The organism is Daejeonella sp., from assembly GCF_036405355.1.
GTDB lineage: Bacteria > Bacteroidota > Bacteroidia > Sphingobacteriales > Sphingobacteriaceae > Daejeonella.
Genome location: NZ_DASWXT010000036.1, coordinates 1 through 41921, shown reverse-complemented (window position 1 = coordinate 41921; position 41921 = coordinate 1). Strand labels below are relative to the sequence as shown.

The following is a 41921-nucleotide window of genomic DNA, read 5'->3' as shown; positions in this document are numbered from 1 at the left end:
AACCAGTAGAATATGGGTGGATGAAGTAAGTACTCCCCCAATCATAGGCAGCACAATTGGCTGCATCACATCGCTTCCAACCCCTCCCGACCATAAAACTGGTATCAGTCCAAATAATGCAACACAAACCGTCATGATCTTGGGCCGTAAACGTTTCGCAGCTCCATTGATCACGTATTCTCTCAGATCCTCCTTTGTAATTGTCTCACTGGAATTGCCCTTCAGAGCAACCAACTGACGCATCGCATCATTCAAATATATTACCATCACAACACCTGTTTCAACAGCGATCCCGAAAAGCGCAATAAAGCCAACCGCAACAGCGACTGAGAGATTCACTCCCCAGAAATAAACCAGGAAAGCACCTCCTATAAGTGCGAAAGGGATAGTCACCAGACTTAAAAATGCCTCTCTGATTGATTTAAAAGCAAGATATAGTGCCAGAAAGATGATAAAAATCACTACAGGCAGAATATAGATCAGGGTTTGCTGTCCGCGGATCAAGTTTTGATACTGACCGCTCCATTCTACAAAATATCCATTGGGCAGTTTCAGGTCCTTATTCAGCTTATCAATAGCCTCCTGAACTGTATGTCCCAGATCGCGCTCACGAACATTGAACATAACAGCGCCTCGCAGAATTGCATTTTCAGAACTGATCATTGGTGGTCCATCCACAAAACGGATCGTTGTAACGGCTGATAATGGTATAGTTCCCGCATCGGGTGAAGTCAGTGGAATTCTTTTCAAACGGTCGATACTGTTCCGGTACTCCTGACCCAGTCGCAAATGAATATTAAAACGTTGCCGGCCTTCAACTGTTGATGCAAAAGGTGCACCCCCAATTGCCGATTCAACTGTCGCATTAATATCATCCACAGTTAATCCGTAACGCTCCAATTGGTCGCGTCTGATGTCAATCTCCAGATATTTCCCGCCGCTAACAGGCTCCACATACAGATCCTTCACCCCTTCAATATTCTTCAGCATAGTATGAACATCTTCAGAGATATGGCTGATCTGTTTCAAATCCTGCCCATAAACCTTAACACCAACATCGGTACGGATACCAGTTGAAAGCATATTGATACGGTTGATGATAGGTTGTGTCCAGCCGTTCACCACACCGGGTATCTGAAGTTTGGCGTCTAACTCATCAATGATGTCTTTTTTACTGATTCCGGGCCTCCACTCGCTTTTTGGTTTCAGCGAAATGATCGTTTCGATCATACTGATCGGAGAATTATCAGTTGCTGAACTTGCCCGCCCTGCTTTGCCCAAAACATGGTCGACCTCCGGCACTGATTTGATGATTTTATCCTGAACCTGCAGAATTCGCTTGATCTCTGAATTGGAAACATCAGGCAATGTAACCGGCATAAACAAGATCGATTGCTCATCCAGAGGCGGCATAAATTCTCGTCCAAGGCTCATCATCATGGGAACAGAGATCAGTAAGGCCAGAATATTAACTCCAAGTGTAGTTTTTCTGTTTCTGATACAAGCCCGGATCACCGGAAGATAGACCTTCTCCAAACCTCGGTTGACCGGATTATCATGCTCCTGACGGAAACGTCCTTTCATAAAAAATGAAATTATTACAGGAGCCAGCGTAAGCACCAGTACCGCATCGATTATCAGAATAAAGGTTTTGGTATAGGCCAGTGGATGGAATAATTTCCCTTCCTGCCCGGTAAGTAAAAATACCGGCAGAAAAGAGGTGATAATAATTATTGTTGAATAAAATACGCCTCTTGATACCTGCTGACAGGCTTTTTCGATGATACTTAGTCTTTCTTCATTAGAAAGTTTAACATAATCATCATTCTTCTTTAGTTTCGATCTATTCCACATCTGCATTTCCTCCTTTTCTTTGTTCGTTTAATTCTGCCTGCCTGACTGCAAGGTTTTTATAAGAATTCTCTGCCATGATGATTCCGTTATCGACAATCACACCTATCGCCAATGCGATACCGGTTAATGACATGATATTCGATGAAATATCAAATGCATTCAGCAAAATGAAACTGGCAGCAATGGTGATTGGGATCTGAATAATGATACTGATTGCGCTTCGCCAGTGAAACAGAAAAATGATCACGATCAGCGATACCACGATCATCTCTTCAATCAGGGTGGTTTTAATAGAAGATATTGATTCTGCGATCAATTCACCCCGGTCGTAAACAATATTGAACTTCATCCCCTGGGGTAAACCCTTAGCTACTTCAGTCATTTTTGTCTTCACTTTGCGGATCACTTCATCGGCATTCTCACCATAACGTAATACCACAATCCCCCCGACCGCCTCTCCTTCACCATTATAATCAAAAATCCCAAGGCGGCTTTCTCCGGCCATCTGAACGGTACCGATATCCTTTATCTTCACAGGAATAGAGTTTTGAGTACGTACCGCCAGATTTTCGATCTCTTCAATTGATTTTAGGTAACCACTGGTTTTAATAATATAACCGATGCCACTCATCTCAAACTTCCTGCCTCCTGCCTCATTATTATTACTCTTAACTGCCTGCATCACATCCTGAATGCTCAGCTTATAATAAGTCAGGCGATTGGGATCAATACTGATCTGATACTGCTTCTGGAAACCACCAAATGAAGCGATCTCACTCACTCCTGCTACATTCTGGAGAGCAAATTTGATATACCAGTCCTGAACTGCCCGCTGTTCTCCAAGGTCCATACCCGGAGCTTCAAGGGTGTACCATAGTACATGACCGACTCCGGTACCATCTGGGCCAAGCGTCGGACTAACACCTTCGGGCAAAACATTGCCGATCGAATTGAGGCGCTCCAATACCCTGGACCTTGCCCAGTAAACATCCACATCATCTTCAAAAATGATATAGATGAAACTCATCCCGAACATGGAATTGGCACGAACATAGTTCACTTTGGGCAATCCCTGAAGATTGGTAACCAGAGGATAAGTAATCTGATCTTCAATGATCTGCGGACTCCGTCCCATCCATTCAGTAAATACAATAACCTGATTTTCCGAAAGATCGGGGATAGCATCAATCTTACTCGTTTTGACCGAATAGAGTCCCCATCCAAAAAATCCGGCTGCAAAAAGCAAGACAATGAAACGGTTCCTTAAAGAAAAGGAAATGATCTTTTCAACCATTGTAATTAGTGCTTATGATCGTGACTGCTGCTATCAGTCATCATACTGTCTGACATGTGATCCGAATCTTTAACAAGATCCATTTTGCAGATTGAACAGGTACCCGGCTTATCACTTTTTATTTCAGGGTGCATCGGACAGGTATATCCTACTCCGGCTGTTTGAGTGGATAATGAATCAGCTTCTACGGCCGCAGGCTTTTCTGAGCTATTGCAGGCAGCGCTGAATAAAAGAACTAAAATTGCGATTGAATAAATTAATTTTCTCATGACGATAATATTTATTGTTAATAATAAAATGAATAGATGCGATAATTCATCGAATGACTATTATTCCAATGAGTCTATCAGAATAAAAAGCATACGAAATCAGTCCGAAAGGAAATCAGACCAGGAGGAAATAAAAATCAGATACGGAAATTACAGTTTCGAATGAAAACAGCTGTTTTCAATGTTCGTGGGGGAGCATTACTCTCAGGGATCAGATCCGCAGGAGTTCCCGGTAAGATTTGGCTAAAGTCAGGGTAAGAGATTGGTGCTAAAGCAAAAACAAGGGGTTGAAAGGTGCTTAACGGAGCTTTTTGAGATTCCTTTAGCTTATATTCCTGTTTCTGATCTTTACAACAGTCCTCAGAAAGACCCTTCTTCATGCCGCAATTACTGCAATCGGCTGCTTTTTCTGATTTGTCACCAGAAAGCCCCCATTCGATCAGCTCTCCCATGCAATAATGGAAATGCACAGTCGCCCCGGATGAAACACCCAGGTAGAAGACAGCTAAAACGGTGATTAAAAGCCTTTTCATGTAATTGATTACAAAGATTGGTATAAAATTCTGATATATTTTATATAATTTTTTGAAATGTTTATAGAATTTGGTTGTTTCAGACAGAAGCTTAGTGCATAGTTTCTTACTGCTGTCAGTAGAATTAAGTTTTTCTCTTTGTAGAGTTAGGAACAGCGTATCTACAGATTACATGATAAAAGCATTCCAGCTAACATGCATAACGCGAAGGCATCTTGATAAACCAGAAATCGCTGCACGCACACACCAGCCAATAACAAGATAGAGACATTGCACTTAACCTCTACAGGTTACCGAATTCAGACCTGTTTCAAAAAAACTTGGCGTTATTTAACTCCCGGCTCGTGGTCTATTCCAAATGGTCTGTCGTTCCTTTCAGGATGGGTGTTACTGAAACTAGTATTACGCTCTATTATGGGAGTATTATCATCACTTCCATCCCCATCACTTAGAGAGTTTAAAATGGTATAATTACCAGCTTTACCGACCTGATCCTGGAGAACATTAGTATCTATGGACTCAGTCATTGTAAGTAATACCCCCTGAGGTTTCAATTTTACTTCCGCATCTGTAACATCCGGCAGTTCCATTAATGCTTGTTTTATGTTGTTCACACATGATTCGCAACTCATTCCGGCTAATTCATAATACTTTTTCATCTGATTGATCTTTATTTACTAATGGTGATGTAGGGATCATGAAATTCATCACTGATCTCTCCTGGTTGAGTATGTAACCTGAAGCAATGTCAATTACTTCCAAAATCGCAACTTAATATTGTATAAATATCAAACACTATGCCAGCATGCTTAAAACATAGTATTGAGCCTGTTAGCAATTATTGAATATCACTCTTTTGCTTTGATTGTCTGTCAGCTGAAGCGAAGTATCAATTTTGACACTACAGAATTAACATATACTCACATTTCAGCCCATAAAATCTTATATTTAAAGAGCTGCAATCAACACTAACAAATGAAAAACCTATTCTCATTCCCCATAATTTTATCAATAATTCTAGTCAGCGCTGCTTCAAGTGCTGCAGAAAATCTAATCCAAATCAATACTACATGGAAGGCGGGAGTTGCCAAAATAAAGATCACACCTGAAGAGCACATGTGGATGGCTGGCTATGCGTTCCGGAATAAGCCTTCGGAAGGAAAACTGACAGATTTGTGGGCAAAAGCACTGGTTCTGGAAGATGCAGGTGGGAAACGGGCGGTTATGATCTCCCTGGATCTGGTTGCTATCCGAAAAGTAATCTCTGAACCCGTAAGAGACCGTATCGAAAAACAATTCGGATTAACGAGATCTCAGATTCTGATCAATGCTTCTCATACACATACCGGTCCGGAGACTCAATCTGCACCACATATTTTCACACTTGAGAAAAAGGAATTAGACAAGATCGATCGCTATGCTAAAAAACTGGAGGATCAGCTGGTTAATTTAGTCGGCGAAGCCTTGAAAAACCTGCAGTCAGCAACACTTTACTCCGAAAATGGGATCAGCCGCTTTCAGGTAAACAGAAGAAATAACAATGAAAACAATCTGGCTCTTCAAACCGAATTAAAAGGGCCAAATGACTTTGCAGTACCTGTCATTAAAGTAGTTAATGCGAAAGGGAAAATCATGGCCATTGCCTTCGGCTATGCCTGCCACAATACAGTTCTCGGGACCTATGAGTGGTCGGGGGATTATGCCGGTTTTGCGCAGATCGAACTCGAAAAAAGGTATCCCGGAGCAATAGCATTATTCTTTCAGGGAGCGGGGGCAGATCAGAATCCGCTGCCACGAAGGACAGTGGCACTGGCCGTGCAATATGGTGAAACACTGGCAGCCTCGGTCGACCGGGTTTTGAAAGAAGAAATGAAGGCTCTTTCATCTGAGCTAACTCTTTCCTATTCAGAAATTGACCTTAAGTTTGAGAGGGCGAGTCCGACAAAAGAGGAACTGAAAGGATTGATGAGTGATACCTCCAAAACGGCCGATTATCTAAAAGCCAGTGCAAAAGTGCTGCTTTCGAAGCTTGAAAAAGGGGAAAAATTAATGACTTCTTATCCCTATCCTCTGCAGGTCTGGAAGCTTGGAGAACAGCCTCTTATTACGATGGGTGGCGAAGTACTGGTAGGATACGCTAATGAACTGAAAAAAATTTACGGACAGAATATATTTGTTTTTGGATATAGTAATGATGTGATGGCTTATATTCCAACCAGCACCGTATGGAAAGAAGGTGGATACGAAGCAAGCCGTTCGCCCATATTTACTACACCATGGGTTTCGGATATTGAGGATGTGATTATCATGGAAGTGAGAAGACTTGCTGAACAGACCGGGGTTAAGACTACGGGAAAGTAAGATTCACGAATATACCGAGGCACCATCCAATAAACTTAGTCAGTCTCTTTTTTATTTTGTGAACCGATAAGTATCAGGTTACGAATTTACCCGGGCATATTACAAGTATAATTCGTCAGTCGCCACAAATGTGAAGACGAAATCTACTTTCCGCTCGGTCAGGTAATTTCGCAAGTCCGAGAAATACAGACCCGATAGCTACCGGGTTAAGAATTTACTTAGGCAACATGCAAGATAAATTCGTCAGTCGCATCTTGGTTGAGCGACTTACGAAATCGACTTTCAAAACGTCCAGAGGTGATTTCATAAGTCTGATTCCGTAAGTGTAATTAATTCGCAGACATCCGCTTCGGTGTTAGGATAACTGTAATGATACCAACAATTGCTAAAACGATCAAAACAGAGAAGCCATTGGCATAACTTCCGCTGATATCCCTGATCCATCCTACCATCCAGGGCATAATAGCTTCGGCAAGACCATCACCGGTTAAGACAATACCCATAACTCTGCCCATCACTTTAACGCCAAACAGCTCAGCAGCCATTAACGGGATGATCATATAATCACCTCCCAGGCCTATTCCAAAAACGATCGCAAAGACATAGATCACCCCCGGCGTTGTTGCAAAATAAAGCAGTGGGATTGCTGAGGCAACCAGGCAATAGATCAGCAGCATGACATATTTCTTTTCAATTTTATCGGCAAGCCAGCCCATAAATAAGCGACCGAAAATACTGGCAGCAAGGATCAAGGAGAGCACGTTTGCAGCCTGAGTTTGAGAATATTTAAGATCCAAACTGAAGAATAATTTCAAATTCTGACTGGTTGCACTTACCGCTCCTATGGAACACATACTTCCAATCAGCAATAAATAAAAGGCTCTTGTTTTTAAAATAGCTTTAATATCCCGTTTAGGTTCTTCAGGCTTATCAGTTGCGGCAGAATCTCTGGTATGAGGAGGATTATCTTTGACAAACCAGGCCATAGGAAATGACAAAACGATCATTGTCACACCCAGAATGACCAGGGCATGGCGGTATCCGAATTCCACATTTAAAGCTTTTGCTATCTGAGGCGCCAGCATCCCTCCGATTCCGATTCCCAGATAAGCAAAGCCCATCGCCTTACCACGGGCCTTATCAAACCAGCGTGAGGTTAAGACCTGATTAGGCAATGGTCCGCCGCACATATAACCCAAAGCACTGAATATATAAAACACATAAAACTGCCAGAGGGAAGTCATTAATCCCAAACCGATAACTGCTCCGCCGGCCATTAGAATACCAGCCAGCATCATTTTCCTTGGTCCGAAACGATCGATCAGGTAACCCACCACAAATCCGAATAATCCGACCAGAATTTTAGCAAATGCATTACCCGAAGTTACGGTTGCGCGCGTCCATCCAAACTCCTGAACCCAGAAATCATAAAAGAAGGTCAGTCCGTAAAACATGATCCCAATCAGGGAGAACAGACTTAAAAAGCCGGTGGCTGCTACACGTGCCTGACCCGATTTTAATGCAGTTTGATTTTCTGAGTATTCTTTCATCCGGAGTATTGCTCCGGACATGACCGGATACTGAGTCTAAATATAACAACACAAAACACTCTATCAATAAGAATTGATAAAAAAATGTGTTTGGATTGATCGTGTAGGTAAACGGATCGTTTTAAATAGGTTGAATAAAGGCTTGTACAAGCCCACGCAAAGACAGTAGAACCAAACAAATATCAATTCATCTCAGTATACTTCTTGAAATTATTGAGTATTGTCAGCCAGCCAGCCCTTTGCATTTCAACAGGATTTTCCGTTTCAGCGTCAAAGCTTACAGAGACTTCCGTTTTCCCTCCAGCATCATCAAAAGTTACTTGTACTTCCCTCCCATCAGGCATGGTGTAACTAAAGCTTTCAGCAACAATTATTTGATCATAAACAGCTTCGAAGTCAAAACCAAAGCTTCCATCCTTGGCTTCCATTCTTGCGAGATATTTTCCGCCTACCCGCATATCATTTGAAGCATAAGGGCATTGCCAGTCCTGGCTTGCAAAGTTCCATTTTGTAATATGTTCAGGCAGGGTGTAATAGTCCCAAACTTTTTCAATATCTGCAGAAACAATAGCCTGAATTATTATTTTATCCCCTTTCATAATGCAGGATTTATATTAATCGTTCCAAATGTCCTTTACGCTTGACTATGTTTTTATAATCCCATTGAATTTCCCTTGATTTCTGCAGCCAACGCTTCAAATCATTAGTTTCAATATCGGAAACATGATTATAGAATACAGAGGCATCCTTAAACTTTTTACCTCTGATATTTAGTCCTTCCTCATCGAAACCGGCTCCACTCCAGAACATTAAGCGAACCCCCGGTTTCTGTTTGCTGTAACCAACAATTGGATTCCCGTCTAAAAACCATACCGGATGGGCATGCCAGATTTTACTTTCAGCATCAGAAAGCTCAGCATCGATTACCGAAGCAAGTAAGTCGCATATTTCCTTGTCATGCGGACTTAATTTTTCATTGAAGGTCAGTATTTCAAGGTTCATACCTTTTGAATGTAATGATTATCCAGCTAATCAGAAGGTTTTAATTCATCGAATGCAATCCAATCGTATTTCCTTCAGTATCCATCAGAATTGAGCAAAATCCATGCTCACCAAGTGACATTTTAGGCTGCAAAACTTTACCTCCGGCTGCTTCTGCCCTTCCTTCTTCAACCGAACAATCCTCGCAGGCAAAATAAACCAGGGTACCACCTGCACCCGGACCCATATTTTCCATTTTTACCAACGCTCCGCTAATATTCCTATCGTTTTCTGCCCAGGGGAAACTAAGCATTTGCATTTCACCCACACTGTCGGGCATTGGCAATTCGTTTAATTTAATTTGCAAAAGTGCTTCGTAAAATTTCTGAGCCCTGCTCATATCATCTACATAAATTTCTACCCAGGTAAACGGGTTTTTAGCTGGTGCTGCCATAGGCTATAATTGCTTGATTATTAAATATTATATATCTGCTATTTTGATTTAGCTCAGATACTCCTTACTTAACTAAAGTATAGGTCAGAGCCCCCGAAGGACACCTATCCACCTGAGCTTTTAACTCTTCTGTTGAGGCGTTTTCAATCCTAATCCAGGGGGATTCTTTCGGTTTATATACTTGCGGCAATGTTTTTACGCAAATACCCGCATGCTGGCAAAGTTTAGGCTGCCATTTGATGATGATTTCACCATTAGAATATTCTTTGTTCATAAGCTCCAAAATTTAAAAACAAAATACAAAATTTAATTTTTACGCACTATCGCTAAAGGCTAATAAATTATCCGGACTTTGAAGAAAAGATCAGTGTCTCTTATCTGAACTGTTTAGGTTTTAGCCTTTGCGCGGATAATTCGACGATTTCTGAAATCCGCTTTTGTCTGGTTTCAATTCTTCTTGCCAAAACCAGCCATTGCAAAATATTCCGTTTATCAGATCTGCTTAAACTGAGAAAATAATCCTTTGAATCAGGGATTGTTTGGAATTCTGCTTCCAGATCATCGGGGATTTCGAGAGATTCAGCCGTATCTAATATCGACCAGAACCCGTTTTGCTTTGCAATCTCAATACATTCAAAACCAGCATCAGTCATTAGTCCCTCTGCTATTAAGCGCCCGACCCTCTCCTTGTTAATTTTTGACCAAACGCTTTTAGCTTTTCGTTTGCTAAAGAACTGCATAAACCTTTCATCATCAATCGGTTTAGCCTTGCTGTCTATCCATCCGAAGCAAAGGGCTTCATCCACCGCATCATCATATTTCAGGGTAGGTTTACCCGACTTAATTTTATAGTAAATCAACCAGACCGATTGTCGGGATTGATGATTTTCCATCAACCATTTTCTCCAGTCCGACCGGTTTGTCGGACAAAATGTATCCATCTGCAGTGCACTCATGAATCACTGTTTTTTTCAAAATATACCTTTCCGGTTTGGTTTGAGTTCTTGCAATTAAATTCCATGCTTCCAAATCAAGCTTTACAGTTTCTCCATACCATTGAACTCCCCCATCAAAATTGTCCTTTACTCTCTGATATAATTCTTCCATCAGCTCGGTATGTGTAGGTTCAAGCCTGGCTAAAATGCTTAGAAGATGATCCCGTATAAAATTGTACTTCTCTAAAGAGATCTTCTTGTTCGCTTTACCGGCTTGCGGATGCAATGTTTGAATTAACTCTGTTCTCATTTGATACAGTGTTATGAGATATCAGGGTTTACAATTAGTTTTAAATCTCTATTTCGACTGAATACAATAAGAAGTAATTTTCTGAATCTGATCAGAATCGTTGAACTCGTATAAATCACAGGCAGAAACGAAAGAAACCCGTTTTCCATCCCGTATAAACTCGGCTGTCCCATTTATAGCAACCTTATTAGCCTCCGAAATCACATTCAATGTTTTAAACTTGGTCGTAACAGATTTAAAGTATTGTCCCACCTGATTGCAATTTTCAACAATTGCATTTTTCCCTATGAATTTATCCTCTTCAACTACTTCCCAAATGGCATCATCGGCAATGAAATTTTTTGCTTTGTCAAATTCTCCGTTTGAAAATGCGGTGGCTATTTCTGGTTTAGTCATTTTCTTTATTAATCAAATTCGACATCACGATTATTGTAAGCTCATATTAAAACCTTGGTTAAATATGCTTATTGTCAGAGAGATATCCAAAGCCCAAAGAAAATTACACCCTGTCTGGTAAAAATCCTACATAGAAATACATCTTGTTCTGAGGCTTCCTTACAAAGAGATATTTATACTAACAAGGAATTAAGCCAAACTTCAATAAATCGATTTTGAACTCCAACAGCAGTTATATATCAACAATGAACAATTTGGTCATGAGAACAATTTTCTATATATTCAATTAGATGAGGTACGTTTTTATCTTTTAAGGAAGCCAACATTAAACCAATTCACTTTCGGTCAAGCCTTTTACTTTCAGACGGGAAATTTACTCGGAATCCCTTCGAGACAGGAGGCAGACAGATTCGGGACAGATCAATCTGTATAGCTATTTCAGTACGTCACACAACGTGACAATCTTCGTACCATCTTCGTACCAACATTATACCAAGTGTGTAGATCCTTCGATCAAAGGGTACTTTGATCGAAGGATCTACACAGGAAGTAATATGTAGAACTATACTTGTTCTTAACATTATTCCAGGACGAAGTGGCAAAGGACTGCTGGCTTGTCTCCTTTCTGTCTGTCTTATCGTACTCTCCAGATAGCTTTGTTGGCATTTTATAATATCGATTTATACCAATTCGTGCCAAACTATGCCAAAGTTTTAGTTTAACGGATTCTATGTTTGATCTGCAGGGAAATAATTAACCATTCGTTAAAAGAAAATCAAATCATAGGGGATACTAAAATGTAGACAATCACATCAAACCCGGGAAAAGTGGCATGGCAACAACTCCTTTCAGAGAGAATGCGTTACAGCGATAACAGGAAAATTAAAATTTTTAACTGTTTCTTAGTCAAGAATTATGTTCAGTCCCTGTTCTCTGAGTTTTTCCAATCCGTCCTTAATTGTTTTAATTTGTTCGGGGCTGCGTCCCTGCCAGACAGTTACTTCTCCGATTACTTTAAAAGGATGTTCCGAACGGTAAGACATCGTAGGATTACCGGGAAACTTTTTATCTGTTACATTTGGATCATCTTCTATGTCACCTGTTGCCTCTACCAAAAAAATTCTTTCCCTTCCATTCCCTGAAGCGAGTTCTGCTCCCAAAACAGCGGTATTCAATGTTGATGAGACATAAACATGCTTTAGCTCTCTGTCCTCATAGTTGGATTTAAAGCCAACTTTTATCAAATCGCCAATCTTCAGCTCAGCCTTTGTCCCGTGAAAATATGTTTGGGCAAAAGGAGTTGCGATATGAGGGTTTGTCTGATCTTCTTTGCTCATAGTAATTTTTAGGATTATTTTTTGTTTACATTTTCAATTTTCCTGTCCATTATTTCCAGGGCATTTTTAAAGTATTTTTCTAAGATGTTTAATTCTGCAGTGCTGAATGAGGAGAAAAGTTCGTCAGTGCTGTCCTGAAAATCCTTGTAAAATGGCGTAATCAGTTTCGTTATTTTTTCAATGTTGGGGATTATGATTATTTTTCTTCTGTCCGTTTTGTCGGATTGTCTTTTCACAAGTTTTTTGCTCTCAAACCTATCTATTAATCCTGTAACAGCACCTGTTGACAATCCAGTAAGTACGGCAAGTTCCCCCGCTGTCATTTGTCCTTTTTGGATTAAGAAGCCCAGGTATTTATGATCCGTTCCAATTAATCCAATTTTTCTCCCGATGCTTTCATGAAGTTGTATAGAGGTATAAGCATATTGCTGGCTCAATTTCCTCATCCTGATAATTTCTTCCTCCGGATTCATATTACTTAGTTATTAAATATCTCAGCTACAAAGCTAATTATAACTTTCAAAATCAGCAAAAAAGTTGATTTTGAACTTATGTTACTTTGATAAGGTTTTCAGATCTTCCTGATCTGTCCTACAATGACAGCTGCCTTATTTATAGAAGCAATAAAACCATTAAGAGAATGCTGTACGGAATTACAATGACTGCAGGAAAAACAAAAAGGCCCCGGAATTATCCGGAGCCTTTTTCGTGGGAAATACTGGGTTCGAACCAGCGACCCCTACCTTGTCGAGGTAGTGCTCTAAACCAGCTGAGCTAATTTCCCTGTTCAGCCTCAAATCTATAAAAATTGAAGGATTTCCTTGAGAAATAAATATTTCTATCTTAAATCCTCATTGATTTCAGCCAGAACTGAAGAACCTGGACAGAGATCTGCTTCCTCAAGGGTGTTTAACGGCCGGTCGGTTGAGTTTATCGTATGATGCAGATCTTCGGTATCGGTTTCGATGTAAAGCAAGCCGGTCAGTATCTCATTCCGGTTTCTGGCATTACGCAGCGCATTCATCGCTTCCATCCTGTTAAAAGGATCGCGGTTAGCCGCCAGCTTTTCAAGTTTGATAAAGGTACCGTCGTGCAGCATCACTTCAGTCCCGGTGCCTGATTCATAGCTAGCCAATATCTCAGATTTCTCAGGAACAAGGTCGGTTTTGCCAGTCGCTTCGATATGCTCACGTACGTAGTCGTATGATTTTGTGGAGCCGGGGTTATTATTGAACGTTACGCATGGTGAAATTACATTGATGAATGCAAATCCCGGGTGACTTACCGCCGCTTTGATCAGCGGAACTAGTTGTTCCTTATCTCCCGAAAAACTTTGGGCAACGAAACTTGCACCAAGTTCAAGCGCCAGTCCGGCAAGATCAATTGGCTGAAATGGATTCACGGAACCCGCTTTGCTCTTTGAACCCGCGTCGGCAGTAGCCGAATCCTGGCCTTTGGTCAATCCGTAGCAGCCATTGTTCATCACTATATAAACCATGTTCAGATTACGACGGATCACATGCACAAACTGGCCCATACCAATCGAAGCTGTATCCCCATCTCCAGAAACACCCATATAAATCAGGTCACGATTTGCCATATTGGCGCCGGTGGCTACCGAAGGCATTCTTCCGTGTACCGAGTTAAATCCATGCGAATTTCCAAGGAAATAGTTTGGCGTCTTGGAAGAGCAGCCAATACCTGATAATTTGGCTATCCGGTGAGGTGGAATCGATAATTCAAAACAAGCCTGAAGAATACTTCCGCTGATCGAATCATGTCCGCAGCCGGCACATAAGGTTGAAAGCGAACCTTCATATTCCCTGGTAGTATATCCAAGATCATTTTTTGGCAGATCAGGATGGCGGAATTTAGGACGTATATATGTCATGACAGAATTTTACTGGTTGCACCATTAAGTGCAGGTGATAAATTTTTATTGATCAGCGTCATGATTGCATGCGCTGTGATTGGCATCCCATCATAATTGAGAACCGGGATCATTTTATGAGGGTTAACATTGAGCTCATTGATCAGCAGACAGCGCATTTGCCCGTCGCGGTTTTGCTCAATAACAAATACCTTTTCGTGTGTATTAATAAAATCTTCTACCATTTGATTGAAAGGAAATGCCCTCAGCCTCATTGCATCAAAATTAAGTCCGCTTGAAGCCATTGTATCCATTGCCTCCTCTGCTGAATAGGTAGATGTTCCAAAGAAAATCAAACCAAAAGCACTCTTATTCTCCTTTTGATAAAGGTATGGGGCTGGTACCATATCTTTTGCAGTATTCCATTTTTTGAGCAAGCGGTCCATGTTGCGGGTATAAACACGTCCATCTTCGGTATATGCAGCATATTCATCCCTCGAAGTACCGCGTGTAAAGAAGGAGCCTTTGGTTGGGTGTGTTCCAGGAATTGTGCGGTATGTAATTCCGTCACCATCTACATCCAGATAGCGTCCAAAACGCGGTAATTCTTCTAACTGAATTGCATTAAGCACTTTACCGCGATTGTATTTCCGGGTATCATCCCATTGAAAAGGTTCAGACATATGGTCGTTCATTCCCAGATCCAGGTCGGTCATCATGATGATCGGCGTTTGCAAAGACTCTGCCAGATCAAGCGCTTCGGCAGTCATCTCGAAACATTCCTTCGGGGTTGATGGAAATACCAGAACCTGTTTGGTATCGCCATGCGAAGCGTAGGCCGCCAGTAAAATATCAGATTGCTGGGTTCTTGTTGGCATACCTGTAGAAGGACCGGTACGTTGTACATCGATCAGCAAAGTTGGAATTTCTGCAAAATAAGCCAAGCCGAGGAATTCATTCATCAAAGATAGTCCCGGACCGCTGGTAGCCGTGAATGAACGAGCACCATTCCAGTTTGCACCGATTACCATCCCAATTGCGGCAAGTTCATCTTCTGCCTGCACAATTGCATAATTTCGTTTCCCTGTTTCCTTATCGACCCTTAACTTTTTTGCATAAGTCTCAAAAGCCTCAACCACCGAAGTTGATGGTGTGATCGGATACCAGGCGACGACCGTAGCACCACCATAAACGGCACCAAGTCCGCAGGCCGAATTACCATCAATCAGAATCTTATCACCAACCAAATCGCGTCTTTCCAAACGAATATCCAGAGGATATGCATAATTGCTGTGAATGTAGGCAATACCCAGATTCAGGGCTTTGATATTCATCGCAACCAGCTTCTCCTTGCCTACAAACTGCTCGGCAAGCAATTGTTCCAGTACCGAAAATTCGATATCAAGCAGGGCAGAAAGTGCCCCAACATAAATGATATTCTTAAACAATTGCCGCTGCCGCGGATCGGTGAATTCACGAAGGCACATTTCCATCAGAGGAAGTCCGATATAGGTCACATCAGGCCGGATCAATGCCGGGTTCAGTGCCTTGGTACAATCGTAGATGAAATATCCACCGCTTTTCACTGAAAGCACATCATCAGGCATACTTTGAGGGTTCACACAAACCATCAGGTCTACCCCTTCCCGGCGACCGAGATAACCCTTTTCACTCACCCTGACATCGTACCAGGTTGGAAGTCCCTGTATATTTGAAGGAAATATATTTTTAGGTGTCACGGGGATTCCCATCCGGAAAATAGCTTTTGCAAACAGGTAATTTGCACTTGCAGACCCTGTACCATTGACATTCGCAAAACGAATGACAAAATCATTAACTTTTGAATTAGGCATTTCTTAACCTGCTTTGGTAACTTTATATAAATATTGCTGCATATCCCATGCAGATGTCGGGCAACGCTCAGCACACAAGCCGCAGTGCAGGCAAACGTCTTCATCTTTTACCATCACCCTTTGGGTAGGGAGTGTATCGGATACATAGAGGTCCTGAGTTATATTTAAAGCCGGAGCTTTGAGTCGTGTCCGTAAATCATCTTCTTCCCCATTTACGGTAAATGTGATGCAGGAAGTCGGACAAATATCAACGCATGCATCGCATTCGATACATTTATCTTTTTCAAATACAGTTTGCACATCGCAATTGAGGCAGCGATGAGCTTCTTTAATTGCGGTCTGAATATCAAAACCGAGCTCAACTTCCAGCTTACGATCAGATAAAGCAGCTTTCTTTTCAGCCTGGGGAACAATAAAACGCTGGTCATTAACCACATCATTATCATAGCTCCATTCATGGATCCCCATTTTCTTTGAAACCAGATTGGTAAATGGTGCAGGGCGCGCGGTTAGTGCTTCTCCTCTGCAATACAGATCTATGGAGATGGCTGCCTGATGCCCGTGAGCAACAGCTGTGATTACATTTTTTGGTCCGAAAGCCGCATCACCACCAAAGAAAACGCGCTGGTTAGTCGACTGATGAGTTAATGCATCAACAAGCGGCATTCCCCACTGATCAAAATCAACACCGGTATCCTTTTCAATCCATGGGAAACTGTTTTGCTGACCAACAGCGACAAGCACGTCATCGGCTTCAATAAATACTTCTGGCTCGCCGGATGGAATAAGACTGCGTTTGCCCTGCTCATCATAAACGGCTTTTACTTTTTCGAAGGTCATTCCGGCCAGTTTGCCATTTTCGATCACATAGGTTTTAGGTACATGGTTTTCAAAGATGGGAATATCTTCATGCATTGCATCCTCAATCTCCCATGGGGAGGCTTTCATCTCTGCAAAGGGACTACGTACCACAACCTTCACCTCTTCACCACCAAGGCGGCGGGAAGTACGGCAGCAATCCATGGCGGTATTTCCACCTCCCAGTACAATCACTTTTTTACCAATTTTGTGGGTATGCTCGAAAGCTACGCTTGCAAGCCATTCTATTCCGACATGTACGTTCTTACCGGCTTCTTCGCGACCGGGTAGTATCAGATCACGACCTCTCGGAGCACCTGTGCCAACAAATACTGCGTCGTATCCTTTTTCAAGAATTTCGTTCATGCTGGATACATAGGTATTGAAATGGGTATGGATTCCCATATCGAGAATATATCCTACTTCTTCGTTCAATACATCATCGGGTAACCTGAAGGAAGGAATCTGGCTGCGCATCATTCCCCCACCTGCAGCATGTTCATCGTAGAGGTGGATCTCATATCCTAAAGGGGCAAGATCGCGGGCTACGGTTAATGATGCTGGTCCGCCGCCGATCAAAGCAATGCGTTTTCCATTCATTTCTGAAGGAATACCAGGCATGAATGCCCTGACATCGTCCTTATTATCTGCAGCTACCCGCTTAAGCCGGCAAATTGCAACAGGTTCTTCTTCAATTCTGCCTCGACGGCATGCAGGTTCACAGGGACGGTCGCAGGTTCGCCCGAGTACCCCGGGGAAAACATTCGACTCCCAATTGATCATATATGCCTCGGTATATTTTCCTGCTGAGATCAACCTGATATATTCAGGTACCGGAGTATGTGCGGGGCAGGCATATTGACAGTCCACAACTTTGTGGAAGTATTCCGGATTTTTGGTATCTGTTGGTTTCAACTAGCTATACAGTTCTTAAACGATAAAAATAATTTAAAATGAAACATCAATCTAATGGAAATTTACACTATTTTAATAGTATTTAATCTTTAATTTAACATATAATCTTTCTCAATTTCGTGCTGATTCCGTCAAAATTCATTGCAATCAATTATAAATTCCAACATCTTCAGGCAATCATAAAGTACCTGAATACCAAACTGATTGGTATGTTCAATATCAGAAATAAATAGAATGAAACAAATTTTATTGAATAAGATATTTTAGACAATTATTACGGACTCCCTTGCCTACGCGCTTGGCCATAAGCGCCCCCCTCTCCGAAGAAGTCCATTGGACCAAAGGGGGATTGCGCGGTGCCCAGGTATTTGAGTAAAATGCAAAGTTTACTCTTGACTGGTATTCCTCATACCAATTATAAATTTTATATTCAGTCCTGCTTGAAACTATAAAAAGACCATGATCAGAAAAATAAAAATTGCGTTGATCGCCTTATTAATATTCACACTTAATCAATCAAGTACCCCTGTTAAAACTTTAGCACCTGTCGGTCCCAATATCATTTTAATCTTCATGGATGATATGGGATATGGTGATCTTTCCTGTTATGGAGCACTCGATATAAACACCCCTAATATTGACCGGCTAGCCTCAGAAGGCATTCGTTTTACTAATTTCCTGTCGGCACAAGCGGTTTGCAGTGCATCGCGTGCCGCAATTCTTACCGGTTGCTATCCTAACCGTTTAGGCATCTCAGGAGCATTATTCCCCGCTTCACCGATCGGTTTGGCCAGGGAGGAAATGACCATTGCAGACCTCCTTAAACAGAAAAAATATGCAACAGGAATATTCGGTAAATGGCATCTTGGAGATTCACCGGAATTCCTGCCTCTGAATCAGGGTTTTGATGAATATCTGGGCATTCCATACTCTAATGATATGTGGCCAGTGAATTTTGATGGTCTGCCTGCAAAACCCGGAACCAATAAATATCGTTTCCCTCCTCTGCCATTGATCCGAAATTATGCCCCGGTCGATACCATTAGTACCCTTGAAGATCAGGCTCTGCTGACCAGCAGGCTGACAGACGAAGCCATCAGTTTCATCCGCAGAAATAAAAAGAAATCGTTCTTTGCTTACATTCCGCATCCTATGCCTCATGTTCCGATTAATGCTTCTGCAGCATTCAGGGGTAAAAGCAAGCAGGGATTGTATGGAGATATGATTCAGGAGGTTGATCATAATGTTGGAAGGATCATGAATGCACTCAAAAAAGAAGGTCTCGAAAAAAACACGATGGTAATTTTCACAAGCGATAATGGCCCCTGGTTAAATTTTGGGAACCATGCCGGGAACACTGCTGGTTTGAGAGAGGGAAAAGGTAGTTCTTTCGAAGGGGGACAAAGAGTACCGGGTATAATACGGTGGAAGGGAACAATACCAGGTGGATTGGTGTCCAACCAGTTAGCTTCCACAATTGATCTTCTTCCTACCATTGCGAAACTGACAGGAGCATCGCTTCCAGACAAAAAGATCGATGGTGTTGACCTTGGTGAGATCTTAAAAGGCGACCTGATGGCAAGTCCCAGAAAGAACTTTTTATATTATTACCGCAAAAATTCACTGGAGGCTGTCCGTCGTGATAACTGGAAACTCGTTTTCGAGCACCCTTCCCGTTCCTATCTCGATCAGGCACCAGGTGTTGATGGCTTTCCAGGTGCAGCACCCGAAAATGTTATCATGAAAGAGGCCCTTTACGACCTTCGCAGAGATCCCGGTGAACGCTATGATGTACAGGCCTATTTTCCGGAAATCGTAAAAGAACTAAAGACACTTGCTGATCAGGCGAGGGAAGATCTTGGAGATGACCTTCAAAAGAAAATGGGTAATAATAATCGACAGCCAGGAAAAGTATTGAATTAATTTATTCACTTATGTCCAGGGTAAGCTTGAAATCGAATTTCATGAGAACTAGAAGGTCCCGGCTTTCGCGGGATCAGATAGCTATCGGATCCATCGAATATTTACCACAATAGTATTATCTCTTTATCACCAGGTTCCCTTATAAATATGGTCAAACTTCTTATCACCAATAGGTTTTAAAGGAATATACAAACCCTGTGTATCCGAAAGCCAGTCCCAGAGTTTTTTGTTCAGATCCTTTGCCAGGTCCTGTAATTCGGGTTTGCGGATCAGATTATTCAGTTCATAAGGATCCTGCTGAAGATCATACAACTGATCAATATCCCAAACTCCCTGACTACGGATGAATTTATAGCGATCGGTTCGAACCGCATATTGCGTGGGTGTTTGCGGAAATGGATTCTCCCAGTAATATTCATAAAACACTTCCTTCCGCCAGTTCTGGACAGGATTTCCTTTCATCAATGGCAAAAAAGATGTCCCCTGCATTTGTTTTGGCTTTTTAACTCCAGCCATTTCCAAAATACTCGGGGCAATGTCCACATTCAGTACCATTTCCTTCACTTTGGTTCCCGCTTTGATCAATGCCGGTGAACGGGCGAGCAAAGGTACCCGCATCGACTCTTCATAGGCATGACGTTTATCGATCAGACCATGTTCTCCAAATGAAAAACCATTATCTCCCATGTAAATCACGAGGGTTTCTTTATCGAGACCATTAGCCTTCAGGTAATCAAGTACCCTGCCCACACTGCTATCCACACCCATTAAGGTCTCGAGGTAATCCACGTAAAATTTATCGAAATCGGTTTGTCCGTGATACATGAAATCAACTCCATGCCAGCTGTAGCGCTGTGCCCTCACCCATTGCGGGATATCTTTATAATTAAATATATATGCACTTGAATCAGCCTGATCGCCACGGTTAAATCGCTTGCTATCCTTGCCGGCAGTTGAGAACATAGACACCGGATATTGAATGCGGATGTCCTTATATTTTCCTTTATCCCTTTTTGCCGGATAAAAATCAGCATGTACCGCCTTGTGCGACAGATAAACGAAAAAAGGCTTGCTTTTATCGCGTTTATCCAGCCATTCTAACGTGTAATTAGTTAGCACATCCGTAACATAGCTGCTATCTGTATAATTAATCATCTTCCCATCGACATTGATTTTGGGATTATAATAATCCCCCTGCCCGGCAAAACTCACCCAGCGATTAAATCCGGGCCGCGGATCGGCACCACCCCCGCCCATATGCCATTTCCCAAAAAAGGAAGTCTGGTAGCCTGCCTTCTGAAGGTATTGAGGAAAATAAATCAGTGAAGAAGGGGCTGATGCCTGATTATCAACTACCGTATGGGTATGAGCATACTGTCCGGTTAAAATAGAAGCTCTGCTTGGAGAACAAAGTGCAGTGCTGACAAATGCATTTTGAAAATGGGCACCTTCATTCGCAATCCGGTCCAGATTAGGGGTTTTTAAGCCCGGAACTTTGCCGGTAAAACCCATAAAATCATAGCGGTGGTCATCAGAAAGGATGAATATGATGTTGCGGGCTTTTGTACCGGGAATGGCTTCATAACTTAAGTTTTGGGGCTTCTGAGCAAAAGCGGTAAAGGATAGGGAGTAAAATAATATGCCCGATAAGATTTTTTTACTGATCATGCTAATGATTTTATAAGCCGATTGCTTGGGATAAATATAATAAGGTGAATTCTATATTATTAAATTTAAAGATATGCTCCAGATAATTCTGTGATGAGTTATTAAAATTAAACCTTTTCATACGGATTACATTGCAAGGATCTTTATCTTATCCATGTCAATTTTTTTGTTCCGTGATATTCTTCTGACTAATATCTATTCCGCTAAGTCTAAATTTGCTGCTGTTATAAAATGCAATCATTATGAATACTGAAAAAATGAAGGTAGAAATCTGGAGTGATGTTATGTGTCCATTCTGTTATATCGGGAAACGGAGGTTTGAAAAAGCGCTTGATCAGCTGCCAGGAAAAGAAAATATAGAAGTAATCTGGAAAAGCTTTCAGCTGAATCCCGACCTGAAGACCGATCCCTCAAAAAATGTAAATCAGTATCTTTCAGAGGTCAAATGCATGAGTTTGGAACGTGCAGAACAACTGAACCAGCAGGTTACAGAGATGGCTGCTGGCGAGGGACTGCATTATGACCTCAATAAGGCCATTATTGCAAATTCAATGAATGCACATCGTTTCTCCCACTTTGCACTGAGCAAAAACAAGCAGGATGAAGCTGAGGAGTTACTCTTCAGGGCTTATTTTACCGAAGGAAAAAATACAGACGATATCAATGTTTTAATCAATCTGGGCAAGAGCATCGGCCTGGATGAAACTGAACTCAGGAAAGTTCTGCAGAGTGACCGTTATACAGAAGATGTGCGAATGGATATTTATGAAAGTCAGCAGCTTGGCGTTCGCGGCGTTCCATTTTTTGTATTCAACCGTAAATATGCAGTATCGGGTGCTCAGGAGACTCCTGTTTTCCTGCAAAATCTCGAGAAATCCTTTGGGGAATGGAAAAAGGAGCATCCTGCATCGGGGTTACAGGTTCAGGAAGGAGCTGTTTGCCGGCCTGACGGGGAATGTAATTAAGAGAGGAAGCGATTTGATCAGGGCAGGAACGGTATCTGGTTGAGGGTTGATGATAATTATGGTTAATTCCGATTAAGAAATTATTAGGATCTGAAAAGCAGGGTCTGTACCTGTCGCTTGCTTCAGCCGGGCTCTCCGCTATAGTTTTTGCCTCTGTTGATTGCGTTTAAGTTTGAATTTAATCTGGCAAAAAGCTGCCGCTTCTATCCCGTTTAGCTGGCCAGGAATCTGCTGCTATGAAAGAAGGTTGAACCAGATTTGAAACCCCAATCCTTTGATCATAAACCGGATTGCAGCGGTAGCCTTTGCCGGCACGACCGCTCTGCTTATAAATGATATCCAAAGGCAAAGCTATAGCGTAAAGCCGGGCTGAAGCCTCCAAAAGCATCTGCCTTACATTTCCAAAAACTTAGACAGAATCTAAAAAAGAATCCTGACGTCCTGAATTCCATTAAACCCGAGCCACCTTCCTTTCTTTTTTTCTTCGTCCATACCATATCATGAAACCTGTAACCGGTAGTATTGCAATGATCAGACTGGCTACGAAAGCAATGATCTTGCCGGGAAGTCCGATGATTGCACCGGTATGCAGATCATAATTCATCCTGATCACCTTATCTGCAAATTTCTGATCCCTGAGCCGCCCGAAAATATGGTTGACATTCATTTCCTTCAGGCTGTATTGGTCGAAGTAACGATAATCCGTTTTCCAGTAAGTCCCCTGTTCAAAATTTGCATTGGCGGCAATCGGTGCCAATGAGGTTTCGGGTGGATGTACTTCAATGCTGACTGCATTCGGGTACTCTTTCATCATTTTCTTCCAAACTAAATTCAAGGGGATTTTAGCCTGATCTAAAGATAAACCAGGCTGAGATTCGGGTTCGGTATACAGCAGTTCCTGCTTCCCTCCAAGCATTTTATAATATGCTTCCGCAAAAACCGGAAAGCCCCAGTTCAGTCCGGTAATTGCAAAGAAAAGTCCGAAAAGCATCGCATAAATCCCAGTGATATTATGCAAATCATAGTTTTTTCTTCTCCATCTGGTTCTTTTACTCCATTTAAACCAAAGCCTCGATTTTAACTGCCTGATTTTAGATGGTAACCATAAGATCAGTCCGCTGAGCAGCATCAGGATAAACAGAACAGTAACCGTAGCAACAACCGGCTGACCAATTTCAGGGGGAAGCCAGAGGTAAAAATGGCCATCCAGTATGAAGTGAAAAAAGCCTTCTTCCATATTATTCACTTTCAATACTTCCCCGGTATATGGATTCAGATAGGCTACATAATAATATAAAGGTTCGTAATGGTAATATATAGCTTCTACCGATCGTGATTTTCCATTATACTTAATCGCATGCAGGTTCTTTCCTGGCAAAGTTCTGGAAGCAATTTCCTGAAAATCAGATGGTTTTAGATAGGGCTTATTCTCAGGTTTAACATGCCGGTAGCTTTGGGAATAGTCCTGAATTTCCTCCTGAAAAGCATAAATACATCCTGTAATTGCCAATATGAATACCAAAAGCCCGATCAAAAGACCGAGCCAAAGGTGTATTTTTCCAAAAATTCGTTTAGTACTTTTCTTCACTTCAGAACATATAATTTAAGCCCAGAGCAATAGACCGTAAACGCTGAGGTGTAATGGTTGACCAGCCTGTGTAATATTTCTTATTCCCGATATTATCCAGTTTCAGATTTAAGCTGAAATTGGCGCGGCTATAGCTCATTACTGCATTGTAAACCGCATAACTTGGCAAACTAAATGTTCCTATATTCGAACGATTCAGTGTTTTGTGTTCACTTGCATAGTTCGCTCCTAAGCCGATACCAACATATTTAAATGCTCCTTCTGTAAACTTGTAATTAGCCCAGAAATTAGCCAGTCTGGCCGGACCTGCCTCTTCCGGACGCAAGCCAATATATCCCGCATCAGGGGCATCTTTGGTCACTTCGCTCTTATTAAAACTGTAGCCGGCAATAATATTCAGTCCTTTAATCGGATTAGTCACAATACTTGCTTCAAAGCCTTTGGAACTCACTTCACCACCCTGAATCGAATTATTGATATTAGTTGGATCGGTCATCACTTTATTGTCAACCAGGATCGAATAATAGCTTAGAGTTAATGACACATTATCCTGATAAAGATTTGCTTTGGTACCAGCTTCCCACTGATTAGCATGCTCAGGATCAAATATTTTAACCCTAGGATTACTTCCATCTGCATTGGCGACCTGTGCCGGATCCAGATTCGTAAAACCGTTCATATAATTGGAGAAAAGTGACAATTTTTCGGGAATAGCCTGATAAACCAGGCCAAATTTAGGCGAGAGATTAAACTGACTCTTGATCTTTTCTGTAGAATAGTAATTGGGCTGCCCTTCAAAATGATCAAGTCTCAGGCTTAACATAGCTGACAAATTCTTTGAAAGATTAATCACATCGGAAGCATAAACGCTGCTGATTTTGGTTTTAACAGATGAAACCCCTTCAAATGAGTTTAATAAGGATTGATCCACAGCCTGCGGGGTTAATTTTCCATCATCTGTCTGATCTTTCAGAGACACCAGACCATGTGCCACCCAGCCTGAACTGCTGTTATCAATGGTTTTTTCAAGGTAATCTAATCCAATCACCAGACGGTTCCTGAGCTTTCCTAAGAGAAAATCGCCATTAAAATTCTGCTGAATTCCGCTGGCCCTGGTCTTCCCATCGCGTTTTGAAATAAATCGGGTAAAATCAGACCCATTCGCACTATCCCATAAATAATGGTAATATCCGTCACTTGTGGTATTGCTTGACGATAAAATAGTCTGCGATTTCCATTGCCTACTCAAAGTATAAAGCATTTGACCCTGGAAACCAAATGATGGATTTGAGATTGACAAACTGTTAGCGGTATACGACTTACGGTAACTCTTCTCAAACAAATCCATAGTCTGGAAGGATAAAGGTGAATACCTGCTCAGAAAGATCATCGGTGCATTGGCTGATTCCGCAAAACGCATCTCAGAATTGATCAGGAATTGAAGCTTATCAGTAGCTTTGAACAATAAGGACGGAGCGATATAGGTAGATTTGCTAAAACCGGCATCCTGAAAACTATCCTCTGAACTGTTTGCAGCATTTACCCGAATTGCTAATTGCTTGCTTAATGGTAAATTATAATCGGCTGTAATACGTCTTAAGCCAAAGCCACCATTGGTAAAGTTAATCTCCCCTCTCGACTGATCGTGAGGCTTTTTGGTAACTACATTGATCAAGCCACCATAGGAAATTACATTTCCGCCAAACAAGGTTCCTGAGGGTCCCTTAACAATTTCAATAGTCTCAATATTCGCCGGGTCGAGTCCGGCATTCGTGATACTTGCCATTCCATTCACCAGTGTAGGCTGCACAGCGAAACCACGCATAGAATAAAATTCTGCCCCATCACCTCCTCTGCCCGTTGATTCCCACAAACGTGTAATACCTGTTGCATTTTTCAATGCATTGTTCAAATTAGTAACAACCTGATCCTTAAAAAGATTCTTCGAGATTGACTGATAAACCTGCGGATTCTCTATATACTTTAAAGGTAATTTAGAAACCGTGCTGCTGCTGTCAACTTTATAGCGGTTTTTAAAATCCTTGATGATCACTTCTTCCAAAACTCTTCGGCTTAAAGAATCCTGACTTCTAACTTCCTGCGTATAGGCATTGAACCCGAGTAAAACACCCATTAAGGAGAGGGTAATTGTTTTCATATTTCTTATTATTATTTAGACTGATTATAATTAAGCTCAAAAGTAAGAAGTCATTTTAGAAAAGCAAATATTATTTAGAATTATTTTAAATAAGCTAAATATAGCAGCCTGGAGAAGCTTATTGTAGGTTTGGAGAGGTTCGGCTTCCTCATTGAAGATAGATGAGGAATTCGATCAAGGTCAAATGATAGATATGAAAAGCAAGGAATCCACAAGTCGGCGCCATTAGCCGGGCTCTCCACTATAGTTTTTGCCTTTGATACTTGAGTTTTAAGATGAGCATCAGGCAGGCAAAAAGCTGCCGTTTCGATCCCGTTTAGCTGGCCAGGAATCTGCTGCTATGAAAGGAGGCTGAACCAGATTTGAAACCCCAATCCTTTGTTCATAAACCGGATTGCAGCGGCAGCCTTTGCCGGATTGATAATTATCCACAACGAAAAAGCCAAAGGCAAAGCTACAGCGAAAAGCCGGACTGCAGCTCCCAAATGCATCTGGCTTACATTTCCAAAATACTAAAACACATTTAATTAACAGCATTAGTATTTGGGCTATACTATTGATATAAATGCCGGATAGCTTATATTTAAGGTATAAACATCAGAAAATGAAAGCAGCCATCCACACCCAATACGGTCCGCCTGAAGTGGTTCAAATCCGTGAAATCAGCAAACCTTCTCCTGCTGCGAACGAAGTTTTGGTCAGGGTTCATGCCAGCACGGTGAACCGTACAGATTGCGGTTTCAGAAGTGCGGAGTATTTCGTCAGCAGGTTTTTCAGCGGACTCTTTAAACCCAAACAGCAAATATTGGGTTGTGAATTTTCTGGCACGATTGAGTCTGTCGGGGAATCGGTACTCACTTATCAAGCCGGGGATCGGATTTTCGGTTACAATGATACCCATTTCGGCGGGCATGCAGAATACCTGATCAGGGATGAACAGGATGCTATGACTTTGGTGCCTCAGAATTTGAGTTTTGAGGAAGCGGCTGCGCTGACAGAGGGCGCTCATTATGCCTTATGTAATATCCGGGCTGCTAAAGTGGAGGCCGGACAAAACATTTTGGTTTACGGAGCTACAGGCGCAATCGGCTCGGCAGCAGTGCAGCTACTGAAATATTTCGATACCGAAGTGACAGCAGTTTGCAATACCGCAAATCTGGAACTTGTACGTTCATTGGGTGCCGATCATGTAATTGACTATACACGTGAAGATTTTACAAAGACCGGGCAGCAATATGATTTCATTTTCGATGCGGTTGGAAAAAGCTCATTCGGAGCCTGTAAAAAACTGCTCAAGGAAAATGGAGTATACATTTCTACTGAATTGGGTAAAAACGGCGAAAATATCTGGATGGCATTGTACGGTCTCCTATCAGGAGGCAAAAGGGTTCTCTTCCCTATGCCATATATAAAAAAAGAGGATGTAATCTTTCTGAAAGAACTTGCTGAAAGAGGCAAATTCAAACCCCTTATCGACCGGATTTACCCATTGGACGAAATACTGGAGGCTTATCAATACGTTGAAAGCCGGCAAAAGATCGGCAATGTGGTCTTGAGAATTAGTTCTGGAGAAAAAGAATAATCACTCCCGACCAGTAAAATCTATTAAGAGCGATTAAAATAAATCCCTTCTGCAGTTTTACCGAGTATCCAGACCTTATCTTCTTCAGTAAAGAATGGGATAATATCCTTCATTATCAGGTATTCAAAAAAGTTGGCAAATAGCATTCGTTGTGGGCCGAAAGTATCATAAATCCGTTTGAGGTAAGGCCATACATCACGGTAAGGGGGTTTTTGTTTGGATGGATTATGCATGGAGGTACGGATATACACATTCGGAAATTTCACAAGATTACATAATGGAATAATGCCTTCCGAATCAGGTTTTGTAATATCCATCATCGCCAGATGGTCAATTACAATTTTCACTCCCGGATAACGCTCAGCCATATCGGCCACCTGCCCAATTTGCTGTGGTGCCAGAAAGATATTGAAGGTTGCCCCTATTTCCTCTGCTTTCTTCCACCAGGGATAAGAACCCGGATCATTCATCCAGACCCTTTGGGGATCCTGAATCGGACTCAGACGTAAACCGGTGAGTCCATCCACTTTGACCAGTTTTTCAAGTCGCTCCGGATTTTTAGGATCATTGGGTGCGAACAGACGGTTCCCGAACAGCAGCCCGAATCCGGCAAAACGATCAGGCCAGGTCTTTACACAATGGACCGTATAATCATTGTTTCTGCCATAATAGCAAACATGTGAAATCACTGTTTTATCAATGCCATAAGTATTCATCTCTTCGATCAGATGCTCGCCCGAATAATCGCGGGGAGGTTTACTTCCCGGACAGGTGGAGATTTCAGGATCGATCGGAAAGCGGGGATCATTCATTAACCAAACATGCTCAGAAGCGTTGATGATCGGTGATTTCTGAACTGAACTGCTCAAAGCCATGCCCGAAACATCCGTTAAACCCTTAACCGGATTGACTGAATCTGCAGAGTTCATCGCAGAAAGCCCCTGGGGTAACATACCCGCCACCGGAAGTGCGGAAAGCATTTTTAACATCTTTCTTCTGTGCATCGTATTTTATTTTGGCTGTTTATAATTGTCAATATCCTTAATATCAAAATCTTAGGTTTAAATTAAGGATATTAAATGAAGGGGCAAACAGATTTATTGAAATTGTGTATTTGCTAATAGAAAGGCCGGTCTATAATCTACTGGAGGGAATCGGGAGATTCCCAGGAAATTTATTTAATTGTTCGCAGTATCCTGTTCCAGCGGATCTTATCCGGCAACAATGCTGAGCTGTCCTTACTCATCCAGATAATCAAAGCTTCTCCTACAATATGATCTTCCGGAACAAACCCCCAAAAACGGGAATCTTCAGAATTATGCCGGTTATCGCCCATCATCCAGTAATAATCCATTTTGAATGTATAAGTATCAGCCTTCTTTCCGTTGATGAACACATCATTACCTGAGCGGCTGATTTTATTATTCTCATATTTCTCAATTGCTTGTCCATACAAAGCCATTGTAGAGTCGTTTAATTTAACTGTCCATCCCTTTGCCGGGATCTTAAGTGGTCCGAAATTATCCTGGTTCCACCTGAATGCAGGATTATGTGGAAATATGCTTTCATCATAGAGGCCTTTCGGTGAGATGATCTCGGTAAGAGATCTGATATTCTGACGGCCCTTAAAATCATCATAACTATCCGGAGGTATGATCATTATATAATCATTAAGACTCAACTGATGATAAACCTCAATCTTAAGATCTTTCAGTAATTCAGGATTCATCCCATTTCCGTCGGTTTTCACCAGATAGGATGTTTGGGTTTGAGGTGCGTTTTTAAACAGCTTATCGTTAATATAGACCTTTGAGTCAACAATCGATACCGTATCACCAGCAATACCCAGGCAACGCTTAATATAGTGCACCCTCATATCCACTGGATTATTACCCGCATCAGGCGCATAGTTAAAAACTACTACATCTCCCCTTTTCACTTCTCCTAAACCCGGAAGCCTAAAATATGGAAGCTGAATACCATCCCAATAAGTTTTGAACTTATCCTTTCCAATTCTTGCTTCAAGAAAAGGAATAGAAACCGGCGTAATTGGCATTCTCGGCCCATAAGCAAACTTACTTACGAACAGGTAGTCGCCGGTAAGAAGTGTTCCTTCCATTGAGCCCGAGGGTATCGCGTAGGCAGAAAAAAGAAGTCCCCGGATGATGGTTGCAGCGATCACAGCAAAAATTATTGCATCAAGCCATTCGCGTGCTTTACTCTTTAATTGTTTTTCAAAGGGCACTGTCTCTTCAGTTTCTTTTTGGGACCTAAATGGTAGTTTCATTTGATTGTTTTTGGGACTTCGATGATTAGATTCCATAGCTTCCAGAGTGTTACAAAATAAATATGGCTATTGATATTCAATGCTTAATGGCTATTTCTTAGGTAGCGCTCTCCCAGAAAGATAACCAATTAATAAAGCCTTCTTAACTCCATATTAATAAGCCCCCGATACCTTTCCGGCAAAATTTATAAAATGCTCAGAAAAATTGCAGCCGGATTATTATGCCTTAGCATCTGTTCTGTTAGTGCACAGACAGGTCAAAGTTTGCCCGCATGGCAGGAAGGTTTTATGGACATTCACCACATCAGCACCGGTCGTGGGAATTCTGCTTTCTTTATATTTCCGGATAGTACAACAATGCTAATTGATGCCGGAGATATTTCGGATACTCATCCCCGGACTTTATCACCGCGCAACAGCCAGAGAAAACCCGATGCATCTCGCTCTGCCGGTGCATGGATAGCCGACTATGTCTCACAGTTTATGCCTGGCAATCGAAAACCATCACTTGATTTCGCAATGCTGACTCATTATCATGATGATCATTTTGGGGAATGGGATCCGAACAGGCCATTGGCATCCAATGGGGCCTACCGTTTGACCGGTATAACGGAAGTTGGTGATAAGATTCCGATTGCGACACTCATTGATCGTGGCAGGGATTTTCCAATCAATCTCAATTCTCCGGAATTCCTTCTTAAGGAACAAAAGGATGAATACCATATTGTCCAGACGCTGCAGGAATACTGGAAATTTATTGAGTATCAGTCGAGTCATAATAGGCTCATCCATCAGGAACTTATTCCCGGAGCAAGGAATCAGATTTCATTAAAAAAATCTCCGCAAAGCTATCCGGAATGGACAACAAGAAACATTGCTGTTAACGGGCATATCTGGACTGGTTATGCCGACAATGATTTTACAAGTCTTTTCAAGGCAGGCCAATATCCTGGTGAGAATCCACTCAGTACCTGTTTAAAGATTTCATATGGTCCTTTTGATTACTTTACCGGTGGAGATATTGCAGGGATAAATGCCTGGGGTGAAGGGGATGCAAACAGTCTGGAAGCAAATGTTGCACCGGTAATTGGTCCGGTGGATGTGGCTACATTTAACCATCATGGCAACCGGGATTCTCAGAGCCCTGTTTATGTTCGTAATCTAAGGCCCAGAGTATGGATACAGCAAAGCTGGTCCTCCGATCATCCGGGAGATGATGTGCTGCGAAGGGTCACTTCAGAAAGCTTATACCCTGGAGAACGGGATGTATTTACTACGGATATGCTGGAAGCAAACCGGCTGGTGATCGGAGACCGGGTAGACCGGCTTTATCGGAGTCAGCAGGGTCATATCGTGATCCGTGTGTTTAACCGTGGTACTCAGTATAGGGTGTATGTCCTTGATGATCTTTCAGCTAAACGGGAAATAAAAGCCGTTTTCGGGCCGTATAATTCGAGATAAAAAGGCCGGATCATAAACCCGGCCTTTGAAAATAAAAATATAAAGGAAAACAAGTATTATTTATAGAAGGATTTTATTTCAGTTCCGGTTTCATGGCCCGAAGCACTTTTAAAATCAAGACCAAGCAAGACAGAAATTGTCTGAGCAATCTGCTTGTGATAAAGAATATCCTCACTGGCCTTCATTTCACCTTTTGCCGGAGTATCAGGACCAATTACTGCTACCCAGGTGTATTCAGAACCTTCAACCTTAGCACCATGGTCTTTCCAGGCTGCCAATGGCGTTTCCCCTCTTCCATGATCACAAGTAATGATCAATGTAGTCTGATCTTTATAAAACGGATCAGATTGAATATAATTCCAGAGGTCGGCCAGCATTGCGTCTTCTTTCTGAGCCTGCTTCAGATAATAATGATAAGCACCGGCATGGGCGTAATCATCAGTCTCATCAAAAGCGATATACATTAATCTTGGCTTGTATTGCTTCATGTATTGCTTACTAAACTGGTAGGTGAATACATCCTGACGAACATCATCCCCCACAGGTGATAATGACTGCTGCTGAAGCTGATTAAGTAAGGTTAGTTCCTTGCTCATGTTTTTCAGGTTCAGATCCTGAATACCGGAGTTAACCAGCAGACCGGAACGTTTATCATTCAGAATATATGGAAAAACATCCCATGAGCTGAATGATGCAACTTTTCCTTCAAATCCTTTCTGCTTATTGACATATTCCAGCAAATTCACATTCGGATTATAGTTTTTGTCGTTGGAGTTCACACGATCATCCGGAAAACCGGTAAGGAGCTCATTATAGCCGGGATAAGAAAAGTGGTATTGATTGGCTACTTCGGCTTTATTCCCTAAATCCCGGTTACCATAAAGCTGACCATTCTGGGATAAGGTACTCCAAAAAAAAGGCAATAATACCTTACGTCTTTCCTGTGCTGATTCAAGCCAAAACTTACTGCTGATTCTTTTCTGATCGCGGGTATAGTCGGAGTTGATTAATTGCTTGTCGGCACCTCTGAAAACCTCCTGCCAGCGCATCCCATCGAGCGTGACCAGCACGACATTCCTGGTTTTTAACTTCTGTTGTCCAAGAACCTGCAATCCTGTAACTAACAGGATTGCAGGTAAAAATATAACTAACTTCAGGTTCATTTTCTATTTAACGATCCAGATTTCAGTATTCAGGTCGTCAGCCCCCTGTCTTGCTACGGCTTCATCCCGGTTTACTCTATTAAGTGATTGTTCAGACAAAGGATAAATGTACCGAACCGGCACCTTATTATTATTCAGATTATCAGGTCCTGGTACAATAGCCGGCATACGGGTACGTCTCCAATCAAACCAGGCTTCAAGTCCGTTGAAATAGAGTGATACCCATTTCTGAAGCGCTATTTTCCCCAATTTCTCGTCTGTACTTCCTGTATAAGCTACCGCATTTTGGGTAAAGTAATTAGCTGGCAGGCTAAGGTTTATACCGTAAGCCGCCGGGGTAACGCTTGCATGATAATCAACATTTGCCTGTATCCCTGTTGTATAATATGATTCTGCAGAACCAGTCGTTATAAAACCTCTTTCTCTGGCTTCTGCAAGAATAAACTGCAATTCAGAGAAGGTCATTATAGCACCTCTGGCCACATCCGGTACAGGAACAGCCTGACCGATATCGTTGCAAACCAGACATGCATAGCTATAACCAACACGCGAAACCCCTTGAGGGCCACCGTTATAATTCAGTGCGGCAACATCACCCAATCCGTTTGGAATACCTTCAATCTTAGGATTTCCTGCAGCAACCGATGATTGAGAAGGACGACCAAAAACCTTTAAACGGGGATCTCCGATTGCATTCAATCTGTCAGCCAGAGTTTTACTAACCCTGAACTCATCAAAAGAACCTACACGAGTACCATAAAGCGGCCATTGATTTGGAGCCGCAGCGAGGTATTTTAACTCTGCATTGTCAGCATTGTTAACAAAGATTGGATTTTTCGCAGGATCGCTCAGAATAGCCTGCATATCAGCAGCTGTGCTCTTTTTCTTAGAAAGTCTGAGCAACAATCTTAAACGTAAGGAATTCGCAAATTTTCTCCATTTGAGAGTTGATCCTCCGTAAATAAGATCTCCGGCTACCGTCTCATTGCTTGTTCCTAAAATATCATTTGCCTTTTTTAAATCAGCAATTATCCCATTATAAACATCTTCCTGTTTATCGTATTTAGGTGTATAAATACCTCCTGTCTTTCCCTGAATTGCTTCCGAATAAGGTATATCGCCGTATGCGTCAGTTGCAAGTGAAAACAACCACGATTTCATTACCAGAGCTACACCCAGATAATTATTCTGAACCGGGATTGCTTTATTGGATGCATCTATGATGTTTTGCACATTACGCATGTTTGAATAAACGCTATTCCATACACCATTACGCTCTCCCCATAAATACCTGTCTTCATTTACGAACTGAATCTTTGCCGTATGCTGGGCTACTATATTCCCGATCCCCCAGGCCTCATTTACCTGATCAGTTACCGTATTCCTGATCACACCCGCCAGGAGCAGATCGGAGGTTACAGAATTCGGAATATTCTGATTTGTATTTGTTTCCTCAAATTCCTTATCACAGGAAGATACCAGGAAAAAGATGCTTAATGCACCGGTAAGCAGAATAAATTTGTTCTTTTTCATTGTATATTTTTTATTGCTACCATATGTAGCCTGTTAATGATCTTTACTATTTTCAGGGAATTATAACTTAATATTAAGATTAAGCCCATAGCTTCTTGAGGATGGAATCGACATGTATTCAATTCCCGGTAAAGCTGTTCCGCCTGAATAAGACATCACCTCCGGATCGACATGAGGAACCTTTGACCACAATGCCAGATTTCTGCCAACAAGAGTAATTGTACAACCCTTGAATGGAAGCCTTGAAAACAGTTTTGCAGGAATATTATAGGATACTTGTACTTCTCTCAGCTTAACAAAAGAGGCGTCATAGATCACACCTTCGGCAATACTCCGTCCGCCGGTGTATGCACTATGCCACTCTCTTGCAGTGCGTTTCACATCATTTGGTCTGAATGTTCCATCGGTATTCATGATTACTCCTGAACCAATCACCCCATTTCCGGCTATTGAAAGATCATAACCGTTTGCTCTTCCTTCGAGAGTCTCAATAATGATTCCTCCTTCACGTCCAACTGTTTGTGTTTCAGAGTAAATTTCTCCGCCCTGACGAATATCAAACAGAGCTCCAAGTCTGAGTCCTTTATATGAAAAAGTGTTATAAACTCCGGCAAGCCAGTCAGGATTATAATTACCTAATTTTATACGGTTTGTAGTGGGTACAGGCCGGCCGTTATTGAACACCATTTGTCCCACATTCTTACCACTGGCATCATAATAAGGTTGTTTGGAGTCCGTATTCTGAACCCTTGCATAACCAATACCATACATATCACCCATACGCTCACCTATTCTGGCTTCAATGCTGACCCTTCTCGAGGCCATTACAAAATTGGTCAGCCCGTCTGATAGTGAAACTACTTTACTTCTGTTCGTTGAAAAATTGATGTCTGTATTCCAGGTAAAGTTCTTGCTTTTAACAGGCACTAAATTCAGTTGTGCTTCGAAACCATAATTCTTAATCTCTCCGGCATTAATAGAGCGGGTATTATAACCACTGGTAAGGGATAGAGGAATATTGAGAATTTGATTCTTAGTAATACTCTGATAATAAGTCAGATCAAGTCCAACACGGTTATTCAGAAATTTAAGTTCTGTTCCAAACTCATAAGCCGTACTGATCTCAGGCTTCAGACCCAGATTCGCCAGACGGTCGGTTTCACCATAAACCTGTGATCCTCCAAAAGGTGTGCTCGGATTGTAAGCCTGGGTAAAAGTGAAGGGATCTGTATCATTTCCTACCTGGGCGATACTTGCTCTCAATTTTGCAAAGCTGACATAATTAGGCAAAGTAAGCATATCACTTACTACCGCACTTAATGCTGCTGAAGGGTAGAAATAAGAGTTATCCTCATTTCCTAACAACTTGAGGTTATCAGGAAGCGTTAAGGCGCTTGACCAGTCATTTCTTGCAGTAACATCCAGGTAAAGGTTTTTATAACCAAAACGAGCCGAGCCGTATAAACTGTTTACACGTTTTTCTGACAGAGCCTGATTTACAACAAGCGGAATACGGGAGTTGGTAAGTTTATTAATATCCGGTAGGTTCAGCTGACCAGCAGTACTTTCATCAAAGTCACTTTTTTGTTTTAGCTGATTTCCTCCCAAAGAAGCAGAAAAGGTTAATTCTTTGCTTATATCTTTATTCGCAGTTAACAGAAAGTCAGTGTTCCGTTCTTCTGTTATGATTCCTGTTTGTCTATACTCTCCGAATGGATAGCGCTGGGTACTGAATGAGCGTTTATAAGCCCTCACTTCATTACCATAATCTGTTGCTGTACGGAACTGCAGATTTAGCCAATTTGTAAAATTATAGTTCAATGTAATATTACCAATAAGCCTGTCTACATTCTGTCCGTTTGTATTTTGAAAAACGGTTAAGTAAGGATTATCATGGTAATTATAATTAAAGCTAAACTGACGCTGGCTTTCAAGTCCCGGCTGGTATAAGCGTTCCATTGCCGATACATCAACAGAGCGGGGCAACCAGCAATTAAATAAGTACATAATGTTTTCAGTACCATAAGAGATTGAAGGGCGGTTGCCACTCTCACTTTTTATATAACTTACAAAGGCTCTTGCCGAAAACTTATCTGTAAGCTTATAACTGCCTCCAAAGGATAAGGTATTCCTTTTCAGATCCGTGTTTGGAACAAGACCGGTCTGGTCGAGGTTAGTAAATGATAATCGAAAATCTCCTTTATCATTACTTCCAGTCAATGCAAGGTTATTTGTAAGCGTTCCACCTGTCTGAAAGAAATTCTTTACACCGTCTTTGTCGTTTAACCATGGTGTTGCAGTTATCACACTGCCTGCCGGTGCATTCAAATCACCGCCAAGGAAAGGAATAACTTGTCCGTTAAGGGTTCTTGGAGAGTTAAATTGGGGGAATAACTGACCGTTAAATGCCGGTCCCCAGGATTCATCTGTACCATCTGTAAGTCCTGCACCTGCCCCATTAACAAATGCAAATGCTCCTCCATTACCATTTCCTTGTCCGTAAATGTTTTGATATTCGGGTAAAAGCAATGCTGATTCCCTTGTATAATTACTATTCACCTCTACTCCCATGCCTTTTGAACCTTTTCCCGACTTGGTATTAATAACGATTACACCATTTGCCGCACGAGAACCATACAAAGCTGAAGCTGCAGGGCCTTTCAAAACGTTCATACTTTCAATATCATCAGGATTGAGGAAGCTTGCACCATTTCCAAAATCGACTTCCTGATTACCATTACCTGAACCACTGGTCAGGGAATTACTGATAGGAACTCCGTCGATAACATATAAAGGTTGATTTTTATTCAGATCCACCGACCTCTCCCCACGTATGCTTACCCGGGCCGAACCACCAATCCCCGATGGACTGCCAACAACTGTAACACCTGCAATTTTACCTGCAAGCTGGTTTACCACATTGGTTTCACGGGCTACTGTAAGGCTCTCCCCTTTTAACTCCTGGGTAGCATAACCTAATTGTTTCTTTTCACGGCTGATACCTAATGCAGTAATTACTACCTCGCTCAAATTAGTGTTAAGCGGCACTAATTGAATGGAAAGATTTTGCTGGTTAGTTACAGTGATTTCCTGAGCCTGATAACCCAAATAACGGATAACCAGAACTGTACCTGTAGTAGTTTCAATGCTGAAACGGCCGTTGGCATCGGTTGAAACCCCATTTGCTGTCCCTTTGATCATTATGCTTACACCAGGTAATGGTAGTTGTACTTCATCAGTAACAACACCCGAAATTTTGACCTGTGAAAAACATAAAGCGGGAAGTAAAAGTAAGATTGCTGCTGTGGCAATCCATACTTTTTTAAAAGTGTAAAGTTGCTTCATTTGTTAATTTTTTTGTGTGATATGTGATTGATTTTTCGAAGCAATAGTACAGCCGCAGTATTAAGCCTAAGCAAAATTTAGGTTATGTTATGCTTAATAAAATGATAAAATAAGTGTTGAAAAAAAGCCTGGAGTAAGAATTTATGCTGATAAGATTACAAAAGATTAACCTTATGTAAACGGATTATTAATCAGCAATCCGTATTATATTGATATGAAAATCAGCAAAAGCGCCGTTCCACTATTTTCACCGGATATTGCAGTAAGAAGCCTCAGGAAAAAAGTTTATCTGCCCGATTAATTATGTCTAAGTTCTGTCCCGATTAAAGATCTGTTAAAGCGTTGCCTGACCATATTGTTAGGGGTCTAGTAAGGTAATGAAGCATTTAAAACACAGGGAATATTCCGGCCCATGATTGAAAATAAAAAGGCCGGAAATCAGATTCCGGCCCTCTGTTTTTTTAAAGGTTAATATCGCCCTGTTTATATTAAGCCATGGCCGGATCACTGATCCCATTAGCCCCGGTTTCAACCCGGCCGGCATAAGTCCTCTCAAAGCCTGTCTGGCCTTCAATGTTAATGCTGTAATAGTACCAAGCAGAACTGCTGCTCAGATCCAGCCTAAGCTGAATGGAAGATCCGGCTGTTCCGGCAGGTGTAATCCGTTTTGATATTGTGGCCCTGCGATAAGAATTATCTTTAACATTTATCACATAAGATCGTTCAGGATCACTATTTATAATATTGAAACTAATATTGCCACTCAATTTTTTGCCATCAGGTTCTCGTTGATAAGTCAAAACCGCCTCAATTCCTGCCTGATCTGATTTCCCTTTAAAGGAGCGGAAAAAACCATTCGGGCCATAAAGGTCAAAACGATAATCCTGATCAATGTTCATAAGATCAGAAATGCGGTCACCAGCTTTTACCGTATAGGAACTTCTGTTACGCATATTATCATAAACCAGGAAACAAGCTCCTGCCGATTTTTGTCCGAAAACTTCATTTCCCGCTTTGAATGACAGTTCAAATTTACGCCCGGCAATTAATTTACCGTCTGCATAAAGTTCATAAGGGAGTGCACAAGAAGGCCTTGTTCCTTTTTCCTGACGGGTCATTAATGGAGATAAAGCCGGATCTCTGATAATTTGTCCGATTTCTTCTTTTGTTAATTTATGATATCCGAAAGGATCTTTTTGAAACTGGGCCTGGTGAATACCTTCAATAAAGGTATCCTTTCCCGGGAATTCAGGTAAGGAGATCTTTTCACCATGATAGGGTTTAAAGACTGAGGTCAGATCACCACACACTGCTCTTCTCCAGGCAGAAATATTACTTTCCTCGATCTGTTTTCCTGTTTTATGAGATAAAAACTTTTCCATGAACTGAAGAATTGAAGTATGATCAAATACCTGAGAGCAAACTGCCCCTCCACGGCTCCAGGGTGACGCGATTACCAGAGGAACCCGGTAACCTAAACCTACCGGACTTTCCCTTGCATTTTTTTCAAGTCTTCCTATTTTATCCTGCTCAAACGTTACGAACTCAATAGCCGGATCTATACCTTCCGAAACTTTTCCACTGGACGGCACATTAGGGTTTGGCGGAACCGGAGGCGGAACATGATCATAATACCCGTCATTTTCATCATAACAAAGGATGAAGATTGTTTTCTTCCAAACTTCAGGGTTCCGGGTTAAAATATCCATCACTTCAGAAATATACCAGGCTCCATACCAGGGTGCACCCGGATGGTCTGAAAAATTCTCAGGAGAAACAATCCAGGAGATCGTTGGAAGCTCTCCATTTTTCACGTCAGCTCTAAACTGATGAAGAATATCACCTGCTGGGACTTTTACCTGCCGCTTTTGTGTCCCGTCATCATAATTAACGGTCTTAAGTTTACGGTAATCAGGATCATTTTTATTTGTAGAAAAGGCTTTGGCATGAATACTTTTCTCTTTTGCAGAAAGCTTTTCAAAATTCTCCTTTGTATATCTCTCTCTGTCTTTTTTTACTCTGATCAGCAGATCCTGCTTTTTCTTCAGCAGGGCAGTTTGCTTTTTAAGGTCTTCGCTTTCAGACAATGAAGCTATTTTTTTCTCCAGCACAATAATCTCCCCGGGTAATTCAGCATCCAGTTTTTCAAGGAATTCGATGTGTTTCGCTGAAAAACGAACATGATACTGGGAGAACCATTCAATTGGATTATCTGTAAAGTTCGACAGCCAGGCATCCTCTTCACCTTCAAGTCCGGTAGGAAGACTGATTTCATTCTGGTAGATTTTCCAGGAGATTCCATTTTCTTCAAGCCGCTCCGGAAAGGTCTTCCAATTAGCTTCGCGTTCATAATTCAGATCTTCATTACGCACTATTGCCGGAGAAGCAGAGTTTTGCTCTGCCCGAACAGTACCAGTCCATAAGAAAAGACGGTTGGGAGTTGTTCCAGTCAGGGAAGATGAAAAATTCTGATCACAGACGGTGAATGCATCCGCCATGGCGTAATAAAATGGAATATCCTCACGGTTATAATATCCCATGGTTAATGGCAATGATCCATAGCCTTTACGTCCCGATGGCTTTGCATCAAGCCATTTATCATGCTTACCCCCATTACCCGCATCTACCTGATTAGTCCATGAATGAGGCAGGGAACCGAGCCAGGTTGACTTAGTTTCCTTTATCCTGAGCCTGAAGGGTGCATAAGTCTGTCCGGCGGCATTGGTTTGCAGCCATACTGGTTTATTATCCGGTAAAGTAATAGCCCTCGGATCATTAAAACCACGAATACCTTTCAGCGTGCCATAGCAATGATCGAAGGAACGGTTTTCCTGCATAAGAACCACCACGTGCTCAGCATCGAGGTAAGTACTTCCTGCCTGAGGCTCAATAGCCAGAGCTTTAAGTATAGAGGCCGGAAATACGGAAAATGCTCCTGCTGCCCCTGATAAAACAGATGCTTTCTTAATAAATTCTCTTCTCGAGTCCATGTAAACTATTTAAAATACTATCAAATTCAGATCAACCTGTTCTCCAGATGTCTTCTGGCGATCAATTTAAGTTCATCTATATTATTCACCGGAATATCTACCTCTTTTGCCAATTCATCCCAGTTCCTCAATTTAATCATCAGTTCCCGTTCTTCATCCTGTTCAAACTGTTGCGCCTCCTCTTCATCCATTACTCCACCCTGGAACACCAGAGTTGCCTTACTGGCCTGGGATAGCTGTTCATAATATTCAGGATACTTAAATGTGAGGTATCTTTTTGCCGTCACATGACTTTGCACAAGTTTTGCAATTCTGTCCGAAAAACCAAGATCCAGTAAAAAATCAGCACCAATACGCTCATGCTCCATTCTGCCAAAGCCATCCATTGTTTCCTCATCAGCAATATTCACGAATAAATGTCCAATGTCGTGAAAAAAAGCAGCAAGAATTACCTCATCATCATAACCTTCATTTTGAGCAAGTGCAGCTGCCTGCGACATGTGTTCAATCTGCGAAACCAGCTCCCCGATATAATCAGCTTTACCATAACGCTCATATAAAGAAAATACAGTATCAATTATCTGGTCAATATTTCCTGGTTTCATATAAAAATAATATCTACCAAGAATAGGTTTTAACTATTATCGGTATGATAAGTTTAGGTTAATATTTAACTAACTGAGTTCGGTTTCAGGAAGGGTAAAATAATATCGTTACAGTTGATCAGATAAGGTTCCGGAGCCAAATAATTTGATTTTTGAAACCAATACCTGTGTGCTATAGCTTAATTCAGCCCTTTCTTCCGGGGTAGTTCCGGCAAGAAATCCCGCTCTGATTCAAATTACGATGTCCGGAAGCTACCTCCTCCAGCAAGGTTTATTTTACCCGGAGCTGTTTTTCATTGGGACGGGCAGCCCGGCACGTTAAACTCTAATTTATTGATGGAGGAGCCAGAATCTAATGTCCACAAAATCATATTTTGTCTTTTCATTCATTTTTATTATATTAGTAATGGCTCAGATCAGGCAAACCCCCAAACAATTTCAGAAGAACCTTATACCGACCTTATACGGACCTTATACCGACCTTATACCGATATGGACAGGGTTGGACAAGTGTTGGACAAGTGTTGAACACCGCTTAATTGCCGCTTCGGTCATGACCAGAAAGGGTATAATTACAATTGGAACAAGATTTAGTAATTAGCTATGTTTTGATTTGGGGGGAGCTTACAAAAATGCGGAAGCTACTATACGCACTAAATTCCCTAAAAGGAATAATGTTGAAATACCAACCCAGGCCTATATTGGTTATGCCCTCATAGATTGCTCATCAAACCCCTAACCCATGTCTGACTATCCTTCATTCAGTTTGGACAGATTTTTTTAGATGGTCAATCCGCATTTGGCGTTCAAAAGAAAAGTTCTTATCATTAGTCGTTAAATGATTTAGTATTGAGAGTTCAATGCTTTTCAGAGTATTATCCGT

General features: G+C 41.6%; 34 protein-coding genes and 1 tRNA gene. 5 read left to right on the top strand and 30 right to left on the bottom strand.

What is annotated here, in order from left to right:
• The 5 genes from VGE44_RS04930 to VGE44_RS04910 all read right to left on the bottom strand — a co-directional run.
• Nucleotides 1-1854: efflux RND transporter permease subunit (locus VGE44_RS04930; RefSeq protein ID WP_414649286.1), on the bottom strand; the 1854-nt coding region annotated here is incomplete at its 3' end.
• Nucleotides 1844-3148: an efflux RND transporter permease subunit gene (locus VGE44_RS04925; protein ID WP_331076634.1), complete on the bottom strand. Its 1305-nt coding sequence runs from the start codon at nt 3146-3148 to the stop codon at nt 1844-1846. The genes VGE44_RS04930 and VGE44_RS04925, both read right to left, overlap by 11 nt.
• Before the next feature lie 5 nt (nt 3149-3153).
• On the bottom strand, nt 3154-3417 hold the full coding sequence (locus VGE44_RS04920) for a heavy metal-binding domain-containing protein (RefSeq protein WP_331076633.1): 264 nt from the start codon (nt 3415-3417) through the stop codon (nt 3154-3156).
• Nucleotides 3418-3554: 137 nt separating this feature from the next.
• Nucleotides 3555-3950, bottom strand: coding sequence for an HYC_CC_PP family protein (locus VGE44_RS04915; protein ID WP_331076632.1), 396 nt, complete (start codon nt 3948-3950; stop codon nt 3555-3557).
• Nucleotides 3951-4276: 326 nt separating this feature from the next.
• Complete coding sequence (locus VGE44_RS04910) at nt 4277-4609, bottom strand: heavy metal-associated domain-containing protein (RefSeq protein WP_331076631.1); 333 nt, start codon at nt 4607-4609, stop codon at nt 4277-4279.
• Between the two features lie 316 nt (nt 4610-4925).
• Between VGE44_RS04910 and VGE44_RS04905 the strand changes: the two genes are divergently transcribed.
• Nucleotides 4926-6311 carry a neutral/alkaline non-lysosomal ceramidase N-terminal domain-containing protein gene (locus VGE44_RS04905; RefSeq protein ID WP_331076630.1) on the top strand — a complete coding sequence of 462 codons (1386 nt, stop codon included), beginning with the start codon at nt 4926-4928 and terminating at the stop codon, nt 6309-6311.
• Between the two features lie 329 nt (nt 6312-6640).
• Here VGE44_RS04905 and VGE44_RS04900 read toward each other — a convergent pair whose 3' ends face one another.
• The 14 genes from VGE44_RS04900 to VGE44_RS04835 form a co-directional block, all read right to left on the bottom strand.
• Nucleotides 6641-7861: an MFS transporter gene (locus VGE44_RS04900; RefSeq protein ID WP_331076629.1), complete on the bottom strand. Its 1221-nt coding sequence runs from the start codon at nt 7859-7861 to the stop codon at nt 6641-6643.
• A gap of 182 nt (nt 7862-8043) precedes the next feature.
• Nucleotides 8044-8460: an SRPBCC family protein gene (locus VGE44_RS04895; RefSeq protein ID WP_331076628.1), complete on the bottom strand. Its 417-nt coding sequence runs from the start codon at nt 8458-8460 to the stop codon at nt 8044-8046.
• A gap of 10 nt (nt 8461-8470) precedes the next feature.
• Entirely contained in the window at nt 8471-8863 is a 393-nt protein-coding gene (locus tag VGE44_RS04890) for a DUF1801 domain-containing protein (protein ID WP_331076627.1), read from the bottom strand.
• 40 nt (nt 8864-8903) lie between these two features.
• Nucleotides 8904-9296 (bottom strand): VOC family protein, encoded by a 393-nt coding sequence (locus tag VGE44_RS04885; RefSeq protein ID WP_331076626.1) that lies wholly within the window; start codon nt 9294-9296, stop codon nt 8904-8906.
• Between the two features lie 64 nt (nt 9297-9360).
• Entirely contained in the window at nt 9361-9570 is a 210-nt protein-coding gene (locus tag VGE44_RS04880; RefSeq protein WP_331076625.1) for a (4Fe-4S)-binding protein, read from the bottom strand.
• Between the two features lie 100 nt (nt 9571-9670).
• Nucleotides 9671-10156 (bottom strand): YdeI/OmpD-associated family protein, encoded by a 486-nt coding sequence (locus VGE44_RS04875; RefSeq protein WP_331076624.1) that lies wholly within the window; start codon nt 10154-10156, stop codon nt 9671-9673.
• Nucleotides 10143-10541 (bottom strand): DUF6958 family protein, encoded by a 399-nt coding sequence (locus tag VGE44_RS04870; protein WP_331076623.1) that lies wholly within the window; start codon nt 10539-10541, stop codon nt 10143-10145. The genes VGE44_RS04875 and VGE44_RS04870 overlap by 14 nt, the downstream gene beginning before the upstream one ends.
• A 48-nt stretch (nt 10542-10589) precedes the next feature.
• Nucleotides 10590-10937 carry a nuclear transport factor 2 family protein gene (locus tag VGE44_RS04865; protein ID WP_331076622.1) on the bottom strand — a complete coding sequence of 116 codons (348 nt, stop codon included), beginning with the start codon at nt 10935-10937 and terminating at the stop codon, nt 10590-10592.
• 902 nt (nt 10938-11839) lie between these two features.
• Complete coding sequence (arr, locus tag VGE44_RS04860) at nt 11840-12274, bottom strand: NAD(+)--rifampin ADP-ribosyltransferase (protein ID WP_331076621.1); 435 nt, start codon at nt 12272-12274, stop codon at nt 11840-11842.
• Nucleotides 12275-12288: 14 nt separating this feature from the next.
• Nucleotides 12289-12747: a helix-turn-helix domain-containing protein gene (locus tag VGE44_RS04855; RefSeq protein ID WP_331076620.1), complete on the bottom strand. Its 459-nt coding sequence runs from the start codon at nt 12745-12747 to the stop codon at nt 12289-12291.
• A gap of 236 nt (nt 12748-12983) precedes the next feature.
• A tRNA-Val gene (locus tag VGE44_RS04850) sits at nt 12984-13058 on the bottom strand.
• Between the two features lie 54 nt (nt 13059-13112).
• The gene (locus tag VGE44_RS04845; protein WP_331076619.1) at nt 13113-14165 is read right to left on the bottom strand and encodes a 2-oxoacid:ferredoxin oxidoreductase subunit beta; all 1053 of its coding nucleotides are present in this window, start codon (nt 14163-14165) and stop codon (nt 13113-13115) included.
• Nucleotides 14162-15997, bottom strand: a complete 1836-nt coding sequence (locus VGE44_RS04840) for a 2-oxoacid:acceptor oxidoreductase subunit alpha (protein ID WP_331076618.1) — start codon at nt 15995-15997, stop codon at nt 14162-14164. Before VGE44_RS04840 ends, VGE44_RS04845 begins: the two co-directional genes overlap by 4 nt.
• A 3-nt stretch (nt 15998-16000) precedes the next feature.
• A complete protein-coding gene (locus tag VGE44_RS04835; protein WP_331076617.1) occupies nt 16001-17770 on the bottom strand; it encodes an FAD-dependent oxidoreductase in 1770 nt (589 codons plus the stop codon).
• A gap of 459 nt (nt 17771-18229) precedes the next feature.
• Between VGE44_RS04835 and VGE44_RS04830 the strand changes: the two genes are divergently transcribed.
• Entirely contained in the window at nt 18230-19693 is a 1464-nt protein-coding gene (locus tag VGE44_RS04830) for a sulfatase (protein WP_331076616.1), read from the top strand.
• Nucleotides 19694-19819: 126 nt separating this feature from the next.
• Here VGE44_RS04830 and VGE44_RS04825 read toward each other — a convergent pair whose 3' ends face one another.
• Nucleotides 19820-21361 (bottom strand): sulfatase, encoded by a 1542-nt coding sequence (locus tag VGE44_RS04825; protein ID WP_331076615.1) that lies wholly within the window; start codon nt 21359-21361, stop codon nt 19820-19822.
• 242 nt (nt 21362-21603) lie between these two features.
• On the opposite strand from VGE44_RS04825, the gene VGE44_RS04820 reads away from it, so the two are divergent.
• Entirely contained in the window at nt 21604-22326 is a 723-nt protein-coding gene (locus tag VGE44_RS04820; RefSeq protein ID WP_331076614.1) for a DsbA family oxidoreductase, read from the top strand.
• A gap of 178 nt (nt 22327-22504) precedes the next feature.
• On the opposite strand, the gene VGE44_RS04815 is transcribed toward VGE44_RS04820, so the two are convergent.
• From VGE44_RS04815 to VGE44_RS04805, 3 genes are all read right to left on the bottom strand, one after another.
• Nucleotides 22505-22714: a hypothetical protein gene (locus tag VGE44_RS04815; RefSeq protein WP_331076613.1), complete on the bottom strand. Its 210-nt coding sequence runs from the start codon at nt 22712-22714 to the stop codon at nt 22505-22507.
• Nucleotides 22715-22777: 63 nt separating this feature from the next.
• Entirely contained in the window at nt 22778-23914 is a 1137-nt protein-coding gene (locus tag VGE44_RS04810) for a PepSY-associated TM helix domain-containing protein (protein WP_331076612.1), read from the bottom strand.
• Between the two features lies 1 nt (nt 23915).
• Nucleotides 23916-26072, bottom strand: a complete 2157-nt coding sequence (locus VGE44_RS04805) for a TonB-dependent siderophore receptor (protein WP_331076611.1) — start codon at nt 26070-26072, stop codon at nt 23916-23918.
• Between the two features lie 604 nt (nt 26073-26676).
• On the opposite strand from VGE44_RS04805, the gene VGE44_RS04800 reads away from it, so the two are divergent.
• The gene (locus VGE44_RS04800; RefSeq protein ID WP_331076610.1) at nt 26677-27654 is read left to right on the top strand and encodes an NAD(P)-dependent alcohol dehydrogenase; all 978 of its coding nucleotides are present in this window, start codon (nt 26677-26679) and stop codon (nt 27652-27654) included.
• 23 nt (nt 27655-27677) lie between these two features.
• Here VGE44_RS04800 and VGE44_RS04795 read toward each other — a convergent pair whose 3' ends face one another.
• Nucleotides 27678-28658 carry an amidohydrolase family protein gene (locus VGE44_RS04795; RefSeq protein WP_331076609.1) on the bottom strand — a complete coding sequence of 327 codons (981 nt, stop codon included), beginning with the start codon at nt 28656-28658 and terminating at the stop codon, nt 27678-27680.
• A 170-nt stretch (nt 28659-28828) separates the two neighbouring features.
• Nucleotides 28829-29941 (bottom strand): signal peptidase I, encoded by a 1113-nt coding sequence (gene lepB / locus VGE44_RS04790; protein ID WP_331076608.1) that lies wholly within the window; start codon nt 29939-29941, stop codon nt 28829-28831.
• A gap of 192 nt (nt 29942-30133) precedes the next feature.
• Here lepB and VGE44_RS04785 point away from each other — a divergent pair, with 192 nt between their 5' ends.
• Nucleotides 30134-31402, top strand: a complete 1269-nt coding sequence (locus VGE44_RS04785) for a hypothetical protein (RefSeq protein ID WP_331076607.1) — start codon at nt 30134-30136, stop codon at nt 31400-31402.
• A 56-nt stretch (nt 31403-31458) separates the two neighbouring features.
• On the opposite strand, the gene VGE44_RS04780 is transcribed toward VGE44_RS04785, so the two are convergent.
• The 5 genes from VGE44_RS04780 to VGE44_RS04760 all read right to left on the bottom strand — a co-directional run bounded on the left by VGE44_RS04780 (nt 31459) and on the right by VGE44_RS04760 (nt 41038).
• Complete coding sequence (locus tag VGE44_RS04780) at nt 31459-32565, bottom strand: alkaline phosphatase family protein (RefSeq protein WP_331076606.1); 1107 nt, start codon at nt 32563-32565, stop codon at nt 31459-31461.
• A 3-nt stretch (nt 32566-32568) separates the two neighbouring features.
• A complete protein-coding gene (locus VGE44_RS04775) occupies nt 32569-34098 on the bottom strand; it encodes a SusD/RagB family nutrient-binding outer membrane lipoprotein (RefSeq protein WP_331076605.1) in 1530 nt (509 codons plus the stop codon).
• A gap of 60 nt (nt 34099-34158) precedes the next feature.
• A complete protein-coding gene (locus VGE44_RS04770) occupies nt 34159-37443 on the bottom strand; it encodes a SusC/RagA family TonB-linked outer membrane protein (protein ID WP_331076604.1) in 3285 nt (1094 codons plus the stop codon).
• A gap of 488 nt (nt 37444-37931) precedes the next feature.
• Entirely contained in the window at nt 37932-40433 is a 2502-nt protein-coding gene (locus VGE44_RS04765) for a phosphocholine-specific phospholipase C (protein WP_331076603.1), read from the bottom strand.
• 26 nt (nt 40434-40459) lie between these two features.
• Nucleotides 40460-41038, bottom strand: coding sequence for an HD domain-containing protein (locus VGE44_RS04760; protein WP_331076602.1), 579 nt, complete (start codon nt 41036-41038; stop codon nt 40460-40462).
• Nucleotides 41039-41921 lie beyond the last annotated feature (883 nt).

Coding starts and splice junctions, on each gene's coding strand:
- VGE44_RS04925 (WP_331076634.1), bottom strand. CDS start 3,148: ATGGTTGAAAAGATCATTTCCTTTTCTTTAAGGAACCGTTTCATTGTC.
- VGE44_RS04920 (WP_331076633.1), bottom strand. CDS start 3,417: ATGAGAAAATTAATTTATTCAATCGCAATTTTAGTTCTTTTATTCAGC.
- VGE44_RS04915 (WP_331076632.1), bottom strand. CDS start 3,950: ATGAAAAGGCTTTTAATCACCGTTTTAGCTGTCTTCTACCTGGGTGTT.
- VGE44_RS04910 (WP_331076631.1), bottom strand. CDS start 4,609: ATGAAAAAGTATTATGAATTAGCCGGAATGAGTTGCGAATCATGTGTG.
- VGE44_RS04905 (WP_331076630.1), top strand. CDS start 4,926: ATGAAAAACCTATTCTCATTCCCCATAATTTTATCAATAATTCTAGTC.
- VGE44_RS04900 (WP_331076629.1), bottom strand. CDS start 7,861: ATGAAAGAATACTCAGAAAATCAAACTGCATTAAAATCGGGTCAGGCA.
- VGE44_RS04895 (WP_331076628.1), bottom strand. CDS start 8,460: ATGAAAGGGGATAAAATAATAATTCAGGCTATTGTTTCTGCAGATATT.
- VGE44_RS04890 (WP_331076627.1), bottom strand. CDS start 8,863: ATGAACCTTGAAATACTGACCTTCAATGAAAAATTAAGTCCGCATGAC.
- VGE44_RS04885 (WP_331076626.1), bottom strand. CDS start 9,296: ATGGCAGCACCAGCTAAAAACCCGTTTACCTGGGTAGAAATTTATGTA.
- VGE44_RS04880 (WP_331076625.1), bottom strand. CDS start 9,570: ATGAACAAAGAATATTCTAATGGTGAAATCATCATCAAATGGCAGCCT.
- VGE44_RS04870 (WP_331076623.1), bottom strand. CDS start 10,541: ATGAGAACAGAGTTAATTCAAACATTGCATCCGCAAGCCGGTAAAGCG.
- VGE44_RS04865 (WP_331076622.1), bottom strand. CDS start 10,937: ATGACTAAACCAGAAATAGCCACCGCATTTTCAAACGGAGAATTTGAC.
- arr (WP_331076621.1), bottom strand. CDS start 12,274: ATGAGCAAAGAAGATCAGACAAACCCTCATATCGCAACTCCTTTTGCC.
- VGE44_RS04855 (WP_331076620.1), bottom strand. CDS start 12,747: ATGAATCCGGAGGAAGAAATTATCAGGATGAGGAAATTGAGCCAGCAA.
- VGE44_RS04845 (WP_331076619.1), bottom strand. CDS start 14,165: ATGACATATATACGTCCTAAATTCCGCCATCCTGATCTGCCAAAAAAT.
- VGE44_RS04840 (WP_331076618.1), bottom strand. CDS start 15,997: ATGCCTAATTCAAAAGTTAATGATTTTGTCATTCGTTTTGCGAATGTC.
- VGE44_RS04830 (WP_331076616.1), top strand. CDS start 18,230: ATGATCAGAAAAATAAAAATTGCGTTGATCGCCTTATTAATATTCACA.
- VGE44_RS04825 (WP_331076615.1), bottom strand. CDS start 21,361: ATGATCAGTAAAAAAATCTTATCGGGCATATTATTTTACTCCCTATCC.
- VGE44_RS04820 (WP_331076614.1), top strand. CDS start 21,604: ATGAATACTGAAAAAATGAAGGTAGAAATCTGGAGTGATGTTATGTGT.
- VGE44_RS04815 (WP_331076613.1), bottom strand. CDS start 22,714: ATGCTTTTGGAGGCTTCAGCCCGGCTTTACGCTATAGCTTTGCCTTTG.
- VGE44_RS04805 (WP_331076611.1), bottom strand. CDS start 26,072: ATGAAAACAATTACCCTCTCCTTAATGGGTGTTTTACTCGGGTTCAAT.
- VGE44_RS04800 (WP_331076610.1), top strand. CDS start 26,677: ATGAAAGCAGCCATCCACACCCAATACGGTCCGCCTGAAGTGGTTCAA.
- VGE44_RS04795 (WP_331076609.1), bottom strand. CDS start 28,658: ATGCACAGAAGAAAGATGTTAAAAATGCTTTCCGCACTTCCGGTGGCG.
- lepB (WP_331076608.1), bottom strand. CDS start 29,941: ATGAAACTACCATTTAGGTCCCAAAAAGAAACTGAAGAGACAGTGCCC.
- VGE44_RS04785 (WP_331076607.1), top strand. CDS start 30,134: ATGCTCAGAAAAATTGCAGCCGGATTATTATGCCTTAGCATCTGTTCT.
- VGE44_RS04780 (WP_331076606.1), bottom strand. CDS start 32,565: ATGAACCTGAAGTTAGTTATATTTTTACCTGCAATCCTGTTAGTTACA.
- VGE44_RS04775 (WP_331076605.1), bottom strand. CDS start 34,098: ATGAAAAAGAACAAATTTATTCTGCTTACCGGTGCATTAAGCATCTTT.
- VGE44_RS04770 (WP_331076604.1), bottom strand. CDS start 37,443: ATGAAGCAACTTTACACTTTTAAAAAAGTATGGATTGCCACAGCAGCA.
- VGE44_RS04765 (WP_331076603.1), bottom strand. CDS start 40,433: ATGGACTCGAGAAGAGAATTTATTAAGAAAGCATCTGTTTTATCAGGG.
- VGE44_RS04760 (WP_331076602.1), bottom strand. CDS start 41,038: ATGAAACCAGGAAATATTGACCAGATAATTGATACTGTATTTTCTTTA.